Origin of the sequence: Burkholderia sp. MSMB1078WGS, from assembly GCF_001528895.1 — a bacterium.
Lineage (GTDB): Bacteria > Pseudomonadota > Gammaproteobacteria > Burkholderiales > Burkholderiaceae > Burkholderia.
Genome location: NZ_LPDI01000061.1, coordinates 1 through 57,671, shown reverse-complemented (window position 1 = coordinate 57,671; position 57,671 = coordinate 1). Strand labels below are relative to the sequence as shown.

50 protein-coding genes are annotated in these 57,671 nt (G+C 67.9%); 17 read left to right on the top strand and 33 right to left on the bottom strand.

Going from position 1 to position 57,671, the window contains the following annotated elements; all coding sequences use genetic code 11:
* Nucleotides 1–69 precede the first annotated feature (69 nt).
* The 6 genes from WT24_RS15850 to WT24_RS15825 form a co-directional block, all read right to left on the bottom strand.
* Nucleotides 70–282, bottom strand: a complete 213-nt coding sequence (locus WT24_RS15850) for a hypothetical protein (protein WP_006480857.1) — start codon at nucleotides 280–282, stop codon at nucleotides 70–72.
* 140 nt (nucleotides 283–422) lie between these two features.
* Entirely contained in the window at nucleotides 423–1,781 is a 1,359-nt protein-coding gene (gene sctD / locus WT24_RS15845; RefSeq protein WP_060034659.1) for a type III secretion system inner membrane ring subunit SctD, read from the bottom strand.
* The gene (gene sctC, locus WT24_RS15840) at nucleotides 1,762–3,801 is read right to left on the bottom strand and encodes a type III secretion system outer membrane ring subunit SctC (protein ID WP_059502595.1); all 2,040 of its coding nucleotides are present in this window, start codon (nucleotides 3,799–3,801) and stop codon (nucleotides 1,762–1,764) included. Before sctC ends, sctD begins: the two co-directional genes overlap by 20 nt.
* Complete coding sequence (sctS, locus tag WT24_RS15835; protein WP_006480854.1) at nucleotides 3,801–4,079, bottom strand: type III secretion system export apparatus subunit SctS; 279 nt, start codon at nucleotides 4,077–4,079, stop codon at nucleotides 3,801–3,803. Before sctS ends, sctC begins: the two co-directional genes overlap by 1 nt.
* Nucleotides 4,076–6,283: a type III secretion system export apparatus subunit SctV gene (sctV, locus tag WT24_RS15830; RefSeq protein ID WP_059502593.1), complete on the bottom strand. Its 2,208-nt coding sequence runs from the start codon at nucleotides 6,281–6,283 to the stop codon at nucleotides 4,076–4,078. Before sctV ends, sctS begins: the two co-directional genes overlap by 4 nt.
* Nucleotides 6,284–6,532: 249 nt before the next feature.
* Nucleotides 6,533–7,366, bottom strand: coding sequence for an autoinducer binding domain-containing protein (locus WT24_RS15825; protein WP_059502591.1), 834 nt, complete (start codon nucleotides 7,364–7,366; stop codon nucleotides 6,533–6,535).
* A 284-nt stretch (nucleotides 7,367–7,650) separates the two neighbouring features.
* Here WT24_RS15825 and WT24_RS15820 point away from each other — a divergent pair, with 284 nt between their 5' ends.
* Entirely contained in the window at nucleotides 7,651–8,559 is a 909-nt protein-coding gene (locus WT24_RS15820) for a LuxR family transcriptional regulator (protein ID WP_059502801.1), read from the top strand.
* 130 nt (nucleotides 8,560–8,689) lie between these two features.
* Here the strand turns inward: WT24_RS15820 and WT24_RS15815 are convergent, their stop codons facing one another.
* Complete coding sequence (locus WT24_RS15815) at nucleotides 8,690–10,336, bottom strand: Nramp family divalent metal transporter (RefSeq protein ID WP_059502588.1); 1,647 nt, start codon at nucleotides 10,334–10,336, stop codon at nucleotides 8,690–8,692.
* A gap of 117 nt (nucleotides 10,337–10,453) precedes the next feature.
* Nucleotides 10,454–10,591, bottom strand: a complete 138-nt coding sequence (locus WT24_RS34900) for a hypothetical protein (protein WP_179949356.1) — start codon at nucleotides 10,589–10,591, stop codon at nucleotides 10,454–10,456.
* A gap of 1,081 nt (nucleotides 10,592–11,672) precedes the next feature.
* Here WT24_RS34900 and WT24_RS15810 point away from each other — a divergent pair.
* Nucleotides 11,673–11,936, top strand: a complete 264-nt coding sequence (locus WT24_RS15810) for a hypothetical protein (RefSeq protein ID WP_060034656.1) — start codon at nucleotides 11,673–11,675, stop codon at nucleotides 11,934–11,936.
* A gap of 91 nt (nucleotides 11,937–12,027) precedes the next feature.
* Nucleotides 12,028–13,509, top strand: coding sequence for a carbohydrate porin (locus WT24_RS15805; protein WP_060034653.1), 1,482 nt, complete (start codon nucleotides 12,028–12,030; stop codon nucleotides 13,507–13,509).
* A 109-nt stretch (nucleotides 13,510–13,618) separates the two neighbouring features.
* Here WT24_RS15805 and treA read toward each other — a convergent pair whose 3' ends face one another.
* The gene (gene treA, locus WT24_RS15800) at nucleotides 13,619–15,337 is read right to left on the bottom strand and encodes an alpha,alpha-trehalase TreA (protein ID WP_060034650.1); all 1,719 of its coding nucleotides are present in this window, start codon (nucleotides 15,335–15,337) and stop codon (nucleotides 13,619–13,621) included.
* Between the two features lie 136 nt (nucleotides 15,338–15,473).
* Nucleotides 15,474–16,103, bottom strand: a complete 630-nt coding sequence (locus WT24_RS15795; RefSeq protein WP_059502580.1) for a TetR/AcrR family transcriptional regulator — start codon at nucleotides 16,101–16,103, stop codon at nucleotides 15,474–15,476.
* Between the two features lie 404 nt (nucleotides 16,104–16,507).
* On the opposite strand from WT24_RS15795, the gene WT24_RS15785 reads away from it, so the two are divergent.
* Both WT24_RS15785 and WT24_RS15780 read left to right on the top strand, forming a co-directional pair.
* Nucleotides 16,508–17,896, top strand: a complete 1,389-nt coding sequence (locus WT24_RS15785; protein WP_060034644.1) for an MFS transporter — start codon at nucleotides 16,508–16,510, stop codon at nucleotides 17,894–17,896.
* A gap of 367 nt (nucleotides 17,897–18,263) precedes the next feature.
* The gene (locus WT24_RS15780) at nucleotides 18,264–19,475 is read left to right on the top strand and encodes a winged helix-turn-helix domain-containing protein (protein WP_059502575.1); all 1,212 of its coding nucleotides are present in this window, start codon (nucleotides 18,264–18,266) and stop codon (nucleotides 19,473–19,475) included.
* Nucleotides 19,476–19,536: 61 nt separating this feature from the next.
* Here the strand turns inward: WT24_RS15780 and WT24_RS15775 are convergent, their stop codons facing one another.
* Nucleotides 19,537–19,755, bottom strand: coding sequence for a DUF1653 domain-containing protein (locus WT24_RS15775; protein WP_006480837.1), 219 nt, complete (start codon nucleotides 19,753–19,755; stop codon nucleotides 19,537–19,539).
* A gap of 56 nt (nucleotides 19,756–19,811) precedes the next feature.
* Nucleotides 19,812–20,255, bottom strand: a complete 444-nt coding sequence (locus tag WT24_RS15770; protein WP_059502573.1) for a GNAT family N-acetyltransferase — start codon at nucleotides 20,253–20,255, stop codon at nucleotides 19,812–19,814.
* Between the two features lie 160 nt (nucleotides 20,256–20,415).
* Here WT24_RS15770 and WT24_RS15765 point away from each other — a divergent pair, with 160 nt between their 5' ends.
* Nucleotides 20,416–21,039: an HAD hydrolase-like protein gene (locus tag WT24_RS15765; RefSeq protein WP_059793386.1), complete on the top strand. Its 624-nt coding sequence runs from the start codon at nucleotides 20,416–20,418 to the stop codon at nucleotides 21,037–21,039.
* A gap of 414 nt (nucleotides 21,040–21,453) precedes the next feature.
* A complete protein-coding gene (locus tag WT24_RS15760; RefSeq protein ID WP_027781136.1) occupies nucleotides 21,454–22,032 on the top strand; it encodes a DUF4142 domain-containing protein in 579 nt (192 codons plus the stop codon).
* Between the two features lie 107 nt (nucleotides 22,033–22,139).
* On the opposite strand, the gene WT24_RS15755 is transcribed toward WT24_RS15760, so the two are convergent.
* Together WT24_RS15755 and WT24_RS15750 are read right to left on the bottom strand one after the other, a co-directional pair.
* The gene (locus WT24_RS15755) at nucleotides 22,140–22,739 is read right to left on the bottom strand and encodes a GNAT family N-acetyltransferase (protein WP_059793387.1); all 600 of its coding nucleotides are present in this window, start codon (nucleotides 22,737–22,739) and stop codon (nucleotides 22,140–22,142) included.
* 59 nt (nucleotides 22,740–22,798) lie between these two features.
* Nucleotides 22,799–23,713: a LysR family transcriptional regulator gene (locus WT24_RS15750; protein WP_059502566.1), complete on the bottom strand. Its 915-nt coding sequence runs from the start codon at nucleotides 23,711–23,713 to the stop codon at nucleotides 22,799–22,801.
* Nucleotides 23,714–23,821: 108 nt separating this feature from the next.
* Here WT24_RS15750 and lysA point away from each other — a divergent pair, with 108 nt between their 5' ends.
* The gene (gene lysA / locus WT24_RS15745; protein ID WP_059502564.1) at nucleotides 23,822–25,060 is read left to right on the top strand and encodes a diaminopimelate decarboxylase; all 1,239 of its coding nucleotides are present in this window, start codon (nucleotides 23,822–23,824) and stop codon (nucleotides 25,058–25,060) included.
* A 174-nt stretch (nucleotides 25,061–25,234) separates the two neighbouring features.
* Here the strand turns inward: lysA and WT24_RS15740 are convergent, their stop codons facing one another.
* The gene (locus WT24_RS15740) at nucleotides 25,235–26,122 is read right to left on the bottom strand and encodes a DMT family transporter (protein WP_059832145.1); all 888 of its coding nucleotides are present in this window, start codon (nucleotides 26,120–26,122) and stop codon (nucleotides 25,235–25,237) included.
* Between the two features lie 124 nt (nucleotides 26,123–26,246).
* On the opposite strand from WT24_RS15740, the gene WT24_RS15735 reads away from it, so the two are divergent.
* A complete protein-coding gene (locus WT24_RS15735) occupies nucleotides 26,247–27,722 on the top strand; it encodes a PLP-dependent aminotransferase family protein (protein WP_060034642.1) in 1,476 nt (491 codons plus the stop codon).
* 42 nt (nucleotides 27,723–27,764) lie between these two features.
* Here the strand turns inward: WT24_RS15735 and WT24_RS15730 are convergent, their stop codons facing one another.
* Entirely contained in the window at nucleotides 27,765–29,198 is a 1,434-nt protein-coding gene (locus tag WT24_RS15730; protein WP_059793391.1) for a nicotinate phosphoribosyltransferase, read from the bottom strand.
* A gap of 73 nt (nucleotides 29,199–29,271) precedes the next feature.
* Entirely contained in the window at nucleotides 29,272–30,312 is a 1,041-nt protein-coding gene (locus WT24_RS15725; protein ID WP_059793393.1) for a bifunctional nicotinamide-nucleotide adenylyltransferase/Nudix hydroxylase, read from the bottom strand.
* A gap of 192 nt (nucleotides 30,313–30,504) precedes the next feature.
* On the opposite strand from WT24_RS15725, the gene WT24_RS15720 reads away from it, so the two are divergent.
* From WT24_RS15720 to WT24_RS15705, 4 genes are all read left to right on the top strand, one after another.
* Entirely contained in the window at nucleotides 30,505–30,957 is a 453-nt protein-coding gene (locus WT24_RS15720; RefSeq protein WP_059502557.1) for a type II toxin-antitoxin system RatA family toxin, read from the top strand.
* Nucleotides 30,958–31,200: 243 nt separating this feature from the next.
* A complete protein-coding gene (locus WT24_RS15715) occupies nucleotides 31,201–31,965 on the top strand; it encodes an N-acetylmuramoyl-L-alanine amidase (protein WP_059793395.1) in 765 nt (254 codons plus the stop codon).
* Between the two features lie 54 nt (nucleotides 31,966–32,019).
* A complete protein-coding gene (locus WT24_RS15710; protein ID WP_059502554.1) occupies nucleotides 32,020–32,406 on the top strand; it encodes a lysozyme inhibitor LprI family protein in 387 nt (128 codons plus the stop codon).
* A gap of 47 nt (nucleotides 32,407–32,453) precedes the next feature.
* On the top strand, nucleotides 32,454–32,981 hold the full coding sequence (locus tag WT24_RS15705) for a GNAT family N-acetyltransferase (RefSeq protein ID WP_059502552.1): 528 nt from the start codon (nucleotides 32,454–32,456) through the stop codon (nucleotides 32,979–32,981).
* Nucleotides 32,982–33,006: 25 nt separating this feature from the next.
* Here WT24_RS15705 and WT24_RS15700 read toward each other — a convergent pair whose 3' ends face one another.
* From WT24_RS15700 to WT24_RS15650, 12 genes are all read right to left on the bottom strand, one after another.
* Nucleotides 33,007–34,353, bottom strand: a complete 1,347-nt coding sequence (locus WT24_RS15700) for a glutamine synthetase family protein (RefSeq protein ID WP_060034639.1) — start codon at nucleotides 34,351–34,353, stop codon at nucleotides 33,007–33,009.
* 152 nt (nucleotides 34,354–34,505) lie between these two features.
* The gene (locus tag WT24_RS15695; protein WP_060034636.1) at nucleotides 34,506–35,063 is read right to left on the bottom strand and encodes a helix-turn-helix domain-containing protein; all 558 of its coding nucleotides are present in this window, start codon (nucleotides 35,061–35,063) and stop codon (nucleotides 34,506–34,508) included.
* A 17-nt stretch (nucleotides 35,064–35,080) separates the two neighbouring features.
* Nucleotides 35,081–36,370, bottom strand: a complete 1,290-nt coding sequence (locus WT24_RS15690) for an FAD-binding oxidoreductase (protein ID WP_060034633.1) — start codon at nucleotides 36,368–36,370, stop codon at nucleotides 35,081–35,083.
* Nucleotides 36,371–36,500: 130 nt separating this feature from the next.
* Nucleotides 36,501–36,629 carry a hypothetical protein gene (locus WT24_RS35325; RefSeq protein ID WP_257127496.1) on the bottom strand — a complete coding sequence of 43 codons (129 nt, stop codon included), beginning with the start codon at nucleotides 36,627–36,629 and terminating at the stop codon, nucleotides 36,501–36,503.
* A gap of 133 nt (nucleotides 36,630–36,762) precedes the next feature.
* Nucleotides 36,763–37,977 carry a porin gene (locus WT24_RS15685; protein WP_060034630.1) on the bottom strand — a complete coding sequence of 405 codons (1,215 nt, stop codon included), beginning with the start codon at nucleotides 37,975–37,977 and terminating at the stop codon, nucleotides 36,763–36,765.
* Nucleotides 37,978–38,044: 67 nt separating this feature from the next.
* Nucleotides 38,045–39,853, bottom strand: a complete 1,809-nt coding sequence (locus WT24_RS15680; protein ID WP_060034627.1) for a tannase/feruloyl esterase family alpha/beta hydrolase — start codon at nucleotides 39,851–39,853, stop codon at nucleotides 38,045–38,047.
* Between the two features lie 198 nt (nucleotides 39,854–40,051).
* Nucleotides 40,052–40,759, bottom strand: a complete 708-nt coding sequence (locus WT24_RS15675; RefSeq protein ID WP_082742195.1) for a substrate-binding domain-containing protein — start codon at nucleotides 40,757–40,759, stop codon at nucleotides 40,052–40,054.
* 14 nt (nucleotides 40,760–40,773) lie between these two features.
* A complete protein-coding gene (gene ligK / locus WT24_RS15670) occupies nucleotides 40,774–41,457 on the bottom strand; it encodes a 4-carboxy-4-hydroxy-2-oxoadipate aldolase/oxaloacetate decarboxylase (protein ID WP_059502540.1) in 684 nt (227 codons plus the stop codon).
* A gap of 2 nt (nucleotides 41,458–41,459) precedes the next feature.
* Complete coding sequence (locus tag WT24_RS15665; RefSeq protein WP_060034624.1) at nucleotides 41,460–42,485, bottom strand: amidohydrolase family protein; 1,026 nt, start codon at nucleotides 42,483–42,485, stop codon at nucleotides 41,460–41,462.
* A 73-nt stretch (nucleotides 42,486–42,558) separates the two neighbouring features.
* Entirely contained in the window at nucleotides 42,559–43,908 is a 1,350-nt protein-coding gene (locus WT24_RS15660) for an aromatic acid/H+ symport family MFS transporter (RefSeq protein WP_060034748.1), read from the bottom strand.
* Nucleotides 43,909–44,042: 134 nt separating this feature from the next.
* The gene (locus WT24_RS15655) at nucleotides 44,043–45,347 is read right to left on the bottom strand and encodes a gallate dioxygenase (protein ID WP_060034620.1); all 1,305 of its coding nucleotides are present in this window, start codon (nucleotides 45,345–45,347) and stop codon (nucleotides 44,043–44,045) included.
* Between the two features lie 78 nt (nucleotides 45,348–45,425).
* Nucleotides 45,426–45,965: a hypothetical protein gene (locus tag WT24_RS15650; RefSeq protein WP_060034618.1), complete on the bottom strand. Its 540-nt coding sequence runs from the start codon at nucleotides 45,963–45,965 to the stop codon at nucleotides 45,426–45,428.
* Between the two features lie 474 nt (nucleotides 45,966–46,439).
* On the opposite strand from WT24_RS15650, the gene WT24_RS15645 reads away from it, so the two are divergent.
* From WT24_RS15645 to WT24_RS15630, 4 genes are all read left to right on the top strand, one after another.
* Nucleotides 46,440–47,693 carry a LysR family transcriptional regulator gene (locus WT24_RS15645; RefSeq protein ID WP_060034745.1) on the top strand — a complete coding sequence of 418 codons (1,254 nt, stop codon included), beginning with the start codon at nucleotides 46,440–46,442 and terminating at the stop codon, nucleotides 47,691–47,693.
* Between the two features lie 167 nt (nucleotides 47,694–47,860).
* Nucleotides 47,861–48,799 carry an NAD(P)-dependent oxidoreductase gene (locus WT24_RS15640; protein ID WP_060034615.1) on the top strand — a complete coding sequence of 313 codons (939 nt, stop codon included), beginning with the start codon at nucleotides 47,861–47,863 and terminating at the stop codon, nucleotides 48,797–48,799.
* 579 nt (nucleotides 48,800–49,378) lie between these two features.
* Nucleotides 49,379–49,606: a DUF2945 domain-containing protein gene (locus WT24_RS15635; protein WP_059502531.1), complete on the top strand. Its 228-nt coding sequence runs from the start codon at nucleotides 49,379–49,381 to the stop codon at nucleotides 49,604–49,606.
* Nucleotides 49,603–50,163, top strand: a complete 561-nt coding sequence (locus WT24_RS15630) for a DUF488 family protein (protein ID WP_059793405.1) — start codon at nucleotides 49,603–49,605, stop codon at nucleotides 50,161–50,163. Before WT24_RS15635 ends, WT24_RS15630 begins: the two co-directional genes overlap by 4 nt.
* A gap of 18 nt (nucleotides 50,164–50,181) precedes the next feature.
* On the opposite strand, the gene WT24_RS15625 is transcribed toward WT24_RS15630, so the two are convergent.
* The 4 genes from WT24_RS15625 to WT24_RS15610 all read right to left on the bottom strand — a co-directional run.
* Nucleotides 50,182–51,354 carry an HlyD family efflux transporter periplasmic adaptor subunit gene (locus WT24_RS15625; protein ID WP_059502527.1) on the bottom strand — a complete coding sequence of 391 codons (1,173 nt, stop codon included), beginning with the start codon at nucleotides 51,352–51,354 and terminating at the stop codon, nucleotides 50,182–50,184.
* Nucleotides 51,351–53,552, bottom strand: coding sequence for a type I secretion system permease/ATPase (locus tag WT24_RS15620; protein WP_060034612.1), 2,202 nt, complete (start codon nucleotides 53,550–53,552; stop codon nucleotides 51,351–51,353). The genes WT24_RS15625 and WT24_RS15620 overlap by 4 nt, the downstream gene beginning before the upstream one ends.
* On the bottom strand, nucleotides 53,545–55,347 hold the full coding sequence (locus tag WT24_RS15615) for a TolC family protein (RefSeq protein ID WP_156441816.1): 1,803 nt from the start codon (nucleotides 55,345–55,347) through the stop codon (nucleotides 53,545–53,547). The genes WT24_RS15620 and WT24_RS15615 overlap by 8 nt, the downstream gene beginning before the upstream one ends.
* 143 nt (nucleotides 55,348–55,490) lie before the next feature.
* A partial coding sequence (locus tag WT24_RS15610) for an Ig-like domain-containing protein (RefSeq protein ID WP_156441810.1) occupies nucleotides 55,491–57,671 on the bottom strand: 2,181 nt, incomplete at its 5' end.

The window sequence follows — 57,671 nt, the reverse complement described above, 5'->3', positions numbered from 1 at the left end:
CGCCACACCGGGCGCCCGTCACGGGCGGCCCCGGCATCCGGCGTCGCGCGGCACGGCCGGCGACCGGCGTCACGCGCGGCCGGCGGAACTCAGGTGTTGCGCAACCTGGGCATTCGCCGTCCCCTCCTGCGCGGTCACTGCGTTGCTGGTTTCGAACGTCGCAGTCGATTGCTGAACCTGGAAGTTGATCTTCGTCAGTTCGAGCTGCGTCTTGGTCAGGTCGTCGGCCTGCTTCTGCACGTCGCCCGTATTGGTCACACCACCTGCTGCCGAGGTACCCATGCTTCGCTCCTTTACGTGAACCACACTCCACATTCCGGCGGCGGCCCCATGCCCCGCCGGCGACGTGACGCGCCGCATGCGCGCGGCGTGTCGCGTAATGCGCGCATCGCGCGACGCGATGCGCCGATCCTGTCGCGACCCTAGTGCGTCGCGGCGTTCGATGCGCCGGCCGCCGCGACGGCCGGCGTCGCCGGCGCATCGGGCAACAGCGTCGGCCCCGGCACCGGCTGCGCGACGCCCGCCGCCGCGCCGCTCGCGAGCGGTGCGACGGGCGGCGCCGGCGCCTGCTCGGGCGCGCTCGCCGACGCGCCGCCGAGCGGCATCGTGATGCGCTGGCCGTTGCGCTTGAACACCACGGCGTCCGGCCCGATCGATACGACGGTCGCCCCCTCCTTCAGCCGTGCGCCTTCGAAATAGCGGCTGCCGTCGACCGTCTCGATGTAGCGCTGGTCGCCGTCGCCGGCGAACACGGTCGTGATCTCCGGAATGCCGGCCGTGCCGCCGAGCGTCGTCGCCGTGCGCGGCGCGGCCGCATCGGCATCGCGCACGTGATCGACCACCTCGAGCGCCGGGCGGGCGTCCTTCATGTAGTTGCGGATGCGCGGCTCGATCTGCGCGCGCGCGGCCGTGCCCGTCAGCTCGATCCGCCCGCGGCCGAGATACGTGACCGTCAGCGCCGTGTCGCTGAAATAGGTCTGCGCGGTCGCCACGAGATCGCTGACCACGTAGATGTTGCCCAGCGCCGCGTTGTCGACGCCCGCGACGATCTGCGCGACGCGCTCGCGCGCGGCCGGGTCGCTCACGTAGCCCGACACGATCACGCCGTCGTCGCGCGGCGCGACGGCCAGCTCCGGATACGCGTGCAGCAGTTGCTGCAGCCGGTGCGTGCGCGCGAGCACCGACTCGTGCTGCCACGGCAGCCGCCCCGACCACGCGACGAAGCCGTAGCCGAGCGCGCCGAGCAGCACGCCCAGCCACAGCGCGACCAGCGCGATCACGAGCCGCCGGCTGCCGAGGCGGCGCAGCCCGCCCGTGAGCCAGCCGAGCCACGCGGCCTCGCGCGCGGCGTCCGGCGCGTCGGTTTCGTCGGGCAGCGCGACGCTCGCCTGCGCATGCCGCGCGATGCCGAGCCGGATCGAGCCGACCGTCACGACGTCGTTCGGCGTCAGCGAGCGGCGCCCGGTGCCGAGCGGCTCGTCGTTGAACAGCACCGGCGCGCCGGTGTCGCCGCCATGGTTCTGCACCGTCACCGCGAGCGCGCCGACCTGCAGGCACACCTGTTTCGCGCCGATCTCGCGATCGGGCAGGATCACTTCGCAATCGGCCGCCGTGCCGACCCAGTTCGCGCCGCGCGCGAGCGACATCGTGCGGCCGTACATCGGCCCGCTCAGGAAGCACAGGTTCCACGGCGACGCGAGCGCGGCCGAGCCGGCCCCTGCGCCTCCCGCGCCGCCGGGCAATGCGCCTTCGCCGTGCGGTTCAATGATGCTCGTCGACATGCGTGACCACTCCTGCGGTCGTCGCCGGCTGCGCCGCCGCATCCGGCGGCGGCGGCAAAGCGGGCGGACCGAACTTGGTGCCGGGCAGCGGCTTCGGCGTCAGCGGAACGGCGATGTCGTTGTCCGGCGGGCGATACATCGACATCCCTTCCTGGTTCGCCGGACCGTCGACGCCGGGGTTCACGGGCGCGCCATCGGGTGCATACATCGACGCGGTCGTCACCACGCGCGGCGTCAGCAGATAGAACCGCTCCATGTGATTGCCCGACTTGTCGGTGTACTTGAACAGGTTGCCGATCAGCGGGATGTCGGACAGCCACGGCACGCCGCTCTTGTTCAGCCGCACCTCGTCGTCGTTGAAACCGGCGATCAAGAGGCTCTTGCCTTCGTCGATCATCGTCTTGGTGACGATGTTGCGCTGCTGGATCACCGGCACGTTCGACACCGCCTGTCCCGGCACGATATTGCCGTCCTGGATGTCGATCGACATCATCACGCTCTGCGGATTGCCCGAGACGGCCGCCGCATTGCGGATCGCCTCGTCGACGATCATCGGCGTCACCTTGATGCTCGTGCCGGTCGTCACGCTGTACAGCGACGAATCCTGGTAGCCCGGCACCTGCACGTAGAACTGCGTGAGGTTCTCGAGGATCGCCTCGGTGTTGTCGAGCGCGAGCACCTTCGGCTTCGAACGCAGCTGCGCCTGGCCTTTCTGCGCGAGCGCGTTCACGCGCGTGAGCAGGTAATTGCGCAGCGAGCCGCCGATCGACGCGGTCAGCGCGATGCCGGTCGGCATGAAGGTGCCGGTCGACCCCGTTTCGGACGCGCCGACGCCGAACGTGAGCGGCGGATTGCCGGCGCCGTTGTACTGCGTGTTGCCGTTCAACGGGTTCGCGCCGTTGCCGATCTGCACGTCGCCGTGCGTCGTGTGCAGGCGCCAGTCGATCCCGAGGCTGTCGAGCGAATCCTCGTTGATGTCGATGATCGTCACGTTGATCTCGACGATGCGCGGCCGCTCGTCGAGCTGGCCGATCAGCGACTGGTAGCGGTACATGTTCTCCGGCAGGTCGCGCACGATCACCGCGTTGATCGCCGGATCGGCGACGATCTGCGGCAGCGTGTCGCCGCCGCCGTTGTTCGAGAACGGCGAGAATCCGCCGCCCAGGCTGCTGTCCGCACCGCCGTAACCGCCCTGCCGCGGGCCGCCGGAAATATCGGGGAAATCGAGCCGCGGCACCGCGATCGTCAGCCCCGAGCCGAGCTTCACCTGCCGCGCGGCCTGCCCGAGCGGCGTGCTCGACGGCGCCGCGGTCGTGCCGCCGCCCTTGCCGAACAGCCTGCGCAGGATCGTCGCGACGCCCGGCACCGTCACCTCCTTGCCCGAGCGGTTGATCGTGAAGTCCGACGCCCAGCCGTATTTCAGCCGGAACGCGCGAATGTCCGCATGCGCGCCGTTCGCCGACGGATCGCCGACCGAGCCGACCGCCTGTCGCACCAGCTCGACATAGCGGCGCGGGCCGGCCACGTACACGCTGTTCGCACGGTCGTTGATCACCAGCGTGTAGCGCTTGTCCGGAATCTGCATCGCCTGCAGCGCGCGGCCGATTTCGCCGGATGCGTTCGGCGGGATCGGGATCATCTGCGTCTGCGACTGGTCGGCCGGATCGACGTACAGGAACGAGCCGTCGTAGTACCACGTGAGCCCGTAGGTCGAGCAAATCGTGTCGAGCGTCTGCTGCGGCGTGCCGGAGAAGCGGCCGCTGATCACGCCGTCGACCTTCGGGTCGACCACCGCCGTCACCCCCTGCGACGACGCGAGCTCGCGGATGAAGTCGCCGATCTTCTTGCCGTTCGCGACGATCGTGAACGGCTTGTTGCGCCAGCGCAGGTCCGCGGCGCGCGCATGCTGCGCGGGCGCCATGCACAGCGACGCCGTGAGCAGCGCGGTCGCGCACACGGCGAGCGCGGCCCGTTGCAGGCTGCGCGGTTGAAACCGGATCGAGGCGACGCGTCGACGCATCAAAGGACTCCTGTGGAAGAAACGAACATGCGTTCCAGCGCCTGCTGCGCGAAGCGCAGCACTTCGCCGCCGAGCCAGCCCGACAGCAGCACGAGCGCGACCATCACGGCGATCAGCCGCACCGCGATGCCGATATTGGCGTCCTGCACCTGCGTGACGGCCTGCAGGATCGCGACGACGAGGCCCGTGACGGTCGCGATCAGCACGATCGGCAGCGACAGCAGCAGCACCAGCATCAGCGCCTGGCGCGTCAGGTCGAGGATCGTCGAGCTCGTCATTGCACGGCCCCCGGCGCGCGCACGTCGGCGCCCGCGCCGACCGTGCCGTCGTCCGGCGGGTTCTTCACCCAGCCGACCGTATGCAACTGCACGTCCTCCTCGACTTCCTGGTACGACAGCACCGCGAGTTCGGGCAGCACCGGCTGCAGGATCGTCTTCACGTAGCGGCGCGCGCCGAGCGCGACCATCACCGCGAGCCGCGCGGCGCCCGGCGCGTTGCCGTGGCTGCCGGGGCCGGCCGCCTGCGCGGCCTGCACGATCGCGCGCACCTGCTCGCCGATGTCCTGCTTGACCGCGCTCGACAGCGCGAGGAAATTACCCTGCTTGGTGCGCATCACCGCGCTCTCGATCCGTTCCTGCAGGTTCTGCTCGAACAGCACGACCCGCAACTGGCGCGCCGTGCCCGCGTGACGATCGGTGATCATCCGGCGCAGGTCGACGCGCACGAGTTCGACCAGCGCGATCACGTCGTCGGGCTCGTTCGGCGCCCACGTGATCAGGCTCTCGAAAATCACGCGCAAATTGCGGATCGGCACCTGCTCGGCGAGCAGCCGGCGCAGCACCTCGGTCACGCGCTGCAGCGGCACGAGCCGCGTCAGTTCGCCCACGAGTTCCGGATGATCGCGGCGCACCAGATGCACGAGCGCCTGCGTCTCCTGGATGCCGAGCAGTTCGTCCGCATGCTGGCGCACGATCTGCTCGACGTGCGCGGCCAGCGCGCCCTCGCTCGACAGCCATTTGCCGTCCGGCGCCGCGCCGTCCGGCTTGATCCACAGCGCGGTCGCGAACGGGCCGAACGCCTCGGCCGGCTGGCGCTCCGCGCGCTCGGGCAGCGGCGCGACGCCGTCCCACAGCAGCCAGCCCGGCTTCAGCGCGCCGTGCGCGACGAGCACGTCCTGCAGGTAGATCCGGTACGTGCCGGCCGGCGCCCCCTCGTCGTCGTTCAGCGTGATGCGCGGAAACACCGTGCCGATGTCCGCGTCGACGCGCGCTTTCGCGCTCGACAACGCCGCCTGCAGTTGCGCGAGGTTCAGGCCCGTGCGCAGGTCGTCGGACAGCGACACCGCGATCAGCGACGTGACGCCCGCCGCATGCGACACCTTCGCGGGCTGGCCGTCGTCGGCCGCGCCGACGCGCCCCGCGACGTGAATCAGGTTGAAGCTCGGCGAGGACGTCTTGCGCTTGAGCTGCGAGAACGCGAAGACGCCGAGGCCGAGCGCGATCAGCGCGAACGACCATTTCGGAAAACCGGGCACGACGAGAAAACCGGTCAGCACGAACGCGGCGATCAGCAACGCACGCGGGTGCGCGCCCAATTGCTCGCCGAGCTGTTCGCCGAGCTGGCGCTGCCGCGCATCGCGCGTCGCGACGCGCGTCGTCACGATGCCCGCCGCGATCGACACGAGCAGCGACGGAATCTGCGACGCCATCCCGTCGCCGACCGTCAGGATCGCGTAACGCTGCAGCGCCTCGCCGATGTCCATCCCGTGCATCAGCGTACCGACCGCGATCCCCGCGACGATGTTGATGAACGCGATCACGAGCCCCGCGATCGCGTCGCCCTTCACGAACTTCATCGCGCCGTCCATCGCGCCGTGCATCTGCGATTCCTGCTCCAGCTTCTCGCGGCGCTCGCGGGCTTCGTCGGCGCTGATGATGCCCGCGCGCAGGTCGGCGTCGATGCTCATCTGCTTGCCCGGCATCGCGTCGAGCGAGAAGCGCGCGCCGACTTCGGCCACCCGCTCCGACCCTTTCGCGATCACGATGAACTGCACGACCGCGATCACGAGGAACACCACGCCGCCCACCACCACGTTGTTGCCGACCACCAGCCGCCCGAACGCATCGATCACGTGGCCGGCGTTCGCATGCAGCAGGATCAGCTTGCACGACGCGATGTTCAGCGCGAGCCGGAACAGCGTCGTAAACAGCAGCAGCGCGGGAAACGACGAGAAGCTGACCGCGGACGGCACGTAGGTCGACACCGTCAGCAACACGACGCTCGCCGCGAGATTCAGCGAGATCATCCCGTCGAGCGCGGCCTGCGGCAGCGGCAGGATGAACAGCGCGACGACCGCGACGATGAAGGTCGCGAGAAACAGGTCGGCGCGCGGCGAGGCGCCTCCGAGGCGCCGTCCGGACACGCCGCGGCCGGCGGAAAACCACCGCTGCCAGTCGCGGGAGAGCGCCTTCGGTTCAGCCATCGTGCCGTTGTCCTGTCGTTGTCGCCGGCTGGCACGGGCAACCCTTCCCCGTGCTGCGCGGACCGTTGAATGGGACGAGTGTAGCGACGGGAAACGGCGGAAAAAGAAGCGCGCCTCGTAGCGCGAAAGCGCGTTTTCCTCAGACGATCGAATCGGACTACGAAACCCGGCGGCCCGCTCGGGCACGTGCCGCCGGAACCGCTTCCATCGCGCGCCGGGGGCCGGCGCGCGCCTGCGACGGGCGCCGGATCAGGACGGCAGCCGCCGCGCGGCGAGGTACGCGAGCTGCGCGCGGTTCTGCACGTTGAAGAGCTTTTCCAGCGAGCGAATGTGGTGCCCGACCTTGTGCAGCGACGTACGCAGCGCGCTCGCGATCTCCTGGTCGGACAGCCCGTGCACGAGCCGGTCGAGCACCTGCTGCTGCTCGTCGCCGAGCGCGAAGCCGCGCATGCGCGCGACCCGCGCCTCGAGGAACGGCAGCGCGACGCGATGCACGGCAAGACTGACCGACAGCGCGCCGCCGATCACGCGATCGTCGATCCAGTCGGTGCCGTGCGTTTCCGACGTCACGTTCACCGCGACGCGCAGGTCGAGGTGCGGCGCCGACAGGCTGAAGATCACGCCGCTGTTCATCGCATGCGCGCGCAGATGGCCGGCGAGCGCGAGCACCTTGCGGTCGCCGCTGCCCTGTGCGGCCGCCTCGATCTCGTCGAGCCGCCACGCGACCGGGAAGCCGCTCTGCCGCACCTGCGCGAAGCGCGGATCGCTTTCGTACAGCATCCCTTCGATGAACGGCTGCATGAACGTCGCCGGCGCGAGGTCGCGCAACAGATGCGCGCGCAGAATGCGCCGCCCGATCATTTCGTACGCGCCGTAACCGAGCGTACTGAATCCGATTTGCCGCAATCGCGCATGGCATTGCGCGAAATCGAATGACGCGAGGTCGCTTTTACCGGACGTTATTTGAATACCGGTAAAAACGTCGCGCTCGATTGCATGATATTCGTTCGAATAAGCGGCAGCGGCCGCTATATCGGCTTGTGAGAACCACTCGACGCGTGGTGCGCCGTCAGCATATGTCATGAGGAGCCCGCCCCTTTCCCAATATGTGAAACTGCGCCCCGTCACGATCTGGTCTTTTCTTTATGATTTTCTGGTCGTCGCCATAGGCGTGCGAATATGAACCTTTCGCCGCCATTCGTATTACGGCATATTACGCACACACCGGCATTTTTGTACAATGCCCCCGCGTTTCGTCAGGGATGACGATCGGCGCATATCACAACGATGCTCGGTCGCACCGCCGCGAATGCCGTACACGATACGGCCGCCGCCAGGCGATGCGCGTCGATTCCGAGGGATGGCTCATGTCCGATATTGCATTGCATGAAGAAGCGGTCGCCCCAACCACCTTGTCCCGCTCGTCGCGCGGATCGCACGCAAGCGCGGACGCGCTGCGCGAGCGCCCCGTGCAGGTCGTCTGGTGCGACGACGTGAAAGGCGGCGACGTCGCGCAGCCGCACGCGCCGAAGCTCGGCGTCGCCGATACGCTCGCGCACGCGCAGAGCACGGCCGAGCGCAACCGGATCGTCGCGAGCCTGCTGCATCTGACGGGCTTCTCGACGTTCGCGTACTTCGCGCTCGAATTCACGCGCGAGCGCGTCGAAAGTCTTTACCTGCACGAAGCGTTCACGCCGGCCACCTATCGCGGCGACTACGTGCGTCACAACCATCACGACGTCGATCCGCGCACGCTCGGCGCGCGCGTGTGCAACATGCCGATCGTGTGGGACCTGCAGCAATTGCGCCGCGAACACCGCGAGCGCGACGACGCGCCGTGCGTGAGCCCGGCCGCGCTCGACGGCTTCCTGCAGACGATGCAGGACGACGGGATGTGCAGCGGCATCATGTATTCGATGGCCGTGCCGGGCACGCGGCTGCACGCGTTCATGAGCTTCACCGCGCCGCGCCGCACGCGCGAATGGATCACGCCGGCGACGATCGAGCAGGCACTGTCGATCGGGCTGTCGGTACACAAGTTCGCGTCGCCTCAACTGATCTCGACGTCGCGCGAGCGCGCGGTCAACGGGCTCACGCCGTTCGAGCAGGAGCTGCTGCTCGGCATCGCCGAAGGTGCGTCCGACAAGGAAATCGGCCGGCGTCTCGACACCAGCGCGCACAACGTCGACTATCACCTGCGCAAGCTGCGCAAGCGCTTCGGCGTCGCGAACCGGATCCAGCTCACGTACCTGACGTCGAAGCTCGAGCTGATCTGAGCACGGGCGCGGCGCGGGCGCCGCTTCGCGAAACCGGGCGCGCATACGCACATGCCGGCCTCGCGGGCCGGCATGCATGGGTTGCGGCGCGGCGCCGGGTCCGGCGCCGCGTCCGGTCAGACGGGCAGCATTACTTCAGCAACGTCATCTGAACGACCTTCACGATCACGAGACCGACCGCGATCACCAGATAGCCACGCAGCACGGCCATCCAGATCCGCGTCACGAGCGTCATGTTCTGCGGCTCGAGCGTGTCGAGCGGCGGCATGCGCCACGTGTCGCGCAGCGAACGGTCGACGGCCGGCTCGACGACGCGCTTGTGGCGGCGAATCAGCACCGTCGCGAGATAGCCGGCGATGGCGAGCACGGTGCCGCCCACCAGCACGTCGACGATCGCCTCCCCGCTGATGTCCGGATACATCACCGACGCGGTCAGGATGATCGACAGCAGCACCAGCACCCAGATCACCGCGCCCGTGAACACGTTGAGCTTCGTCGAGTTGACCCACGGCCCCAGCACCTGGCGATCGTTGCACAGCACCAGCAGGAACACCGTCGCGCTCGGCAGCAACACGCCGGCCAGCGTCTGCACGGCTTCGGTCAGCAGCCCGAGCGGGCTGCCCGGGATCAGCACGAGCGTGGCCGCGGCCGCGACGATGCCGAAATAGACGAGATAGAAGCCCTTCGCGTCGGTCACGCCGCGATGCAGCGAGTGGCGGATCTTGAACACGTCGCCGATCGCGTACGCGGTCGACAGCGACACGGCCGCCGCGCCGATGATGCATGCGTCGAGCAAGGCGACCGCGAACAGCGTCGCGCTCGTGCGGCCCGCATACTTCTCGAGGCCCGCGATGACGCCGCCCGCGTCGGTGAAGTTGCCGGCTTCCGGATGGCCGCCGAACAGCGCCGAGCTGAAGCCGATCATCGCGACCGCGCCCACCAGCACGAACGCGATGCCGATCCACAAGTCGGCCTTTTCATATTTCATGAAGCGCGGCGTGATGCGCTTGTCGATCACGTAGCTCTGCTGGAAGAACAATTGCCATGGCGCGACCGTCGTGCCGACGATGCCGATCACGAGCAGCATCACGTCGGACAGCTTCGCGTGCGCGGGCCAGTTCGGCACGAAGAAATCGCGCGTCATCTGCGCGACGGGCGGGTGGATCGAGACGAGCACCGGCACGAGCAGCAGGCTCAGCACGCACAGCCCGATCGCGAACCGCTCGAAGCGCCGGAAATCGCCGGTACTGACCGCGGCCATCGTCAGCGCGGCGGCGACACACACGCCGGCCACCTTCGGCAATCCGAAGAAATCCAGCACGAACGTGATGCCGATGAACTCGGTGACGATGGTCAGCGCGTTGAGCAGGAACAGGTCGATCACGCTGAACGCGCCCCAGAACTTGCCGAAGCGCTCGAAGATCAGGCGCGCATGGCCAACGCCCGTGACCGCGCCGAGGCGCAGCACCATTTCCTGGTTCACGTAGAGCACCGGCACGAGCAGCAGCAGGGTCCACAGCAGCGTCGTGCCGTAGTTCTGGCCGGCCTGCGTATAGGTGCCGAATGCGCCGGCGTCGTTGTCGCCGACCATCACGATCAGGCCCGGGCCGATGATCGCGAGCAGCGTGCGCAGGCGCGCCCACCACGTGCCGCGCGCGCCGGTGTCGTGGTGCGCGATCGTGCCGAGCGCACCGCGAATGTCGCCCAGATGGGCTTCGTCGAGCACGGCGCCGCGATCGGCCGCGATCGGTGGAGAGACGTTGGATGGCGTGGACATGATGTATTCCGTACGGCTAAGGGTTGTTCGATAAGCGTGTGACCTTGGAATGCGCACGCGGCGCCCGCCCTCGGGCGGCTGCGCGTGCGCATGCCGAGGCGCGCTCGGCGTTTCTTCTCAGTGGATCAACCATTTCAGCTGGTTCAGCAGGCGGGCGAACACCCGCGGACGGGCATCGAGCGTCAGCATCGCGTCGTAGTGGTGGCGCGATTCCGTGACGTGCGGAAAGTTCGACAGCAGAAGGCCGAAGTTCATGGTCTGGCTCCGTGCGGCGACGGCAGGCGTGCCGGCCGCGTCGTGGGCGCGGGGCCAGTCCGGGGCCTGAACGACGTGTCAGGCTAGTCGGCCGGATTGTCCCCGCGACCCGGGTTCGAAAGGGTCTGCGTATGCAACGGGCATAAGGGACAACTGTCACTGTCGTTCATGGCGGCTCCTGTGCGGTGTTCCGGGGAACACGGTTGACCGCCGTCCGGCTTGCGGGCCGGCATTCGCGCGCCCGGAGAACGGATGCGCGAACGCGGCCGCCTGCCGGGCGGGGGTGAAACCGGGCAACGCATGCGAAAACGCATCACGCTAACCGGCGCGAATCAGGGTGCACGTAGGGAGTGGCTGCGAAGTACTGCTGCGCGCACCGTTTGCCCGGGAGACAAACGGCGGCTTCGATGAGGCGCGGACGTCGGTCGCTCAGGCGGAAATTTCGTTCGAAGATCGACTACTGCAGGCGTCCAAGGCGGCGGCCCCAAGAGTGAAGATGGCGGATTCTATGGACCGCCCGAAAGTGAAGTCAACCCCTCGAAACCCCATTTTTCGAAATAAATTTCCCGCCCGCCGCGATTGAAAGATTTCACCCTGAAATAACGTTCCGAAACCTTTCAGTGCCGTCATGAGGCGGCCACGCGCCGATGCGTGCGAGCAACGGCCCGGCACCCCGCCGCGCATCCTTTTCGCCATCGGCGGGCGGCCGCGCGGCGGCGCCGCTGCGCCGCCACGCTCGCACCACACAGCGCATCTTTCGTGCGTTTTTTACTTGCGCCGCAGCAAAAGTCGCGACTACAATCCGCCCCAATTCATCACGGGAGACCCTCCGTGGACACATGCTCTAGTTGTAGTTCGATGCCGGTCCAGGCCGGCCAAGCCATCGCGAGATAGCAGCCAGACGCATGTCTTTTGCCGCTAGCTCGCACTCGTCGGGTTAGCGCGCCTCCAGCCGGGCCGGCCATCGCCGGTTCGTCAGTCGCACGCTCCGCCATGTTCCATCCTCCGATCGCAGGCCGCGTCACGCACCCGCGCTCGATCACGTCGTCCGGCGTTCGCCGGACGCAACGGAGGCAGCGTCATGTTCTTTCAATCGTTCGCGGTCAGACTCAAGCGCATCGTGCGCGTCGCGTGCAACGGCTCGCTTTCCGGCCGCGCATCGTTCGCCCGGGCATTCGGCCACTGGCGCGGCCGGGCGCTCGCCCATGCACCGGCGCCGCGCCCGCTCGACTGCCTGCTCATCGCCGCGACGGCGACCGCGGTCGCGCTCGCCGCGCTGCTGTGCTCGGTCGCGCCCCGCGTCGGCTTCGCGCACGTGTGGCGCGTCGGCGGCTGGCTGCCGTAAGCCCTTCTCCGCGCGGGCCGTCTCGTCGCATGCCCCCGCATCCCGTTCCCGTTTCCTCAGCTTAACTAATCAAACTGCCAACGGAACCCAAATGAAGAACCCGCTCTCACCCATCCCGCGCAAGCGTCGCGCCGATGCGCTCGCCGCGCTGCTGCTGTCGCTCGCCGCCACCTCCGCATTCGCACAAGCAGCGTCCGCCGCCGAACCGGCGGCCGGCGCGGGCGACGCTACCGCCCCCACGCAACAGGCCGCCGATGCTGCCGCGCCCGCGCCCACCGGCCTCTGGGAACGCTCGAACCTGCTCGGCAACATGGGCGGCCTGCGTGACGTGCTCGACGAGCACGGCGTCACGCTGAGCCTGCAGGAAACCAGCGAGTATCTGTACAACACGTCCGGCGGCACGGGTCGCGGCGGCGCGTACCAGGGGCTCACGCAATTCGGTTTCGACGTCGATACCGGCAAGGCGATCGGCCTGCCGGGCGGCACGTTCAACGTGTCGGGGCTGCAGATCCACGGCACCAACCTCACGCAGCGCTACCTGCAGACGTTGCAGACCGCGACCGGCATCGAGGCCAATTCGACCACCCGCCTGTGGGAACTCTGGTACCAGCAGTCGCTGCTCGACGGCAAGGTCGACGTGAAAGTCGGCCAGCAGAGCGTCGACCAGGAATTCATGGTGAGCCAGAATGCGGCGACGTTCATGAACGCGACGTTCGGCTGGCCCGTGCTGCCGTCCACCGACCTGCCGTCCGGCGGCCCCGCGTATCCGCTGTCGTCGCTCGGCGTGCGGCTGCGCGTGAAACCGGCCGACGCGTGGACCGCGATGGTCGGCGTGTTCGACGGCAACCCGGCCGGCCGCGCCGACGGCGACGCGCAGGTGCTGAACGCGCATGGCACCAACTTCAACCTGCGCAGCGGCGCATTCGTGATCGGCGAAGTGCAGTACGCGCTGAACGCGCCGCCCGCCGATCCGAAGGCCTCGCAACCGGCGGGCCTGCCCGGCACGTACAAACTCGGCTTCTGGTATCACTCGCAGCATGCGAACGATCCGCGCTACGGCGCCGACGGGTTGTCGCTCGCCGATCCGGCGAGCAACGGTACCCCTGCCACGCATCGCGGCAACTACGGCTTTTATGCGGTCGCGGATCAGATGGTGTGGCGGCCGTCCGCCGACAGCCCGCGCTCGGTCGGCGTGTTCGCGCGCGTGATGGGCTCGCCGGGCGATCGCAATGTCGTCGATTTCGCCGCCAACGCCGGCGTGACGCTGAAGGCGCCGTTCGCCGGACGCGACAACGACGTCGCCGGCATCGCGATCGGCTACGCGAAGATCGGCTCGCATGCGCGCGGCCTCGACGGCGACACCGGCGCGTACACGACGCCCGGCTATCCGGTGCGCCGTGCGGAGACGGTCGTCGAGGCGACCTATCAGTACCAGATCGCTCCATGGTGGCAAGTGCAGGCCGACCTGCAGCACTTCTTCCGCCCGGGCGGCGGCATCCCGAACCCGAACGCGGCCGGCGCGCGCATCGGCGACGAAACGGTGGTCGGCGTGCGCACGACGATCACGTTCTGACGCCCGCCGCATGAAAACACGGGCCGGACGGCCGCTTGCGCGACGGTCCGGCCCGTGGGGTTGCCTGCCGTGCAAGCACACGGCCCGCCCGCGGCTTACCCGCGGTGCATTACTCGCCGTACAGCCCCAGCAGCTTCAGCGTGACGCCGTTGGTCCAGCCGAAGCCGTCCTGCAACGGATATTCGCCGCCCCCGCCGCCGCCCGTGCCGGTGCCCTCGACCACGTATTTCTCGACGAGCTTGCCTTCGGTCGCGTACACGTGCTTCACGTCGGACAGGAAACGCGTGCCGATGTCCTTCGCGAGCGCCGGCTCGCCGTAACGGCGCAGCCCGTCGATCGCGATCCACTGCAGCGGCGCCCAGCCGTTCGGCGCATCCCACTGCTGGCCCGTGTTCTCGGTCGTCGTCGCGAGGCCGCCCGGCTGCAGCAGCGTCTTGCGCACTTCGCGCGCGGTCGCCTTCGCGCGCTCCGGCCACGCGACGCCCGCGAACAACGGATACAGCGCGGCCGCCGTCACGCCGTCGCGCGGCTTGCGCAACTGCCAGTCATAGTCGCCGTAATAGCCGCGACGGTTCCACAGGTAACGATTGATCGCGGCCGCACGCCGCGCCGCGCGCCCTGAAAAATCGGCCACGCAGGCGATGTCGCGCGTGATCGCGCAGCCCTTCACGATCGTCGTCTCGAGATGGAACATCAGGCTGTTCAGGTCGACCGGCACGATCGAGGTCGTGCGGATCGTCGCGAGCGTCTTGCCGTCGCCGAACCAGCGCGAGCTGTAGTCCCACCCGCTTTCGGCGCCCGCGCGCAGGTCGCGGTACACCTCGTTCGCCGGGCGGGACGGCACCGATTTCGCGGTGGTCACGTCCTCGAGATACGACTCGTCGCGCGGCGTGTCGCTCGCATCCCAGTAGCGGTTCAGCACGGCGCCGTCGGGCATCGCGACCACGTTGCGCGCCGCCTGCCCGCGCGGCGTCGTGGTTTCGCCCTGCATCCAGTACGCATACTCCTTGCGCAGCGCCGGCAGGTATTTCTGGTAGACCTTGTCGCCTTCGGCCTGCGCGGCGAGCGTGACCATGTACGCGAAGAACGGCGGCTGCGAACGGCTCGCGTAGTACGTGCGGTTGCCGTTCGGGATGTGCCCGATCGTATCGATCAGATATGCGAAGTTGTCGAGCATGTCGTCGACGAGATCCTCGCGCCCCGACACCTGCAGCCCGAGCATCGTGAAATAGGTATCCCAGTAGTAGCCTTCGCGGAAACGGCCACCCGGCACGACGTACGGCTTCGGCATGGGAATCAGCGAACTGTACGGGGGCGCCGTGACGCTCGTGCGCGTGAGCTGCGGCCACAGCCAGTCGATATGCTGGCGCAGCGTCTGATTCGGCGGCGGCGTCACGCCGCCTTCCGGGGGCGGCGTGAAATGCTGGTCGACGAACGCCTTCAGCGAGAAGCCCGGCTGCGATTTCTGTTGCTGATACAACTGCACGATCGTCGCGGGGTCGGTATCGGGCGTGGCGTCGACGAAGGTCTTCTGGTCGGGGTAGAGCTGCGCGGTCTGCACCGCGACGAACAGGTCGCCGTAGAGCTGGCTCGGCGGCGGCAGCAGCGTGCCCGACGCGGGAGCGGGAGCGGCTGCGGTGGTGGCAGGCATCGCGGACTGGCTGGCCGCTTGCGCGGCGGCCTGGTTCGCATTGTCGGCCTGCGCGGCGCAACCGGCGACGGCGAGATAGGCGATGGCCAGTGCAGCAGCCCAGCGCAGACGCGGCGCGGGCGGTGACTGGCGCGACGGGAAGCGAGATGCAAGCGGTGCGGCACGACGTGACGTCATGGCGTGTCCCCTCCTTTCGATGGTGAGTGGATCGGCACGAGGTCTCGTTCGCGCGCGCGTTCGTCTCGATGGCCTTCGATCGATACGCGTCATGTTGTGGAGCGAATGGGTGCGACTGTCGCACGAAACATGCATATCAAGCAAGTTTCGATTCGCGCGACTCCCGGAGATAGCCGCGCACCGCCCGCCACGCGCGCGCGTCGAGCGCATCCGCATCGGTCTCGCCGCGCGCGCCCGCCGCGTCGACGATGCCTTTCACGATCGCGAGCAGATCGTGCGCGACGACGTCGGGCGCGGCGACGCGCGGCGCATCCCGCAACCCGAGCGCATGCAGCAACGTCGCGTGGATGCGGTCCGCGACGCGCGCGGTGCGCGCGCCGAGCGGCAACCGCGCCTCCTCGAAATCGATCAGCCGCGCGAGCGCCGGCCGGCGCATCTGGTGCGCGACGGCCCCGCGCACCAGCGTGCGCAGCACGTCGTCGCAGGACGACAGCGCGGCCGCCCGCTCGACGTCGTCGAGCAGATGCGCGCTCTCGCGCTCGACGAGCGCAGCGGTCAGCGCATCGCGGTTCGGGAAATATTGGTAGAGCGAGCCGATACTCACGCCGGCCAGCGCGGCGACGGCGTTCGTCGTGTAACCGTCGAAGCCGTCGCGCTCGAGAATGCGAGCGGCAGCCTCGACGATCGCATCGACGGTGGCCACCGAGCGGCGCTGGCGCGGCGCCTTGCGCGGCGAAAGCGGAATGCGCGACGACGATTCGGACATGGCGGGAGGCGGGCTTGAATATGAGCAATCGCTCATATTTTAGGAACGTCCTGCCGCTCCGTCAAAAGGCATCGATCCGGCCGGCCAACGTCGATCCACTCGTCGCATTCGAGCGCCAACGCGCGGTCGACGCGCCGTGCGACACACCGTTCGGCGATCACTGCGGCGACGTCCAGCCCGGCATCGAAAACGCGCCCACGCTCCGCTGCGGCGACACTGCGTTGTTCGTGCCAGGCAACGCATGCGGCACGCACCGGCAACGCATCGCTCGCACATGCGCAGTCGTCCCTTCGCCGCCATCCTCCGGAAAAGACGACTGTTGCAACATGCGGAACAACTGTTGTCGCACGTGACGCAGCGGTCACATTGTGGGCATAATGACGCCTTTACCGCGCGCCCAGCCCATGTCGCCCGTCTTTCTAGCACCGCTCATCGTTGCCTGTGCGTTGTTCATGGAAAGCGTCGACGCGAACATCATCGTCACCGCACTGCCTGCGATGGCGAGGGACTTCGGGCACAACCCCGTCACCCTGAACATTGCGATCACGGCCTACGTGGTCGGTCTCGGCGTGTTCATTCCGATCTGCGGCTGGCTCGCCGACCGCTTCAGCGCGCGCGCCGTGTTCCGCACCGCGATCGGCATCTTCGTCGTCGGCTCGCTGATGTGCGCGGCGTCCAACTCCCTCGGCGTGCTCACGTTCGCACGCTTCATACAGGGCGTCGGCGGCGCGATGATGGTGCCGGTCGGGCGCATCATCATCTTCCGCGCGGTGCCGCGCTCCGATCTCGTGCGCGCGATGAACTACCTCGCGATTCCCGCGCTGTTCGGGCCCACGGTCGGGCCGCTCGTCGGCGGCTTCATCACGACCTACCTGCACTGGCGGATGATCTTCTTCATCAACGTGCCGATCGGCCTCTACGGGATCTACCTCGCGAGCAAGCACATCGCGAACACGCACGAGCCCGACCCGGGCCCGCTCGACTGGTTCGGTTTCCTGTTGTCGGCGAGCGGCGCCGCGCTGCTGCTGATGGGCCTCACGCTGATCGACGGTTCGCTCACGTCGCGCTCGAACGCGATCGCCATGTGCGCGGCGGGCGCCGCGATGCTCGCGCTGTACGTGCCGTACGCGCGCCGCAAGGAGCGCCCGGTGCTCGACCTCAGTTTCCTGAAGATCCCGACGTATCACGCGAGCGTCGTGGGCGGCTCGCTGTTCCGCGTCGGGCTCGGCGCGGTGCCGTTCCTGCTGCCGCTCGCGCTGCAGGAAGGGCTCGGCATGAGCGCGTTCCACTCGGGGCTCATCACGTGCGCGTCCGCGCTCGGCGGCGCGGTCAGCCGCTCGACCGCCACGCATACGCTGCGCCGCTTCGGTTTTCGCACGGTGCTGATCTACAACGCGGCATTCGCGGGCCTGGCGATCGCCGCGTACGGCGTGTTCCATCCCGGCATGGCGACGTGGGCAATCTGGCTGATCGTGCTCGTCGGCGGCATCTTCCCCGCGCTGCAGTTCACGAGCCTGAATTCGATGATCTACGCGGACATCTCGCCGCGCGACGCGGGCCGCGCGACGAGCCTCGGCAGCGTCGTGCAGCAGATGTCGCTGGGCCTCGGCGTGACGGTGGCCGGCCTCGTACTGCACGTGTCGCACTGGCTCCAGGGCCATCAGGCGATGGTGTGGTCGGATTTCTGGCCCGCGTTCCTGGTGGTCGGGCTGTGCTCGTTCGCGTCGATTCCGATCACGCGGCGGCTGCCGCCCGGCGCCGGCGACGAAGTCGCGCGCGGCAAGCGGCAATGAGCGGCATCAAGCGGCCGGCGCGGCGGCATGACCTGTCGCGCAGCAACGGACGCCAAACCGGAAAAACAAAAAAATCAGCGGACATCCACACGGGGCCGGTGCACAGCCGCATGGATGTCCGCTCAGGGCTCCGGGGCTCCCGATGGGGGTTGGGAATCCCGGATTCGCTTCCTGCGTGCCATGGACATATGTGCGTCGGAAGCGGAATCGTTGCGCGCATTTGTCGTCGCGCCATGAACTGCACTATAGGGAAACTTGCAAAACGCATCTGTCAACCATTGTCAGACGCGTTGCGGCCGCGCGTCGCACGCGCGCGCCGCTTTCGCGCTAAAGTAGTTCCCGATCGCCACCCTCGACCGTCCTTCCGATGCTCACGCTCTCGCCCGCCGCCGCCCGCGCACTGCATCTCGCCGCCCAGGGCCTGCTCACGCCGCCGCGCCGCAAGGCGACCAAGTCCGACGTGCTCGACACCATCCGCCGGATGGCGCAGTTGCAGATCGACACCATCCACGTCGTCGCACGCAGCCCTTATCTCGTGCTGTTCAGCCGGCTCGGCGATTTCTCGCCGCACTGGCTCGACGAACATCTCGCCGAGGCGCGCCTGTTCGAATACTGGTCGCACGAAGCGTGTTTCCTGCCGATCGAGCAATTCGGGCTGATGCGCTACAAGATGCTCGATCCGTCGGGGATGGGCTGGAAATATGCGGCCGAATGGCACGCGCAGAATCGTCCGGAAATCGAACGGCTGCTTGCGCGGATTCGCGAGGAAGGCCCGGTGCGGTCAGCCGATTTCGCGCGCGAGGACGGCGTGAAGGGCAACGGCTGGTGGGATCGCAAGCCGGAAAAGCGTCACCTGGAAGTGCTGTTCACGACGGGCGAGCTGATGGTGTCGGAGCGCCGCAATTTCCAGCGCGTGTACGACGTGCGCGAACGCGTGCTGCCGGACTGGGACGATACGCGCGACCTGCCGCCGCGCGAGGCCGTACTGCCCGCGCTGCTCGACTACACGTGTCGCGCGCTCGGCGTCGTGCGCGCGGACTGGGTGGCCGACTACTATCGGCTGCCGCGCCGTTCGTACCGCGCGGAACTCGAGCGGCTCGCCGAGGCCGGCGACCTGATTCCGGTGCAGATCGACGACTGGAAGGAGCCGGCCTACGTACATCGCTCGCTCGATGCGCTGCTGCCGGCGGCGGCGGCCGATACGCTGCGCTCGACGGTTACGACGCTGCTGTCGCCGTTCGACCCGGTCGTGTGGGATCGCCGGCGCGCGTCGACGCTGTTCGGTTTCGATTACACGATCGAGTGCTATACGCCCGCGCACAAGCGGCGCTACGGCTATTTCTGCCTGCCCGTGCTGCATCGCGGCCGGCTGGTGGGCCGCGTCGACGCGAAAGCGCATCGCACGCTCGGCACGTTCGAGCTGAAAGCCGTGCACGTCGAGCCGGGCGTGCGGTTCGGCACCGGGCTCGCGACCGATGTTGCAAAGGCCGTGAAGAAACTCGCGGCGTGGCACGGCACGCCGGAGGTGACGGTCAGGCATGCACCGCCGGAACTGGTGAAGGCCCTCGCCGGTACGTAACGCGCGTACGCTCGCTCACGCAACCGGCCTACCTTGCGGCGCGCGCCGCCGGCCGCGGATATCAGTCGCGCAGCTTGCGAAAACGCGGCGTGCCGTCTTCGAGATTGCCGTTGAACATCGCTTCCGGCCGCACCCACAGCCCGCGCGCATGCGGCCACAGATGCTCGTAGACGACCACCGATTCCTCGGTTTCGGAGTGGCGCGCAACGCCGATGTAGCGGTACAGGCCGCCCTTGTAGTGGCGGTGCGTCGCGAGCTGTTCGGCTTCCTGTTCGGTCATGGTGGCTTCTCTTCGGCAAAAACGGAAAGCGCGTATTGTATGCGCTGCGCCGCCCGTCAGCGTTTCGTGTAGATGTCGGGGCGGCGGATCTCCATCAGCCGCTCGGGATTCGCGGGCGGACCGAAACCGACCGGCCGATAGAGTTCGTGCGCGTCGGTCGTGACGAGCATGATGCGGCGCAGCCGCTGCACCATCTCCTGCGCGAATACATGGTCGATCAGTGCGCGGCCGTAGCCGTTGCCGCGTTCGGCCGGCAACACGAACACGTCGCACAGATACGCGAACGTCGCGTGATCGGTGACGAGCCGCGCGAACCCGACGAGCCGGTCGCCGACGTACGCGCCGAAGCACAGCGAGCCCTCGATCGCCCGCTCGACCACGTCGCGCGGAATGCCCTGCGACCAGTACGCGTCGCGATGCAGGAATTCGAAGATCGCGTCGATGTCGAGTTCGCGCTTGTCGGTGGAAAATCTGAGCGTGGCGGGAGTGGCAGCGGGCACGTCTGTTCTCCGGTGCGAGGGGCGGAAGGCGGAGCATCGACGATACCGCGCCGTGGGATGCGGAACAAGGGGCACCAGTGTCCGCCGTGGACGAACAGCCGCACTGCTCATCCTCGATTCGGCGACAATGGCATCCGCCGATAAACCGAGACGCTGCTTCATGACCTACCGCCTCGTCGCCTTCGACTTCGACGGCACGCTCGCCGATTCGCTCGACAGTTTTCTCGCCGCGCTGTCGGAGGCGTCGCGCCTGCACGGCTTTCGCGACGCCACGCCCGAACTGCGCCCGGCGCTGCGCGGCATGTCGGCGCGCGACATCGTCCGCGCGCTCGAGGTGCCGATGTGGAAAGTGCCGCGCGTGACGATCGACATGCGCCGCCTGATGCGGCCGCGCGTCGCGCACGTGCGGCTGTTCCCCGGGGTCGACGAAACGTTCGACGCGCTCGCCGCGCGCGGCATCCGCATCGCGATCGCCACGTCGAATACCGAGGAGATCGTACGTGACCGGCTCGGCCCGCGCGCCGGCGCGCGCGTCGACCATTTCGCCTGCGGCATTCCGCTGTTCGGCAAGGCGCGCCGTCTGCGCGCGCTCGTTCGCGAGGCCGGCGTGCGCGCCGACGAAGTGCTGTACGTCGGCGACGAAATCCGCGACGCAGACGCGGCACGGCATGCACGTATCGCCTTTCAGGGTGTCGCGTGGGGCTACACGGCACCCGACGCGTTGCAGGCACATTGCGCGACGCCGTTGCTGCCGCGCCTCGATGCGCTGCTCGATCGCGTGTAACGCTTCACGCACGCCACGCCCTCACGCAGCCCACTCGCCCGATGCGCGGCCATCGCGACGGCCACGGCTGCGACGCCATCACGCCGATGAATTGCAGATGAGAAGCACGCGCATCTCATGCATTGCATGCGCCACGCGCGCGCAAAAATTGCCATCGCCGCATGCGCATCAGGTACTCGCTACCGGGCTGCACACATGCCCCTCGATTCGTCTTACCAACCGTTACACAAACCACAGCACGGTTGCACCTGCTACCCGAGCGCTCTCCTAGAATCAGTCGGGCCGGACAACCCACTTCGACCGGCGCCGCGGCAGAGCGGCGGTCGACTCCGGCCCGGGCGCGCCCGGTCTCTCGCACAGCGACGGATCGCACGATCCGTTTTTCAACCAGAGCCCCGATCGAAAGGAGGTCCCATGAACCGCTTTCCCCATATTTCGCGCCTTGCCTTGTCTGCCGCTGGCCTGCTTCTCGTCGCCGTGACGGCGACCGCGCAAACCGCGCAACCGGCGCCCGGCGCGTCCGCTGCGCCGGCCGCGACCGCGACGCGCATTCACGAAGCCGACCAGGCCTTCATCACGGACGGCACGAAGACCGTGTCGACCCAGCACGACGCGGCACGCATCGCCGATTCGCGCACGTCGGACAGCCAGGTCAAGGCGTTCGCGCAACGCGTGTCGACCGACGATGCAAAGATCATCCAGGCGATGCGCGCGGCAAGCCCGCGCGGCGTCGACGTGCCGGCCAACGACCCGGACACGACCGTGCTGAACAGCATCAAGAGCCTGCGCGGCGCCGAGTTCGACAAGGCCTATATCGAACAGGTCGCGCTCGCCGGCCAGCAGAAGGCGATCTCGGCGTTCCAGGCCGAAATCGCGTCGGGCCGCGACACCAAGCTGAAGGAAGTCGCACGCCAGGCGCTGCCGATCCTGCAGGCGCACTACGCGGACGCGCAGAAGCTCGCGCAGCGTCATCACCTCGCATCGGCGCAGTAAGGCGATGCAGCGCCGCGCATCATGCGCGGCGCACCGTTTCCTCCGCCGTCGCGCTGCCGCCTCCCCTGCCGGCGGCGCGACGCACGTCGAGCGTCCCGCGTTACGGGTTACGTCGCCAGCTTCGCCTCGAGTCGCGCACGCACTTCCGGCCATTCGTCGTCGATGATGCTGAAGCGCACCGAGTTGCGCTTGCGGCCATCCGGCATGATCCGTTCGTGGCGCACGATGCCCTCCTGTTTCGCACCGAGCCGCAGGATCGCCGCGCGCGATTTCTCGTTCAGCTCGTCCGTCGTGAACTGCACGCGCACGCATTGCAGCGTGTCGAACGCATAAGCCAGCAGCAACCACTTCGCTTCGGTATTCGCGCGCGTACGCTGCGCCGATTCGCTCAGCCACGTATGACCGATCTCGAGCTTGCGATTCTTGCGATCGATTTTCCAGAAGCGTGTACTGCCGATTGCACGGCCCGACGCGCGATCGACGATCACGAACGGCATCACGGTGCCGGCCGCTCTCCCCTGCAACGCCGTGTCGATGTACGCGTCGACCGTCTGCGCGCCCGGCACGACCGTGACCGTGAGGTTCCACAACTCGCCGTCGGCCGCGGCGTCCAGCAGCGCCTGCCGGTCGGATACGTCGAGCGGGCGGAGGACGACACGCTCACCGGCGAGGGTCGGTTGCTCTAGGAAAGACGATGCGTCGGTCATGACGGGATTCCGGAAAACGAGGACGATGGCGGCGAAACGACCATCATACGGCGGCGCCGCTAGCCGAGGAGTGCGGCCAGCCGGCGGCGGATCGCCTTCGCTTCGCCGCGCAGCGCATCGGCGAACGCATCGACGAGCAGGCTCTTCGGCCGGTGCTCGGGCACGACCACGCTGACCCGGTACGGAAACGAGCGCGTCAGCGGCCGCACGTGCAGGTCGCGCCCGACGAAATCGAGCGCCGTGAGCGGGTTGACGATCGCAGCCCCGAGCCCTTGCCGCACGAACGCACACACCGACACCGCCGACGGGGTGTCGACCACCGAACGCGGCGCGACGCCGAGCTGCGCGAATGCCTCGTCGATCAGGATGCGGTACGGATCGTTCAGCGACAAGCTCACGAACGGGCGGTCGGCGAGATCCGGCAGGTCGATCGCGTCCTGCGCGAGCAGCGGGTGGCCGTCGGGCAGCACGCACACCTCGTCGACTTCGAGCAGCGGCGTGAGTACGGTGCCGGCCGGCGCGACGTCGCGCTCGGTCAACCCGAGGTCGTAACGTTGGGCCGTGAGCCACTCCTCCAGCACCGGCGACTCCTGCGTCGCGACCGACACGCTGACGCCCGCATGCGCCCCGTGAAAGCGCCGGCACGCACCGGGCAGGATCGCGTGCGAGAACGCCGGCAACGCGATCACCGACAGTTGCCCGTCGCGAAACTCGCGCAGGCGCGCGGCCGTCGCCGCGACGCGTTCGAGCCCCACATACGCGAGCCGCACGTCGTCGAACAGCGTGAGCGCGGCCATCGTCGGCCGCAACCGGCCGTGCGCGCGCTCGAACAACGTAAAGCCGACGACCTGCTCCATCCGCGCCAGCTCGCGGCTGACGGTCGGCTGCGACGTGTACAGCATTTCGGCTGCGCGCGTCGTGCTGCCGGTGACCATCAGCGCGCGAAAAACCTCGATATGACGGTGCGTCAGCATGATCGTATATATCAAAAATGAATCGAATATCGATAGATAGGCATTTTACCGTATAGCCAATCAGGCGCATCATCCGGTTATCCGTTCATTCGATCCGATTCATCCGCCATGTCCCTCGATTCCCGCCAGCTCGCGACGCTCGCGCAGCAATACGGCACCCCGCTGTGGGTGTACGACGCCGACGTCATCCGCAACCGCATTGCCCAACTGCGCCAGTTCGACGTGATCCGCTATGCGCAGAAGGCGAATTCGAACGTCCATATCCTGAAGCTGATGCGCGAGGAAGGCGCGTGTGTCGACGCCGTGTCGCTCGGCGAGATCGAACGCAGCCTCGCGGCCGGTTTCAGCCCGGGCGGCGAGCCGGAAGGCGTCGTGTTCACGGCCGACCTGATCGATCGCCCGACGCTCGCGGCGGTGCTCAAGCATGGCGTGACCGTGAACGCCGGTTCGCTCGACATGCTCGCGCGCATCGGCGAGCATGCGCCCGGCCACCGCGTGTGGCTGCGCGTCAATCCCGGTTTCGGCCACGGCCACAGCAACAAGACCAACACCGGCGGCCCGCAGAGCAAGCACGGCATCTGGATCGACGACGTGCCGCGCGCGATCGAGATCGTGCGCCAGTACGGGCTGAAGCTGGTCGGCATCCACATGCACATCGGTTCGGGCGTCGACTACGGCCACCTGTCGCAGGTGTGCGACGCGATGGTCGATCTCGTCACGTCGCTCGGCCACGACATCGACGCGATCTCGGCCGGCGGCGGCCTGTCGATTCCGTATCGCGACGGCGAACCGCGTGTCGACGTCGATCACTACTTCAGCCAATGGGACGCCGCGCGCAAGCGGATCGAACGGCATCTCGGCCACCCGGTGCGCATCGAGATCGAACCGGGCCGCTTTCTCGTCGCCGAAGCCGGCACGCTCGTCACCGAAGTACAGGCCGTCAACCGTCGGCCGAAACACGATTTCGTGCTGATCGACGCGGGCTTCAACGACCTGATGCGCCCGTCGATGTACGGTAGCTATCACGCGGTATCGGTGCACGCGCACGACGGCGCGCTGCCCGCCGGCCGGCCGCTCGTCGATCTCGCGATCGCCGGGCCGCTGTGCGAATCGGGCGACGTGTTCACGCAGGATGCCGGCGGGGTGGTCACGCACCGCAAGCTCGCGCAGCCGCAGATCGGCGACCTGCTGTTCCTGCACGACGCGGGTGCGTATGGCGCGTCGATGTCCTCGAACTACAACAGCCGGCCGCTCGCGCCGGAAGTGCTGGTCGATCGCGGTACGCCGCGACTGATCCGCCGCCGGCAGACGATCGGCGAATTGCTCGCGCTGGAGACGTTCGAGTAACACGCGTACGGCGTGACGAACGCCAACGGCCAGGCTTGCCGCTACCGGCAGCCTGGCCGTTTTGCTTCGGGCCGGGTCTACGATCGCGATCGTGCGCATCGGCAGCCATCGCGTTGCCGCCGGCCTCGCATCGGGTAACGTCGGCCCGATGCGCGGCACGCCGCCGCGCCTGCCTCACCCCGCGCGCTGCACGGGCGCCATCTTCGAGAAGTACTTCGCACCCGCCACGCAGCCGACCACCACGACCGTCACGACGACCATCGACGGCGGCACCGTCTCGTGCAGCAGCCCCGCCGCGAGCAGCAAGCCGAAGAACGGCTGCAGCAACTGCAACTGGCCGACGCCCGCGATCCCGCCGAGTGCAAGCCCGCGATACCAGAACACGAAGCCGATCAACATGCTGAACAGCGACACGTACGCGAGCCCCCACAGCGCGGCGGCGTCGACGCCGTCGAACGACGCGGGCCAGGTCAGCCACGCGAGCGGCAACATCAGCGGCAGCGACAGCACCAGCGCCCACGAGATCACCTGCCAGCCGCCGAGCTGGCGCGACAGCCGCGCGCCTTCCGCATAACCGAGCCCGCACGCGACGATCGCGGCCAGCATCAGCGCATCGCCGAGCACCGACGCCTGCCCGCCGTTGCGCAGCGCGAACGCGGCCACCGCGCCGCTGCCGACGATCGAGAAGATCCAGAACGGCAGCCGCGGCCGTTCGCCGCCGCGCCACACGCCGAACAGCGCGGTCGCAAGCGGCAGCAGCCCGACGAACACGATCGCATGCGCCGACGTCACGTGCTTCAGCGCAAGCGCCGTCAGCAACGGGAACCCGACCACGACACCGAGCGCGACGACGGCCAGCGACACGGCCTCGGCACGCGACGGCCGCTTCTGCTTCAGCACGACGAGCAGCAGCAGGCCGAGCGCACCGGCGATCGTCGCGCGCGCGAACGTGAGGAACAGCGGGTCGAGCCCTTGCACCGCGACACGCGTCGCGGGCAGCGAGCCACTGAAGATGATGACGCCCAGCATGCCGCTGAGCCATCCGTCGGTCGTCTTTTGCACGGTCAACCCTGAATGGAAGATGGATGACCGATGATCCGCCGTCGGCAAAAACGGCGTAAGCTACAGCCCAATACAATTCAGACAAACTGTACTGAACAACCGGCCGTACAGTTCATCGTTCACCATGAGCCATTCCGCCCCGATTCCCGCTCCGCCCGCGCCGTCGCGCACGCGTGTGGAAACCGTCATGGATACCCTGCGCGCGCGGATCGCGAGCCGTGCGCTGATGCCCGGTGCGCGCGTGCCGTCGATCCGGATGATGGCCGACGCCCTCGGCGTGTCGAAATCGACGGTCGTCGATGCGTACGAGCGGCTCGCGAGCGAAGGCGTGCTCGTCGCGCGGCGCGGTTCGGGCTTCTACGTGTCGGGCCACGCACCGCCGCTCGCGCTCGCCGAGCTGGGCCCGCGCCTCGATCGCGAGCTCGATCCGCTGTGGCTGTCGCGCCAGTCGCTCGAAGCGGCGCCGACGTCGGTGAAGCCCGGCTGCGGATGGTTGCCGTCGTCGTGGCTGCCCGACGAAAGCCTGCGTCGCGCGCTGCGCGCCGTGTCGCGCGACGAATCCGATGCGCTGACCGACTATGCGACGCCGCTCGGCCTGCCCGCGCTGCGCCAGCAGCTTGCATGGCGGCTCGCGCAGCACGGCGTGCACGCGGAACCCGCGCAGATCATGCTGACCGACGGCGGCACGCACGCGCTCGACCTCGTGTGCCGCCTGCTGCTGGAACCTGGCGATACCGTCGTGCTCGACGATCCGTGCTACTTCAACTTCCAGGCGCTGCTGCGCGCGCACCGCGCGCGGATCGTCAGCGTACCGTTCACGCCGAACGGCCCCGATCTCGTGCGCTTCGAGCAAGTACTCGCCGAGCACCGGCCGCGCCTGTACATCACCAACGCGGCACTGCACAACCCTACCGGCGCGACGCTCGCGCCGCCCGTCGCGCACCGGCTGCTGACGCTCGCGGCCCAGCACGGGCTGCTGATCGTCGAGGACGACATCTTCGCGGATTTCGAGAGCACGCCCGCGCCGCGCCTCGCGGCGTTCGACGGACTGTCGCGCGTCGTGTCGATCGGCAGCTTCTCGAAGACGCTGTCGGCCGCGATCCGCTGCGGCTATGTCGCCGCGCGCCCGGAATGGATCGACGCGCTCGTCGACCTGAAACTCGCGACATCGTTCGGCAACGCGCAGATCGGCGCGAACGTCGTGCACCGGCTGCTGATCGACGGCACGTACCGACGCCATCTCGACAGCCTGCGCGCGCGTCTCGCGGATGCGATGGGCGAAACGATCCGGCGCCTCGCGCGAGCCGGCCTCGCGATCTGGACGGAGCCGCGCGGCGGGTTGTTCGTGTGGGCGCAATTGCCGGACGGGCTCGACGCCGCGCGCGTCGCGCGCCACGCGCTGGACCGCGACGTGGTGCTCGCGCCCGGCGACGTATTCAGCGTGTCGCGCAGCGCGACGTCGTACATGCGCTTCAACGTGTCGCGCTGCAAGGGGCCCGCCGTGTTCGATGCGCTTGCGCGGGCAATGGACGCGGCGCGTGGGGTGGAACGCGGCGGCGCGGCGGCGGATGCCGGCGGCCGGGTGCTGGCCGGCAAGTGACGCGAACCGGCCGTGCCGCGGCGGGATGCCCCGCCGCCTGCGTCACGCCTCCCCCGCGTGCGCCCTCGCCCGCACCTCGGCGAACGACGTATCGACGAGCAAACGCCCGGTGTCGAACACCGTCTCGAGCGCCTCGTCCCATTCGCCTTCCAGCGCACGATCGTCCCACGCAACCGGCAGCGTCACCGTCCGATACTCGCCGGTGCGGCGATTGCGCAGCAGCGTGAGCTGCCCCGCCTTGGAGCGCTTGCCCCGATCGGTGACCGGGTCCTTGCGGACGTCGTGCCACACACCGCCGCGCCGCACGGCCGAACACTTCATCGCAAAGCGCTGCGTATCGCGGTTCACACGCTGCAACAACGCGCCGCCCATGCCGAATACGACGTTGCCGGCCGCGTAGCCCGCCTCGTCGAGCGCGACGAGGATCGCTTCGATCGACTGCTCGTCGACGCCGTCGCCCTGGATCACGCGCACGCGGTTCAGCACGCGCCGCCCCTTGCCGTTCACGGTCGAACCGAACGACGCATCGAGCGCCCGCACCGTCTGCAGCACGATCGTCACCGGGTCGCCGGAATCGGGGCGCACGACGAGCGTCGCGCCCGAATCGATCACCGACTGCCGAAGTTCGCCGCCCCACAGATCGAGTGCGGCAAACAGATCGTAGGAGTCCGACACGACCGATACGATCGCGCCCGGCAACCCGAAGCGGCCGATCATGTTGCGGTACGCATCGGCCTCGCCTTCGCGCCCCCAAGACGTGATCGTGCTGTGCTCGGCCGCCGGCACCGAATAGGCGGCCATCGGCTCGCGATAGAAGCGGTTCGCGGCCAGCACGCCGAGCACCGTGTCCGAACCCATGAAGCTCACGAGGTGCGCGGCGCCGCCGATCGCGGCCGATTCCGCGCTCGACACGCCGCGCGCGCCGAAGTCGTGCAGCTTGAACGGCAGTTGCGCGAGATCGTCGTCGGTCCTTTCGAGGAAGCGGCGAATCGTTTGGCGCACATGCCAGCTGCGGGTCGCCACCGTCACCGGATACCAGATGCGCAACAGCATCGTCTCGAGATACGACGCGAGCCAGAACACCTGCGGATCCTCGCATTCGACCGTCATCAGCACGTTGTGCACCGGCACGATCGAACCCTCCGGCACCGCGCGGATCTTCACCGGCAGGTAGCCGTCGTAGTGCTCGACGATATGGCGCCATCCTGCTTCGTCGAACGGCTCGCCATGCACGGCGAAGAAATCGCGCGCGTCGTCGATCATCGCGTGCGTGACCGGCTTGCACAGATATTCCTTCAGCAGCATCTGGAGGCCGAAGAACAGCGTGCGGTCGTATCGGCCGCCGCGCGATTCGACGTACGAGAACATCGCCGACGCGTCCGGCGGATATTGGAGGAAGTGGGAAGCCTTGTACGAATCCGTATTGAGAATCGGATTGGAAAGAACCGCGGCAAAGCCGCCGGGATCGTTTTGCATGGCTAGAGCTCCTCTAGGCCGTTGAAGTGCCGCCGCGTCTGTCGCGGCGGACCGAATGCGGGGAATCAGCGCGTCACAGCTTCCCCAGGAAGTGATACGCGATGTCGAAGTGATCCTCGAACATCACGTTGCGCATCTGCGCGAATTCGTTGAGCGGAACCCAGCGCGCCTTGTCGGCGTCGTCGCTGCCCTTCACGCGCGGCAGCTCGCCGGTCGGAAAGTTGAACAGGCACGCATGCGTGATCGTGCGGCCACGCAGCGACCGCGTCGGGTGATCGAACACCTGCCGATCCTTGATCGAGCCACGCAGCACGGGCTCCGGCAGCTTGAGGCCGGTTTCCTCGCGTAGCTCACGGATGCATGCGGCATCGAGCCGCTCGTCCTGGTTCACGAATCCGCCCGGCAGCGCCCACAGGCCGCGGCCCGGTTCGCTGCGGCGGCGCACGAGCAGGATATGCCCGGAGTGCACGACCACCGCATCGACCGTCACGAACGTGACGGGATACGGCGCAGCGGCCCAGGCCTTGCGGTACGCGGCAATGAATTCCGCCTCGGACTTCAGTTGCGCGAACTCCGGCTGCGTACGGAAACGCTCGAGCCAGCCGAACACGGGTTCCGGCACGGCCCACTGCACGAAGCTGTTGGTTCGTTCGGCGAAATACTGGTCGCGGATCTCGGTGGCGGAAATGTCTTCCGTCGCGTCGACGTCGACGAGCTCCCATTGCGGGAACATCCGCAGGTAATACGACGTGGCGTCCTTCTCGTGGCCGATGAGCCCGACCTTGCGCTGCGCGATGTCGCCGAGCGTGGACGCGACGGCCTCCTGCACCCAGCGCACCCAGTCGCCGTCGTTGTAGGTCGAATCCTGCAGCGGCGCGATCGTCACGCGATCGCGCTCGGACGCGTCGAGCAGCGAAGCCAGCATCTGGCGGCGCTCGTCGAACGAGAACGGATCCTTGATGGTGCGGGGCTTGTCGGTCGACCCGATCAGCACGCACACGCGCTCGGCCCGGCTCAATGCCGACTTCAGCACGTTCAGGTGACCACGATGCGGAGGCTGGAAACGACCAATGAAAACGAGCGCGTCGAAGCGCCGGTTCTGTTGCGTACTCATGAGGCTCCCTCAAGAGATTGAAACGCTCCGGGTCTGTCCCGAAGGGTTGGAATGAATCCTAGGGTAATTCCCGAGATGCGTCAATCGAGTGTATTCGAGCACACGCTCGACTTGACGAAGTCTGACGAAACACGTGTTTTTGGCGCAGTACACTCGATCGCATCCCAATCCGCGCCGCTGGCGCCCGCCCTCATGAGGATCTCAGTCAGCCGGACCGTCGGGGTCGATCGCAGGCGCCTGTTCACGTGGTCGCAGGATTACGGACGCCGGCTCGTGTGGGACAACTTTCTCATCGATGCGTATCTGCTCGACGGAACGACCGCCGATGTCGGCGTCGACGCGTTCTGTCGCAGCCAGTCGGGCGCGACGATGGTGTCGCGCTACATCTCGTACCGTCCGCCGCAGGTCGCCGCCGTCGAAATGGTCGAAGGGCCGAAGGTGCTCGAACGCTTCAGCGGCAGTTGGAACTTCACCGAGCACACGCCCGGATCGACCGAGGTGAAGTTCACGTACCACTTCCGTGCGCAGCCATCCTGGCTGCGCTGGCTGCTCGAACCGCTGATCGGCGCGTTCTATCTCGTGCAGACGCGCCGGCGCCTCGATTCGTTCAAGCGCTGGGCCGAAGCCGAAGCGCTGCCGCGCTGACCGGCGCACCGCCGGCCGCAGGCTGCGCACGTGCGATCCGGACATACGCACGACACCGTCGACGCCATGCTCGCCGCCCCGCGCGACCGGCCCGAGCGTCGGCTTTCGGCCGGTGCGACAACTGCCGTGTCGTCATTGCAGCGGCACCACCACCCGCTATAATCGCGCGACATTCCGACTGCATTGAGCAGGCCGACGATGGCGCGCCGATCGACGCGCCGTACGCCCTTCTCGACAACAACAATGACGCATCGAACCCTCCGACGCCTTCGCCCGCTCGTGCGCGCCGCCGCGCACGTGCTCGCGTGCGCCCCACTGCTCGGCGCACCGCTGGCGCTGCACGCGGCCGACACCATCGACACGCCGGCTACCGGGCCCGCGACCGGGCGCTATATCGTCGTCGACACCGGTCATACGCCGGCGCATCCGGGCTCCACCGGTGCGAGCGGCCGCGTCGAATACCTGTACAACCTCGACCTGTCCGGCGCGGTCGCCGACAAACTCGCCGCGCATGGCGACCGCGTGCTGCGCACGTCGGCGGACGGCCGCGAGATCGCGCTCGATCGGCGCTCGACGCAGGCGCCCGATGCGAACCTGTTCGTGTCGATCCATCACGACTCGATGCAGCAGCAGTTCATCGACGCGGGCCGGCAACGCGAATTCCGCGGCTTCTCGGTGTTCGTGTCGGCGCGCAATCCGCACTACGCGCAGAGCCTGCGTTGCGCGAAGGCGATCGCCCAGCGGCTGGTCGCGGCCGGCGAACGGCCTTCGCTGTATCACGCGCAGCCGATCCGCGGCGAGAACCGCCCGCTGATCGATCCGTCGCTCGGCATCCATCGCTTCGACGATCTCGTCGTGCTGCGTACCGCGCCGATTCCGGCCGTGCTCGTCGAAGCCGGCGTGATCGTCAATCCGGACGAAGAAGCACGGCTCGCGCGGCGCGAGACGATCCAGCGCCTGTCCGCCGCGATCGCCGGCGGCATCGACGCATGTACGACGCCCGAATAAACGACGTCATCGCCCGTCGGATTCGACGGTTTTCACCCAGCCAGGAGCATCACCATGAAGAAGAATCTGCTCGCCTCCTCCGCATTGCTCGCGCTCGCCGTTCCGTTCGCCGCACATGCGGCCGGCTGCGGGAAGCCGCGCAGCGCGTTCGACCAGGTGTATTGCACGAGCACGCAGTTCTCGCAGTCCGACCGCGATCTCAACGACGAATACGGCCGGCTGCGCAAGCAGTTGAGCGGCGATCAACAGGCGACGCTGAAGGCCGGCCAGCTCGCGTGGCTGAAACAACGCGACGCGCAGTGCAGCGAGGCGCGCGGCAGCAGCTACCTCGTCGATATCCAGTGTGCGAACGACATGACGCAGTCGCGGCTGTCGTTCCTGCGCGAGCGTGAGCGCGAATGCTCGAGCACCGGGTGCGTGACGTCGAAGCTCGGCGAGTAAGGTCGGGCAGTCACACGGCATACTGCAACCGATCACACGGGGAACGCATGGCACCGAACACGACGACGATCGACATCCGCGCGGCCACATCCGCCGACGCACCGACCATCGCCGACATCCACGTCGCGTCGTGGCAGGCCACCTACACGGGTATCATGCCGGCCCCGTTCCTCGCCGGTCTCTCGGTCGAAAAACGCACGATCTTGTGGCGCGGCGCGCTCGACGCCGGTCGCCCGCGTGTCGCGCTCGCATTCACAGGCGACGACGCGGCAGGCTGGATCGCCTATGGTCCGACGCGCGATGCCGACAAGGATCATGCGTGGGGTGAAATCGAAGCGATCTATCTGCATCCGTCGCATTGCGGGCAAGGCATCGGCGCGGCGCTGGTCGAGCATGCATGCCGATCGCTACACGCCGCGGGTCACGCATGGGTATCGCTCTGGGTACTCGTCGAAAACCGTCGTGCAAGAGCATTCTATGAACGGGAGGGCTTCGTCTCCGAAGACGACGTCAAGACCTTCGAGATCGACGGAACGCCGATCGAAGAAGTGCGCTACTGGCGCGCACTTCCTTGACCGGCTTCGTCGACACACGCAGCACTCACAGAAACCACCGATACTCCCGCGCGCCAATCTCGTTGCGAAAATCCAGCTCCTCTTGCCGCTTGTTCTCGCAGTACACCATCACGAACTCGCTGCCGAGCCTGTCGCGCACGGCCGGATGATCCTGCATCGCGGCCACCGACGACAGCATCTCCTTCGGAAAATCGATGCCGCTGCCGCGATCCTCGTTGAGCGGCGCGATCGGCTCGAGCCGCGCATCGAGCCCGTACTCCATCCCGCTGAGGATCGCAGCAAGCACCAGGTACGGGTTCGCATCCGCGCTCGCGAGCCGGTGCTCGATCCGCAGATTGCGTGCGTCCGACTCAGGAACCCGGATGCAGGCGTCGCGATCCTCGAAACCCCAGCTCGCGCGGCTCGCCGCGTTCACCATCGACCCGTAGCGCCGGAACGCATTGTGATTCGGCGCGAACACGGGCATGCAATGCGGCAGCAGCGCGAGGCAGCCGGCCACCGCATGCCGCAACGGCCGCTGTCCGTCCGCCGCCAGCAGGTTGTGCCCCGCCTCGTCGTACAGGCTCACGTGCACGTGCATCCCGCTGCCCGGCGCGTGCAGGTACGGCTTGCCCATGAAGCTCGCGCGATAGCCATGCCGCAACGCGACGCCGCGCGTGCTGCGGCAGAACAGCGCCGACCAGTCGGCCGCGCGCAGCGCGTCGTCGGTATGCCCGAAATTGATCTCGAACTGACCGGGGCCGAGCTCCGCGGTGATCACCGTCGCATCGACGCCCTGCTCGCGCGCGGCGTCGACCATCTCGTGCAGCACGTCGGAGAAGCGCGACAGGCGTTCGATATGCATGTTCGGCTGATCGTCGCGGTCGTCGCTCAGGCGGTCGCGCGGATACTTCGGCATGCCTTGCTCGAGCTGCGCGGCAAACAGGTAGAACTCGAGCTCGAATGCGACGACGGGCCGGATGCCGCGCGCCGCGAACCGTCGCAGCACGCGCGCGAGCACCTCGCGCGGCTCGAATTCGATCGGGGAATCGGTGCCGTCGGAGCTGATCAGCATCTGCGCGAGCGGCTGCCGCTCCCAGCGCACCGGCTTCAGCGTGCCGGGGATCAGGCGGCGCGGCGCATCGGGATCGCCGTCGTTGAAGCAGTAATCGCCGATCTTGTAGAGGCCGCCTTGCGTGCCGAGCAGCACGCAGTTCTGGGGCAGCTTCAGCAGCGCGCCCGACGCGATTTTCTCGAGCGCGTCGATCGGATAGCGCTTGCCGTAGAAATGCCCGGGGAGATCGAGGCAGATCAGGTCGACATAACGGATCTCGGGATGCGCCTGCCGGAATGCGCGGACTTCACCGACCAGCGCGGGAACGACGTCAGCCATGTCTCATCCTTTCCATGTCTCGTACGGCGGCGCCGCAGCGCGGCGAACCGGGTTCATGCGGCGCACGTTGCAACGCATGCCGCAGGTCGATCAGTACTGCAAACAGGCTGCGTGGCGCGGCGGCCTCCGACATCGCCCGCCCCGCCGGCCACTCAGGTGAACACCCAGATCACGCGGGTCGGCGCATCGGTCAGGTTCGCATACCGGAAGCGCTTGTGCGCGGGAAGCTGAAATGCATCGTTCGGGCCGAGCGTGACCGGCGTGTCGTCGCCGTCGAGCCAGATCGTCAGTTCTCCTTCGAGCACGAAGCCGCCCTGCTCGTCGCTGTCGTCGACCGGCCGCTCGCCGCTGCTCGCGCCCGGCGCGAGATGGCTTTCGAGGATCGAGAAGCGCGAACGCATGTTCGGCGACACGAGGGTGTCGGTAATGCCGGCCGCGTAATACACGGTGCGGCGTTCGTCGGGCCGCGTGACCCACGGCACGCTGCGCGGCTTGCTCAGGCTGTAGAAATACGTGGTCGGTACATCGAGCGCCTCGCCGATCGCGGTGAGATCCGCGACTGTCGGACGCGACAGCCCGCGCTCGACCTGCGACAGAAAGCCGACCGAGCGGCCGATCCGTTCGGCGAGATCGTTCAGCGTGACCTTGCGATGCTTGCGCAGGTCGCGGATCAGGATCGCCAGACTTTCTATCTCTTCCTGTTCGTTCATGATGGATTCCGGTGCAATCAAACGGTATCGCGCAGACGGTACCAGGCCTTGCCGATCGCTTCGAGCGGTGCGGCCAGCCGGTCGCCGCCCGGAAAGCGCGGGTTGCGGATGCGCTGGTACTGCGCGAGCAGGCGGGCGTCGCCGAGCACGGCGTCGGCCACCGCGCGCGCGCCGGCGAGCGTCGGCAGCACGCCGTGCCCTGAAAAGCCCTGCAGCCAGAAACGCTGCCCGTGGCGGCCGATGTCCGGCGTGCGGCGCATGCTGATGTCGATGTGACCGCCCCACGCGTAGTCGAGCGGCACGCCGGCCAGTTGCGGAAACACGCGTTCGAGGTGCGGGCGCGTCGCCGCCGCGATATCGGCCGGGATGCCGCCGAGATACGTGCAGCCGCCGCCGAACAGCAGCCGGTTGTCGGGGCTCAGGCGGAAATAGTCGGGCACGAACTGGTTGTCGATCACGCAGCTATTGCGCGGCAGCAGCGCACGCGCGACGTCGGGCGCGAGCGGCGCCGTCGCGACCTGGTAGGTGCCGACCGGCAGCAGCCGGCGCGCGAGATCGCGATCGAGCCGGTCGACGTACGCATTGCAGGCGAGCACCAGCACGTCTGCACGCACTTCGCCACACGCCGTGCGGGCGACGTGGCCGCCCGCCGTCTCGCGACAGTCGAGCACGCGGCTCCGTTCGAAGATGCGGCCGCCCGCGCGCTCGATCGTCAGCGCGAGGCCGAGCGCGAGCTTCAGCGGGTTCAGGTGGCCGGCCTCCGGATCGTGCAGCGCGGCGAGATAGCGCGTGCCGCCGATCCATTCGGGCATCTCGTCACGCCCGATCACGCGCAGCCGGTCGTAGCCCCACCGCTCGGCCGCCTCGTCGCGCGCCTGCGCCAGCATCGCGACGCGCCGCGGCCGCACCGCGGCCCACAGGCTGCCGGGCCGGTAGTCGATGTCGAAACCGTGCCGCGCCGGCAGTTCGCGCACCTCGGCCGCCGCCCAGCGCATGCTGTCCCACAGCAGGCGCGCGCCGTCGCGGCCGAGCGCATCCTCGAGCGGCTGCATGTCGCACGACCAGCCGAGCAGCGCCTGTCCGCCGTTGCGGCCCGATGCGGCCCACGCGACGCGGCTGGCTTCGAGCACGACGACGCGCTTGCCGGCAAGCGCGAGCCGCAGCGCCGTATGCAGCCCGCTGAAGCCCGCCCCCACGATCAGCACGTCGGCGTCGATGCGTTCGTCCAGCGCCGGCCGATGCGGGATCGGCGCCGGATAGGTACCGGCGTAGTAGCTTGCGACGTGACGGTCGGACTGCACGAACATGCGGGCTCCCGTGAAAATTTCGCCATGAAATTTCATGAAAAACTAGCATGACAATTTCATGCAGGCAAGCGGGGGACCGACGTTCATGCCGTCGGAGGAAATAGTCCGACGAACTAAAGTTGCACTCTGTTCAGGCGAGTTCGAGACTGGAAGGAGCGACTCCGCTCCAGGCCCTTACCGAAGCCGCCCCCAGATTGATCGCCGTCGCCGTCATCGACATCAGCAGCGTCACGCCCAGGCCGGCGGCGAGGTAAAGCACCTCCGCCGCCAACCCTGGGACCGGCTTGAAAACGCCGGGCGGGCCACACGCTTGCTGCGCAACGCCAGGCGCGTGTCTATGCCGCGCGTACGTATAGCCGCCATTGTCCAGCGCCGGAACGCGCGCGGCGCGTCTAAAACCGGTGAATGATGCCCGCACCGAACGCGAACTGGTTCCCGGTCGACGACGGCGCGGAGTTGAACCCGTCACCCAGCGTCGCTGTCGCGTCGACGATGCTGCCCGCGCCGCTCGTGCCGAGCGTCTTGCCCTTCGCGTGCTGATATGCTTCAAGCAGGTACAGCCCCGTGCGCTTCGACAGCGAGTAATACTGCGACAGGTTGAACTGGTGATACTGCGCGCTGTCCGTGATGCCGTTCGCCTCGGTCGCACGCGTGTACGCATAACCTGCGCCGAAATCCCACACAGCCGACGGCTTCCAGTGCAGCACCGCGCCGGCCGTGTTGAAAATCGCGGTGTTGACGAACTTCGACGCCGTGCCCGGGATGTATTCGGTGTTGGTGTACGTGGCCGTCGCATCCCACGCGTCGCTGATCCGGTAGCTCAAGCCCACCGCGAACCGCTGCTGCGCCTTCGCGGTCTGGTAGCCGTTCGTGAGCGCCGACACACCTACCTGCGCGCCGCCGTTCGACGTCGTCGAATTCGCGCCCCACGTGCCGCCGGCCGTATTCGAATTGTTCACACGCTCGAACGCGACGCCGACGCCGAGCGGGCCGGCCGCGTACTGGATGCCGGCTGCCCATGTCGAGCCGGCATTGGTGCTGCCGGCCACGCCGCCGAGCGAATACGAGCCGCTCAGCGTCAGACCGTACCATTTCGGCGACGTGTATTCGAGTGTGTTGTTCGCGCGGTAGATCGTGTCGAGCCCGTCGACGTCGCCCGGGTGCGCGCCGTAGTAGCCGGTGATCCACGTCGTCGGGCTGAACGCCGACATCGTCTGGTAGTACGACGCGTACTGCCGTCCCGCGCTCAGCGTGCCGTAGGTCGCATGGGTCAGGCCGACCCACGCCTGCCGCCCGAACATCGCATCGGTGTACTGCGTCGCGCCGGTGCCCGAGTTGAAACCCGATTCGAGCGTGAAGATCGCCTTCGTGCCGCCGCCGAGATCCTCCGCACCCTTCAAGCCGAAACGGCTGCCGGCCCACACGCCCTGGTTCATCCTGACCACCGACTTCCCGCCGCTCGTCGAGCCGAGCGCCGTCGCGTTGCTCTGGTAGCCGATCCCGTTGTCGACGATCCCGTACAGCGTGACGCTGCTCTGCGCGAACGCCGGTGCGGCCGCCGCCATCGCGATGGCGGTCAGCGCGACCTGTGATGCCTGCTTCTTCATCGATCCGTCTCCTTCCTTGCCTTGTTGAATGTATGAGTTGTCGTGATCAGCGCGTACCGCCGTCGGGTCACGGACGATACGCATGCCAGCCGTTTCCGCCCTTGCAAACGAGTTGCGAACCCTGGGCCTGACATTGCGCTTCGTAACCCGGCGAGTACAGCCGTTCGCCGGCCCAGTGCAGGTCGACGAACGGGTCGGCCTTCGGCGTATCGGCGACGAAGTTCGCCGCGTCGTCGGTGCTGCCCGTGCCCGTGTAGCGCGCGGTAGCCGGATACGGGAACACCGGACGCGTGCGCGTCGCATTACCGTTCCCGTCGACGATCGATGCCACGATCTGGCCCGGCGTCGCGCCCGTCTCGGTCCACGCCATCAGCGGCGACAGGATGTCGAACACGTTCGGCCCCTGCCCGCCGCCGCAGTGCGCAACGCCCGGGAACAAGTAGAAGCGCGCGAAGCGGTCGACTCTTGCGTCGCCCATGTAGCGCTTCATCGCTTCGTAGTACTCGATGCTCGATCGCGGCGAGATATGCTGATCTTCCAGGCCGTGCCACATCAGCAGCTTGCCGCCGCGCCCGGCGAACCGGCTCAGGTCAGGATCGGTCGCGGCCAGGTAGTTCGACACCGGTACCGTCTTCGCGAATCCGTCGAGCGTGAACTTCAGATCGCCGATCGCGGCGGACGGATACGATGCGTTGTAGTAGTCGAGATAGCGCAGGAACGGCAGCACGAAGCCGATCGTGCCGCTCTGTGCAGTGGCAGTCGCCGGCACGAACAGCGTCCAGTTCAGCTCGGAGCCCCATTCGCGCGAGACGAGCGGCTCGAGCCGCGTGCCGTCCGCGGTCGTCGCGCCGTCGTGAATCCGGCGAACGACGTCGGCTTCCTGCGGCGTCAGGCAGGTCGCGGTGGACTGGCCTTGCGCGCAGACGATCGTCGCGGGATCGAACCGGCACGCGCGCGGGTTATCGATCACGCCGTCGATCACGCCATCCAGCCCGTCGCACGCCTTCAGCACGGCCGCGTGCAGCATCGGCAGCTTGCCGGCGAGCAGGATCGCGTTGCCCGTCTTCGGGTCGGTGTTGACCGCGTTCGGCCATGCATGGTGGAACGTGTTCTGCACGATCAGGTCGTTCGCCGGCGCACCGGCGGCGATGCCATCGAAATCGTCGGGAAAGCGCTGCGCCTCCATCAGCGCCTCGCGGCCGCCGTCCGAGCAGCCGTCGAAGTACGCATAGCGCGCGGGCCGTGCATAGAACTTGCCGATGATTGCCTTCGCGACCTGAGCCGTCGCGTGTTCGGCGCGATAGGCGAAGTCGAGCTTCGCCTTCGGGTCGAGTGCCCAGGAGCCGTCGTTGCCCCCTTCGTGGCCCATGTCGGTCGCAGCCATCGCGATCGTCCCGTTCGTCACCGGCACGCACGTCGATGCCATCGGCGCGTTGACGGACAGGTTGCCGCACAGGCCGCCGCAACCCGTCTGCAGGTAACGCTGCGTCCAGCCCCGCGTCGGCAGTTGCAGTTCGAACAGCGACGCGCCCGGGCCGATCGTCCCCTTCACGTCGCACACCGGCGCCGGCAACGTATTGTTACCGACGACCGTGCCGGCCGGCAGCAGCACCGCCGACGTGATCGTGACGGTGCCGTCGGTCACGCCGCTCAGGTCGAGCGCCGCGACCGACGGGCACGACATCGCGGGCATCACCGCGGGAAGATTCGCGAGTCCGGCCGTGCCCGCTGCATTCGCCGCATTCGGCCAGCCCGTCAACGCAGCACACAGCCATACGAGGCCGATCGCCAGCGCCCTGGTCAGTGCATCGCACGTTGCGCGTTTCGCGCGATGCCATGCGCGCCTCATCCACCCTGCCCTGCAGTTCGTCTGCATGCCTGTCTCCTGTCTTTCTGCTGGATATGCCGCTCGCCCGGGCCGGGCTGCGCGGCGAGTTGTATTGATTCTTCGATAGATCGCGCGATCCGGACTGCCACTCACCACTTCATCAGCATAACTAATCTCGTCGCGAGAACCCGTTGCGAAGAACGGTGAATCCCATCCGATTCGTTTATCGATCCGGCCGCATCGGCGTTATGCAGGCTCCATCCCGTGTTCCCGCTTGATGTGTTCGACTTGCGGCGACGCCAGATACGCGAGGAACCGCGTCGCGGCCGCGCGATCGTGCGTGACGGCCAAGACCGCGGCGGCGAACACCGTCACCGCCTGCACCGCGGCGGGCAGCGCGCCGACAACGGCGACGCCCGGCACGTGCATCAGCTCGCTCATCTGCTGAAAGCCGAGCTCGACGTCGCCGGATGCGATCAACGCGCCGACCGGCACGCCCGGAGAGGCCTGTACGATGCGCGGCGCGATCGCGTCGGCGATGCCCCAGCGGGCGAACAGGCGCATCAGGTGCGTGCCGCTCGGCCCGGTCGAATAACCGATCCGTCCGGCGCGCAGGATCGCATCGCGCAACGCAGCTTCGGTAGCGATGTCCGGCCGTGGCGCGCCGCTCGCGACCGCGACCGCGATGCCCGATCGCGCGACGTCCACGCGGCTGCCCGGCTCGACGTGGCCATCCGCCGCGAGTCGCTCGATCGCATCGGACGCGAGCACGACGACATCGAACGGCTCGCCGTCGCGCACGCGTCGGGCGGCGTCGACGCCGCCGACCGACGTAATCGCGACGCGCGTGCCCGTGTCGCGCTCGTAAGCGGCGGCCAGCCGCGCGAGCACCGGCCGCGTCGCCATCGACGAAATGCCCGTGACGGCCACGGCCGCTTCCGGTGCCTGCATCATCGCGTCCGCCCGCATCAGTCGATGTAGCGCAGGCCGGCCTGCCGCAGCGGCTCGCGCATGTCGTACATGTCGAGGCCGAGCACGCCGGACGCGAGCTTCGCGCGCTTCGCCGCTTCGTTCGCTTCCCGGGCCGCCGCCTTCTCGAGCACCTGCGCCGCGCGCACGCCCGGCACCACGGCCACGCCGTCGTCGTCCGCGACGATCACGTCGCCAGGATGAACGAGCGCACCCGCACAAACGACGGGCACGTTCACCGAACCGAGCGTCGCCTTGATCGTGCCTTTCGCCGAAATCGCCTTGCTCCAGACCGGGAACTGCATCGCCTCGAGCACCGCGACGTCGCGCACGCCGGCATCGATGATCAGCGCGTGCGCGCCGCGTGCCTTGAAGCTCGTCGCGAGCAGGTCGCCGAAATAGCCGTCCGTGCAATCCGCGGTGATTGCCGCGACGACCACGTCGCCGGGCCGGATCTGTTCGGCTGCCACGTGCATCATCCAGTTGTCGCCCGGATGCAGCAGCACCGTGACGGCCGTGCCCGACGCCTGCGCACGCGGATAGATCGGCCGCATGTAGGGCTTCAGCAGCCCCGTGCGGCCCATCGCCTCGTGCACCGTTGCCGAGCCGAGCGCGCCGAGCCGCGCCGCCACATCCTGATCCGCACGCTGGATCGTGCGATACACCACGCCGAGTTCGGTCATGATCAAAGCCCCTTCGCTTTCAGTTGCGCATCGAGACGCGGATACACGCGCCGCGCATTGCCTTCGTAGATCTTGTGACGCGCTCGAGCATCGAGCGACGACGCTTCGATGTAGCGCTTCGTGTCGTCGTAGTAGTGACCGGTCTCCGGGTCGATGCCGCGCACCGCGCCGATCATCTCGCTCGCAAACAGGATGTTGTCGACCGGAATCACGCCGGTCAGCAGGTCGATGCCGGGCTGGTGATACACGCATGTATCGAAGAACACGTTGTTCAGCAGATGGTCGTTCAGCAGCGGCTTCTTCAGCTCCTGCGCGAGCCCGCGGAACCGTCCCCAGTGATACGGCACCGCCCCGCCGCCGTGCGGGATCACGAAGCGCAGCGTCGGAAAATCGCGGAACAGGTCGGAGGTCAGGCACTGCATGAACGCCGTGGTGTCGGCGTTCAGGTAGTGCGCACCGGTCGTGTGGAAGCACGCGTTGCAGCTCGTGCTCACGTGGATCATCGCGGGAATGTCGTACTCGACCATCTTCTCGTAGATCGGGTACCAGTAGCGATCCGACAGCGGCGGGCTCGTCCAGTGGCCGCCGGACGGATCCGGATTCAGGTTGATCGCGACGTTGCCGTACTCCTCGACGCAACGCACGAGCTCCGGAATGCAGGTCGCGATATCGACGCCCGGGCTTTGCGGCAGCATCGCGGCCGGTACGAAGCGATCGGGAAACAGTCGATGGACGCGATGGCACAGCTCGTTGCACACGGCCGCCCACGTGCTGGACACCGCGAAATCGCCGATGTGATGCGCCATGAAGCTCGCGCGCGGGCTGAAGATCGTCAGGTCCAGGCCGCGCTCGCGCATCAGCCGCAACTGGTTGTGCTCGATCGATTCGCGCAGTTCGTCGTCGCCGATGTTCAGCTCGGCCACCTTCGGTTGCTCCGACGGACTGCCGAGCGCGGCGATCTGGCGATTGCGCCACGTTTCCAGCGCTTTCGGCGCGGTGGTGTAGTGGCCATGGATGTCGATGATCATTGATGCTCCTGCGTTTGATGAGGTGTCCGGCACCCTGCCGACGACCGCGCCGGACGGCGGTGTGCGACGTGCGTCAGTGCGCCGGGGTTTCGAGTTCCTGCGGTTCGCGCACGGCCTCACGCTGCGTCGTCACGATCGCGATCGCTGCCAGCACGGCCGGCACCGCGAGCATCGACAGGATCGCGTCGAACTTCCAGCCGAACCCGAGCAGCGCGCCGCCGATCGCCGAGCCGAAGATGCTGCCGAAGCGGCCCATTCCGAGCATCCAGCTCACGCCAGTTGCGCGTGCAACCGTCGGATAGCGACCGGGCGCGTACGCGTTCAGCCCGGTCTGCGCGCCGCTCATGCAGAAGCCGGCCGCGAACACCAGCAGCGCGAGAGACGACGACAACGCACCGGCCCATGCGAGCAAGGCCACGCACAGCCCGCCGCCGAGATACGCGATACCGATCACCGGCGCCGGCCGTACGCGATCCATCAGCCAGCCCACACCGATCGCGCCGATCGTGCCGCCAATCTGGAACATTGCCGTCACGTTCGCGGCCGTGCTGACGGACAGGCCCGCGTCCTTGATCAGCGTGGGCAGCCAGCCGGTCAGCAGGTAGATCACCAGCAGACCCATGAAATAGGTGATCCACAACGACAACGTCACGCGACCATAGCCTTGCGAGAACAGCACGCCGATCGGCTTGCGCGTCGGCAGTGGCGGCTCGTTCGACACGAACGTCTCGTTGCCGCTGAATCGACCGCCGCACACCCGGTTCAGCAGCGCGCCGATGCGCTGCGACGGCGCGCCGCGCACGGCCAGCAGCCGCGCCGATTCGGGCAGCAGCCAAAGCTGAAGCGGAATCAGCAGCAGCGGCAGCGCGCCGCCGAACAGCAGCACGGAGCGCCAGCCGTGCAGCGGAATCAGCCAGCCGGCGACGAAACCGATCAGCGCCGAGCCGAGGTTGAAGCCGGTAAACATCACGGTGATCATCAGCGCGCGCATCCGCTGCGGGGCGTACTCCGACAACAGCGTCGTCGTGTTCGGCATCGCCGCGCCCAGACCGATGCCGGTCAGCAGCCGCAGCATCGCCATCTCGAACGGCGAGTGCGCGTGCGCGGTCAAGATCGTGAACACGCCGAACAGGAAGACCGACGCGATCAGCACGCGCTTGCGCCCGAACCGGTCGGCGCTCGGGCCGGCCAGCAGCGCGCCGATCACGAGTCCGATCGGCGCCGCGCTCATCACGAGGCCGAACTCCGGCCGCGAGATCGCCCAGTCGCGAATCACCGACGGCGCGACGAACCCCATGATCGCGACGTCCATCCCGTCGGCGATCACGACGAGGCAGCACAGCACGACCAGCAGCCACTGGTAACGCGACACCGGCCGCTCGTCGATGAACGACTTGATGTCGATTGTCTTTCCACTTGCCATCATGACTCTCCTGTCTCCTTGGCGACGATCGATCTATTGATTCGTCATCCTATTTATTTGGTTTGGCACGCTTCCGGCGTGTCGGCCTTCCGGCCCCGCAGGCGCCGCGATCCCGCGCGCGCCTTCGTCCTGCGTTACGTGTTGCCCGGCACGTCCGCGCCGTCCCAGCCGAGCGGCCCGGCGCTCTTGCCGGCCACCGAGTACAGCGCGCCCGGCGCGTTGCGCGTGCGCTGGAAATCCTCCAGCGATTCGCCACGCATCGCCGCGTAGATATGCAGGTTCGATACGCCCGTCACCGCGCCGAGCTTTTCGAGCAGGAAGAAGATCACGCCGTAGCGCAGCAGGCCGAGCCAGTCGCGCCGGCGGATCAGGTCGCGCTCCTCCGTGCTGAGGCCCGCCGCGGCAAAGCTCGCTTCTGGGTCGCTCACGAACTGCGCGCGATGCGCGGGCTCGATCATCCGGTGCAGATAGTCGTTGATCCGGTACGCACGCACGGCCCGCTCGATCGTGAACGGATACGTGCCGGACAGTTGTTCGACGCCGGCGAGTTCGGCCGCGATCCGCTGCCGGTGACGCTCGGCCGCCGCCTCGTCGACGTCGGTGTCCGCCGGCTCGTAGACGGCCGTCGCGATCCCCGTCATCGACGGCAGGTAGTAGCCGCGGTGCCGGCACACGACGCCCGCCGGCAACGCGCCGCGCATCGTGAGCCACATCACGACCTCGGCGCCTTCGAAGCCGCCGAGCGCCGCGTATTCGCCGAGCGGCATGCCAGCCAGGCGCTCGGGGTCGCGCTCGAGCAGATCGAGGAAACGCGCGTCCCATTCGGGATTGTTGAAGCCCGAACGCTCGCCGTGCACCTGATGCGACAGTCCTCCGGTCGCGACGATCGCGACGCGCAGGTCTTCCGGAAAGCTTTCGATCGCGCGGCGCAGCGCCTGGCCGAGCCGGTAGAAGCGGCGCGCGGACGGCACCGGCAACTGCAGCACGCCCATCTGCAGCGGCACGAGTTGCGCCGGCCAGTCGGGGCGGTGCGGACACAGCACCGACAGCGGCGAAAAGCAGCCATGGTCGAGCGGCTTGTTCTGGAAGAACGACATGTCGAACTCGTCGGCCATCAGCGACTGGCCGATATGCGCGGCGAGTGCAGGATGGCCGGCGATCGGCGGCAGGTCGCGCGCGCCGCCGCCTTCGTCCGCCGGATGCCACTGCGGCCCGACGCCGAGCGAGAACGCCGAGTAGTGATCGAAGAAGAACGACGTCACGTGGTCGTTGTAGATGAACAGCAGCACGTCGGGACGCTTGTCGGCGAGCCACGCGGCCAGCGGCGCGAAGTTTTCGAAGATCGGCGCCCAGACCGGATCGTCGCGCTTGTTCTTGTCGAACGCGAACCCGATCGTGGGCGTGTGGGAGGCCGCGATGCCTCCGATAATCCGTGCCATGCCAATGCTCCTTCGTGGTGCTCTGATGCGGTCCGGCCGTGCCGGCCGTTGCCGATTGAATGCGTGCGCGTTCGCTCGCTACGCGCGCCCGTGCGGCTGCGGCGCAAGGCTGCGCTTGACGACCAGCGCGAGCGGAACGGCGAATACGAAATGCGACATGAACCCGCCGATGATCACGTTCGGGTCGAAATAGTTCGGATGATTGCTCGACGCGATCATGATCAGCGCGTGCATCACGATCCATGCGACGATCGCGAAGAACAGCGCGACGAACGTCGCCTCGAAGCCGCGCCGCCGGAACCACGGCCAGATCGCCGCGAACACGATGCCCCACGACAGCGCGAACACGAAATGGATCGCCGTGCCGATGAAGTATGCGCCGATGCCGAGCGCATCCTGTGCGGCCTTGCCGAACACGAGCCCCGTCGCGTTGCGCGGGATGCCGGCGAGCGGCATCAGGTGCTGCGCGCCGACCCACACGAGCGCCTCGTAAACCCAGATCAGCACCGCGCCAGCGAAGCCGCCGCGAATGCCCGCGCGGATCGTGTCCGACAGCCGCGCGCTGCGCGCCGATGCGCTCGCCAATGCGCCGGCTCCAATGATGTGCTGTCGTCCCATTACGCTGCCTCGCTCGTAGTTGCAGGGGCCGCGTCGCACGCCAGCCCCTTTTCGTGATCGGACGAACAATGAATCAGATGGCGGTCCGATGTGCCGGCAACCGCGTGCTTGCGGCGCCCGGGATTGAAATTACTCAGCCGCAGGCGCTGCAACACAGCCCGGGAAAACCCTTATATTTGGGAGAAACCGCCTATCCGGCAAGCTTTCAACCGGCACGCGAACCGCGCCTCCGATGGCCCGGAAGCCCGCCGGATATGGCGCGCGCGCGTCGGCGTTCGGCGGCGCACGCGCCGCAACCGGTCGCCCGGCGATTCGCCGCCGATAAATAAAACAGATGGCTCGACAAGCACGACGCAAGCTGCGCGGCCACCGTTCCGGTAAAGTCGTTCAACCCGCTGCATCGCCGGCGCGGGCCGTACGGCTGCACGCATGTCGCGCGTGCCGCCGCCGGCGACGCACACTGCCCGAATGCCCATGGACAACACCGAACTTCCGAACCTCGCCTGCCTGTACGCAGTGCGGCGCGTTGCCGAGACGGGCAGCGTGAGCCGCGCCGCCGCGACGCTGTTTCGCGCGCAGTCGGCCGTCACGCGCGCGGTGCAGGAACTCGAAGCGGCCGTCGGCGCTGCGTTGTTCGATCGCAAGCCGTCCGGCATGCTCGCAACGCCGGTCGGTCGTGCTGTGCTCAAGCGCGGCGAACGCGTGATCGCGGAACTCGGCGCGCTCGCGAACTGGTGTGCGCTGCGCCAGTCGCGCCGCCGCGCGTCAGCCGACAGCGGCCTGCCCGCGTATCTGCTCAACACGCGGCGGCTCCAGCTGTTCTCGACGCTCGCGCGGCACCGGCACATGCCGAGCGCCGCGCGTGCGCTCGGCGTCACGCAGCCGGCCGTCAGCAGCGCGATCAGGATTCTCGAGAGCGGCGCGGGTTTCGCGCTGTTCCATCGACATCCGCGCGGCCTGCTTCTGACGGCCGACGGCGAGACGTTCCTGCTGCACGTGCGGCGCGCGCTGAACGAACTGCGGCACGTCGCGGACGACGTCGCCGCGCTGCACGGCAGCATCCAGGGCATCGTGACCGTCGGTGCGCTGCCGCTCGGCCGCACGCTGATACTGCCCGAAGCGGTCGCGCGCGTCGTCACGCGCTTTCCGAAGGTGCGCGTGATCACCGACGAAAGCGCCTACGAGGCGCTCGTGGCCGGCGTGCGCGCGGGCGACGTCGACTTCATCCTCGGTGCGTTGCGCCCGAGCGATCCGGCGAGCGACCTCGAAAACGAGCGGCTGATGTCCGAGAACCTCGTCGTGCTCGCGCGGCACGATCATCCGCTCGCCGGCGTCCGGAACCTCGGGCTCGCGAGCCTCGCCGGCGCGCAATGGATCCTGCCGCGCAGCCACTCGCCCGCGCGCGGGCTGTTCGAATCGCTGTTCCGGCGCATGAAACTCAAGCCGCCGATGCCGACGGTCGAAAGTGCCGACCTCGCGGTGATTCGCGGCCTGCTGCTGCATAGCGACATGCTCGCGGTGCTGTCCGCGCAGCAACTGCGCTACGAATGCGACGCGGGGTTGCTGGCCGTGCTCGATGTGCCGATGCGCGAAACGGCCCGCGACATTGGACTGATGACACGCACCGGCAGCCCACCGTCGCCGGCGGCACGCGCGTTGATCGATGCGATCCGTGTGGTCGCGACCGAAGTCGCGCGCGCGCCGCACGCTACAGCCGCTGCGCGATAACGAAAGCGCATGGCTGCCGCGCCGGATTCGCATCGCGCCCGCCCCATGCGTTGCCGCACAATTCGATCGATATACGCTGCGGCTGCCGGCCGAAGCGCGACGCTGCCGTCACGCGTCGCGATACCGGACGGCCAGCCCGCGCATCACCTTCATCAGGAGCGACACGCATGATCGACCCGACGATAGCGTTCATCGGCTTCGGCGAAGCGGGCAGCCTGCTCGGCGGCGCACTCGCCGCGCGCAACGTCCGCGTGACGATGTACGACCGGCAACTCGACGATGCAAGGACGGCGAGCGCGATGCGCGACAAGGCTACGCGCGTGCATGTCGAAGCCGCGTCGACGGTTGCCGCCGCGATCCGCGACGCGCACTGGATCGTGTCGGCCGTGACGGCGTCGTCCGACGCGGAAGTCGCCGCCGTGGTCGCCGCGCACATCCGGGCGGACCAGACGTTCATCGACATCAACTCGGTATCGCCGGCGCGGAAGCAGCACGGCCAGCAGTTGATCGAAGCCGCCGGCGGCCGTTATGTCGAAGCGGCGGTGATGGCGCCCGTGCCGCCGCACGGCCTCGCAGTGCCGATGCTGCTGGCCGGTCCGTCGGCCGATGCGGTCGCACGCGAGCTGACCACGCTGGGCTTCGCTGCACGGGCCGTGTCGACACGCGTCGGCGCCGCGTCGGCCGCGAAAATGTGCCGCAGCGTGATGATCAAGGGGATCGAGGCGCTCACCGTCGAATGCCTGAGCGCGGCCCGCGCGTATGGTGCGGACGCTCTGGTGCTCGCGTCGCTGCGGCAGACCTTCGACACGTTCGCGACGCGGCCCGATCTGCCCGGCTACCTGATCGGCCGCGTCGCCGAGCATGGCCGCCGGCGCGCGGCCGAGATGCGCGAAGTGTGCGACACGCTGCGCGAAGGCGGCGTTGCGCCGGAGATGAGCGAAGCATGCGCTCGCGTGCAGGACGGATTCATCGACAGGATGGCCGCCCACGGGCTCGACTACCACGCGCTGCTGCCGTTCGACTGGACGGCGGTGCTCGACCGGCTGGGTAATCGGCCGGTGTCGGCGCCGACACCGCCTACGTACGGCGCCGGTCGCGATGACTAAGCGGCGGCAGCGCCGCATCGCTCGGGTTCAACGCGCCGGGGCACGCCAACGAGGCCAGCGTTGCGACCACCCCTGGCCCATGGAGACCGGTGAGCAGTGCGATCCGTGCCTGAAACCAGGAGTGCGCGACCCGCAGCGGGCTGCGTCGGAGAATGCAATTGCCGGCGTCCTCGTCCGATACATGTCCTCACGCAACACAATCCGGTTCCAGTCCAAACACATTCGCCTGCGTCGCAGAAATCGCGCAACTCCAGTTCACGCATCGACTTTTCCAATCGTTTGTTTGGAAGTTTTGGAAGTCCACATGCACTCCGATGAGTTGCGTCGCACCAGCGAAGCTTGATACACCGGCCTTCCCAAGCATTCCAAAAGAGGAGAGCAATTCCGGTTCGTCGGCCTTCAGCAAAATGAAAGGCACGCCGATTGCGCACGCGGCACGGCGCCGCCGACGTCCGCGTCTTTCGCCGCGTGCGGGCCGATAATGAATCCATGCGCGCTCTTGCCCGCGGCTTCCCGGCGCGCACCGCCCCGGTCGCGAAGGCCGGCCCGCCACGCATCGACACAAGGAGGCACCCCGGCATGACCACCCCATTCAGACTGGGCGACCACGTCCGCTGGAATTCCGAGGCCGGCTACGTGACCGGCACGATCGTCGCGATCCACACCGCCGACTTCGACTACAAGGGCCATCGCCATCGCGCGTCGCCCGACGATCCGCAGTACGAGATCAAGAGCGACCGCACCGACCACGTCGCCGCGCATCGCGGCCGCGTGCTCGAACGCATCGCCGGCAGGGACGACGCATGACGCTCCCGTTCTACACGATCGGCCATTCGAACCGCACGCTCGACGAATTCGTCGACCTGCTCGACGCGGTCGAGATCGCGCTGCTCGCGGATATCCGCAAGATGCCCCGCTCGCGCACTCATCCGCAATTCAACGAAGCGACGCTGCCAGACGCACTCGCCGCCGCCGACATCGCGTACGAACACATAGCCGAACTCGGCGGCCTGCGCGGCAAGTCGCGCGGCGTGCCCGACGACGTCAACGATTTCTGGACGAACCGCAGCTTTCACCGCTACGCGGATTACGCGCTGTCGCCGGAGTTTCGAGCGGGCCTCGACCGGTTGATCGCACGGGGGCACGCGCAGCGCTGCGCGATCATGTGCTCGGAAGCCGTGTGGTGGCGCTGCCATCGGCGAATCGTGTCCGACTACCTGATCGCGCGCGGCGAAACGGTGCTGCACATCATGGGCCGCAACCGCGTGGAACCCGCGCGGCTCACGGCCGGCGCCGTGATCCGGGACGACGGCACGATCGTCTATCCGGATGCCGAACGCGGCGATTCGGCGCCGCACGCATGATCGTGCCGCGCCGGCGCACTAGCGTTCGCGCAATGCCTCGGCGGCCCGGTTCAGCGGCTTGACAAGGTAGTCGAACACGGTGCGGCGCCCGGTGCGGATCTCGGCGGTCGCGACCATGCCCGGCAGGATCGGATGCCGCTTGCCGTCGCGGGTTTCCAGATACGCATGCTGCGTGAGCACGTAGACGCGGTAGTAATACACGCGCCGGTCGACCTGGTCTTCGATCGTGTCGGGCGAAATCCGCTCGACCTTCGCCGGCAGCGAGCCGTAGATCGACGATTCGAACGCCGTGATCTTCACGGTCGCGTCCTGCCCCGGATGAACGAACGCGATGTCGCGAGGGCTGAGGCGCGCCTCGATCAGCAACTGATCGTCGAGCGGCACGATTTCCATCAGCATGCCGCCCGGCGGAATCACGCCGCCGACCGTCGACACGCGGATGTCCTTCACGATGCCGCGCGCCGGCGCGCGAATCACGGTTCGTCGCAATTGATCGGCACGGCCTTCGCGAACCTTGAGCAGCGGTTCGAGATCGGCCATCGTCTTCGAGTAGTCGGCTTTCAGCGCGACGTAGTACTCGCTCTGCGCCGCCGCGAGCTTCGTCGAGAATTCGGCAGCCTTCTGCCGCAGCCGGAGCACCTCCACCTCGTTGGTCGCGCCGGTTTTCAGCAGCGGCAACGCAATCCGGAGCTCGTCCTCGGCGAGGCGCAACTGTTCGCGCAGGTTGGCGACGTTCTCGCGAAACGCGCGCCGGTTGGCGACGAACAGCTGACGCTCGCGCGCGGTCACGGCCTTCTCGTTCGCGAGTTCCGCCGGGAAGTCGATGCCGGGCAGGTCGTTCATCTCCGCATACAGCCGCGCGGCGCGGCCCTGCAATGCGGTGATCCGCTCCAGCGTTTCCTCCATCGACGCGCGCGCGAGCACCGGATCGAGCGTCGCGAGCCGCTGGCCCGCGTCGACGACGTCGCCCTCGCGCACCGCCAGCTCCAGCAGGATGCCGCCTTCGAGACTCTGGATGACCTGCCCTTTCGATGCCGGCGTGACCTTGGCTTCGCCGACCGCGACTTCGTCGAGGTTCGCGAACACGGACCACACCAGGAAGATCGCCAGCGCGGCGACGATCAGCCACAGCATCCGCCGGGCGGGTGCCGCTTCGCGCACGCGGTGCGCCGACCACGGAAAATCGCTCATCGCGCCTCTCCCGCCATCTGCGCCGCCACCGGACGCGAGCCGCCGGCCGCCGGCGCCGGCGTGCCGGCGCCGCGCAACGCGGCCAGCACCTCGTCTTTCGGACCGTCGCGCACCACGCGCCCGCCATCGAGCACGATGATGCGATCGACGATCGACAGCACCGGATAACGATGGGTCGCCACGATCAACGTGCGATTGCCCAGCCATTGCTGCAGCCGCTCGACGATCGCCCGCTCGGTCGCCTCGTCGAGCGAGGCGGTCGGCTCGTCGAGCAGCAACACGTTCGGCGAGCGCAGAATCACGCGGGCCAGCATCAGCGCCTGCTTCTGGCCGCCGGACAGGCCAAGGCCGCTTTCGCGCAGCTTCATGTCGAGGCCGTGCGGCTGCCGCAGCAGCAACTGGTCTGCGCACGCGACCTTCATCGCGGCAAGCATCGCGTCGTCGCTGGCGAGCGGATTCGCGATCAGCAGGTTCTCTCGCAGCGTGCCGTAGAAGAGGCTCGATTCCTGCAGCAGCATCCCGACGTCGCGGCGGACATCGGCGACGTCGATCAGCGGCATCGGCGTGTCGTTGAACAGGATGCGCCCCTGCACCGGCGTCGCGAGCCCGCCGAACAGTCTCAGCAGCGTCGACTTTCCCGCGCCGACGCGGCCGAGAATTGCAACCCGCTCGCCGGGCTCAATCGACAGATTCGGAATACTGAGCACCGGCTTTTCCTGCGGATCGAAGCTGTATCCGACCTGCTCGAAGCGATATCGGCCGACGAGCGCCGGCTTGTGATACGCATCGACCGCCGGATCGTGGTCGACCGGCAGCGCGAGCAGGTTGTCGAGCCCCTTCTTGCCCGCCCGTACGTTCTGGATGCGCGACAGCACGGCGGGAATCTGCCCCAGCGGCGCGATCGTGCGGCTCGTCAGGATCGAACAGGCGAGCACGGCGCCGAACGACAGGCTCGAGTCCAGGATGCCGTACACGCCGGCGACCAGCACGCCGGCGTAGGCAAGCTGCTGCACCGTCTGCGCGAGATTGACCAGCAGGCCCGCCAGCCGGCGCTGCTGCAAGCCGATATCGGCATTCACGCGATTCGTATGCGCCCACAGCTGCCGGAATCGCGGCTCCGCCTGCAACGCCTTGATGTCTTCGGCGCGATAGATGGCTTCCATCAGGATCGCGTTGCGCAGCGCCGATTCCTCGAGCCCCCGGTTCGACAGCTTCGCCAGCGGGATCTGTGCAAGCACGCCCGGCAGGATCAGCAGCGGGATCGCCGCGAGCGGCACGAACGCGAGCGGCCCGCCGAGCAGCCAGATGATGAACAGGAACGTGACCACGAACGGGATGTCGATCAGCACGCCCATCGTGCTCGACGTCAGCAGCTCGCGCAGCTGTTCTAGGTCGCGAAGCTGGGCGACCAGCGTGCCCGGCGAGCGCGGCCGCGCGTCGTTGCGGATGTCGAGCACGCGCGCGAAGAACATCGCGGACAGCTTGAGGTCGGCCTGCTTGCCGAAATGATCGGCAATCGACACGCGCGCGGTACGCAGCAGCAGTTCCAGCGCGAGCGCGAGCACCACGCCCGACGCCAGCACCCACAGCGTATGCGTCGCCCGCGCCGGAACCACGCGGTCCCACACCTGCATCGCGAACAGCGACGTCGCGATCGCGAGCAGATTGCCGAACAGCGAGCCGGCGCCGAGATCGAGCAACACCCTCCATTGCGCCGAGAACAGATCGTGCAGCCAGGTGTCGGGTCTGGCGGACAGGTAGCCGTCGACGCGCTCGTCACGCCGCGCGACCCGCTCGTGGACGATCAGTACGCGGGCCGGCCACGCCGGCGCCGGCGCGTCCAGATCGATCGCGCGTTCGAGCGGCTTGCCGTCGAAAACGAACTGAACGACCGCACGCCCCGCCGCAACCGACACGATCACACCGACATGCGCATCGTCGAACACGGCGAGCGCCGGCAGCATCGCCGGCGTGAGCCGCGCCGGCGGCAATGCGACGAACTGCGCGGCCAGGCCCGCGGACGCGGCGACTTCGACGACGGCCGCGTCCGGGTCCGCGACGCTCGCCCACGATGCCGCACCGCGCACCTGCTCCGGCGAAACGGCCAGGCCGAGATGCCGCGCCGCGAAAATCAGCGGGTCGGCCCAGCGCGCGATGTCGGCGCCGGCATCGCGGCCGGCGCGAAACGCATCATTCATGACGACTCCCCTCGTGTTCGCGCAGCAATTCGACGAACTTGCCGACTGCCACGTATGCCTTGATGCGCGCAATCGCGCCGTCGGCCAGCGCGTTGATCGACTCGACTTCCGATTCGAAGATGTCGCGCTCCGGATTCACGACATCGGTCAACGTACGCTTGTTCAGGATGTATTCCTGCCAGTACAGGTCGCGCGACGCCCGCGACAGCGCGGTCACCTTCTCGTAGCTGTTCAGGCGTGCCGCGGCGCCCGACGCTTCGATCTCCGCCGACTTGAGCGCGCTGCGCGTGACGAGCCGCCGGTTCTCGAGGCTTTCGCGGTTCGCGCGCAGCTCGGCTTCGGCGGCCGCGATCTGGTGTTTCGCCAGGCCGCCCAGCGAGTAATTGCCGCTCACCGCAAAACCGATCCACGTGTCGTTGGTGGCGTTGGGGCGGCCGCTCGATATCGACCGGCTCGCGCCGATCCCGATCGACGGGAAGCGCTCCGACTGCGCGACCCGCACGCGCGCATCGGCCGCATCGACGGCGGCCGCCGCGGCAAGCACCGACGGCGTTCGCTCGATGTCGCCGCCGGCATACCCGAGATCGCCGACGAAATCCACCGTGCCGCCGAGATTCGCCACGCGCCGCGGGCGCGCGCCGATCAGTTCGGTGAGCTTCGCGGCGGCGACGTCGAAACGCGTGTTGGCCTTCAGCACTTCCGCCTGCGCATGCAGGATCGCCAGCTCGACCAGGTTGCGGTCCGACGAAACCGACAGTCCGGCCCGCACGCGATCGAGGATCTTCGTGCGCGTGTCGCTCAGCGCGGCGACCTGGCGCCGCGCGGCGGCGACGACGTCCTGGCTGGCGGCCAGTTCGACGAACGTCGACGCCGTCTGGTACGCGACCGTCTCGATCGTGTCGGCCAGCTGGTACTGCTTCTGGCTGCGCGTCGCGTCCGCCGCGGAAATCCGGCCCGACGTGCGGCCGAAGTCGTACAGCAACTGCGACACGCCGATCGATGCGCGCGTGCCGGTACGGTTGCCGTTGCTGCCGAAGCTGCCGCCATAGCCGGGACGCACGCCGTAGTCGATCTTCGGGTACCAGGCCGCCTTCGCGACCTCGACCTCCGACACGCTTTGCGCCACTTCCGCATGGGCGCGGCCGATGTCGGGATGGCGCGCGATCGCGACACCGACCGCGTCGCGCAGCGTCAGACGATCGAGCGCGATGCGCAGCGTTTCGCCCGAGTCGCCGGCGGCATCCTCGGCATCCTCGGCGCGGCCGGCAGCGGGGACATCGAACGCGTCCGGTCTGTCCGGCGTGATCGTCGTCACCCCTGTCGCCATCCCGTCATGCAGCGGCGGAACCGGCGCTTGCGGATCGATCGGCGCCATCGCGCGGGACAGGTTCGCGAGGACGATGCGCCGCGCCGGGTCCGCGGGCGGCAACGGCGGCGCCACGTGCCGGCGCGGTGCGGCAACGGGCATGCCGGCAGGCAGCGGCACGAACGACGCCGTCGCCATCGCCGTCTGCACTGGCGGAGCGGCCGGCCTGGGAGGAGCGGGTGGCGCGGGCGGCGATGAATGCGCTGACGGCGCCGCGGCCGCGTGGACCGCGTCAGCCGGCACGCGCGCCGCGGTCTCGAACGAATCGGTCAGCCGGCCGCTCGGCAGCGGCGACGACGACGCGAACGCCGCCGCTGCGGTGTCGAGCAGCGCGATCGCGAACAACACATGGCCTGGATGGAAAACGGCGCGCGCCGCGCAAACGGCGCGACGCACGGTGTATCTGGAACGAGCGGTTGTCTTGAGCATCATCGGGACGCCGGCGGCGAGCCGTCCGGCAAAGCAAACCCCCGCTTGCCGCGGGGATGGATATGCGTCGGGCAAGCCCGCGTCGCGATGCGACGGGGCTCGCCGTGTCGGAGAGGCAGGCCGGCCTCCCCGTTGCGCTGCGGTCAGACGATGATCTGCTGGTTCGCGAGCAGGGTCTCCAGGTTGGTCGTCACGTTGTTCAGCGTGACGAGGGTTTCGGAACCGAACGCCGTCCCGGCGCCGTCGCGGTCGATACTGATCACCGTATCGGCGCCGACGTTCGTCACCGACAGGAACTGCCCGATCGTGTCGCCCGCGTCGATCGTGGGCACGCCGTCCACGTTGTGCGCGGGGCCGTCCGCATCGGCCGTGTAACCGACCAGCAGCTTCGACAGATCGATCTTGTCGCCGCTCGTATCGTTCGCGCCGCTGGCCAGCTGGAAGTCGGTGATGACGTCCTGGCCGTTGCCGCCGGTGTTGTCCGCGCCGACGACTTCCCACAGGAACACGTCGGTGCCGGCGCCGCCCGTCAACGTGTCGTTACCGGCGCCGCCGATCAGGATGTCGTTGCCGTTGCCGCCGTTGAGCGTGTCGTTGCCGGCACCGCCGCGCAGCAGGTCGTTGCCGTCGCCGCCGTTCAGCACGTCGTCGCCGCCGTAGCCGTACAGGCGGTCGTTGCCCGACGTGCCGGTGACGGTGTCGCTGCCCGACGTACCCTCGATGATCGACGCCGACTGCGTCGAGCCGAGCAGGTTCGCATTCAGCAACTGACCGGCCGTGGCCGACGCCGACAGGCCCGTCTTGTCGGTCGCGGAGATCGTCACGCTGTCGAGCGCGCTGATGCTGATCAGCCCGCCGTTCAGCGTGATCGAACCGAGAAACTCGTTGAGCTTCAGGTTGTCGATCGTGCCGCCGTCGGCCGCCGTGATCGTCAGGTCGGACGACGGCCCGATCAAGCCGAGGATCCCGGGGTTGTTGACGACGTTGAAGTGCAGCCCCAACTCGTTCGCCAGCGCCTGGTTCGCGTTGAACTGCAGCGCCCCGAGGCCGATCAATCCGCCGTAGTGCAGCGTCACGTGATCGAGGTTGTTGTTGTAGTCCGATGCGGCGAACGCCTGCTGCGTGCTGAAATCGATCAGGTTGAGCAGATTCGCGCCGATGATCCCGAGCAGGTTCCCCGACGACTGCGCCGATACGACCGGTGCGACATTCGGATCGATCGTGAAAAGCTGCGAGGTCGTCGGGCCGAGGTTGCCCGCCGCATCGACGACGCGCACCGTCGCCGTGTAGTCGGCCGCGGACAACACGCCCGGTGCATACCACGTCCAGTTCGTGCCGTTGACGGTCGCGTTGGTCCAGTGTGCGCCGCCGTCGAGGCTGACCTGGACGACCTCGCCCGCGCCGAGCGCCGCGTTCAGCGTGCCGCCCAGAGTCGGGGTCGTGTCGCCGGTGATCCAGTCGTTGGGCACGCCGGTGTTGTCGGTCAGGGTCGTGAGCGTGGCCGTCGCGGTCGGGGCGGTCGTATCGACCGTGATCGCGAACGACGCGCTCGGTGCACTGACGTTGCCTGCCGTGTCCGTTGCGGTCACCGTGATTGCGTGTGCGCCCTCTCCCAAACCCGTAGTCGGCGTGAACGTCCAGTTTCCGGATGGGTCTGCCGTCGTGGTGCCCAGCAGCGTCGTGCCGTCGTAGACGCTCACCGTGCTGCCCGCTTCGGCCGTACCGGCAAGCGTCGGGGTCGTGTCGTCGGTCGTTGCACCGGTCGTCAGCAGGCCGACGATCGAACCGACGTCGTCCGTGACGGTGGCGATGATCGGCGCGGCCGGTGCCGTCAGGTCTGCAACCGTTACCGATGCGGACGGGCCGGTGTTACCTGCCGCGTCCGTGGCGGTCACGCCGATCACCGTGCCGATCGGCAACGGGGTCGATGGCGTGTATGTCCACGCGCCACTCGGGTCGGCCGTCACAGTGGCGTCCGGCGTGCCGTCGCCATTCGTGTCGATGTTGACCGTTGCGCCCGCTTCGGCAGTGCCCGACAGCGATGTGCCGTCCGTCGCGTTCACCGTCGGCAGTGCAGGCGCCGTCGTATCGACTGTCAGGTTGAATGCCGCACTCGGCGCACTCACGTTGCCTGCCGTATCCGTTGCAGTCACCGTGATTGCGTGTGCGCCCTCTCCCAAACCAGTAGTCGGCGTGAATGTCCAGTTTCCCGACGGGTCTGCTGTCGTCGTGCCCAGCAGCGTCGTGCCGTCATAAACGCTCACTGTGCTGCCCGCTTCCGCCGTGCCAGCAAGAGTAGGCGTTGCGTCATCCGTACTACCACC

Coding starts and splice junctions, on each gene's coding strand:
- WT24_RS15775 (WP_006480837.1), bottom strand. CDS start 19,755: ATGACCGAACAGGAAGCCGAACAGCTCGCGACGCACCGCCACTACAAG.
- WT24_RS15700 (WP_060034639.1), bottom strand. CDS start 34,353: ATGGCTGACGTCGTTCCCGCGCTGGTCGGTGAAGTCCGCGCATTCCGG.
- WT24_RS15805 (WP_060034653.1), top strand. CDS start 12,028: ATGAAGAACCCGCTCTCACCCATCCCGCGCAAGCGTCGCGCCGATGCG.
- WT24_RS15715 (WP_059793395.1), top strand. CDS start 31,201: ATGACGCATCGAACCCTCCGACGCCTTCGCCCGCTCGTGCGCGCCGCC.
- sctV (WP_059502593.1), bottom strand. CDS start 6,283: ATGGCTGAACCGAAGGCGCTCTCCCGCGACTGGCAGCGGTGGTTTTCC.
- WT24_RS15705 (WP_059502552.1), top strand. CDS start 32,454: ATGGCACCGAACACGACGACGATCGACATCCGCGCGGCCACATCCGCC.
- WT24_RS15795 (WP_059502580.1), bottom strand. CDS start 16,103: ATGTCCGAATCGTCGTCGCGCATTCCGCTTTCGCCGCGCAAGGCGCCG.
- WT24_RS15695 (WP_060034636.1), bottom strand. CDS start 35,063: ATGAACGAACAGGAAGAGATAGAAAGTCTGGCGATCCTGATCCGCGAC.
- WT24_RS15815 (WP_059502588.1), bottom strand. CDS start 10,336: ATGTCCACGCCATCCAACGTCTCTCCACCGATCGCGGCCGATCGCGGC.
- WT24_RS15825 (WP_059502591.1), bottom strand. CDS start 7,366: ATGACATATGCTGACGGCGCACCACGCGTCGAGTGGTTCTCACAAGCC.
- WT24_RS15820 (WP_059502801.1), top strand. CDS start 7,651: ATGTCCGATATTGCATTGCATGAAGAAGCGGTCGCCCCAACCACCTTG.
- WT24_RS15685 (WP_060034630.1), bottom strand. CDS start 37,977: ATGAAGAAGCAGGCATCACAGGTCGCGCTGACCGCCATCGCGATGGCG.
- WT24_RS34900 (WP_179949356.1), bottom strand. CDS start 10,591: ATGAACTTCGGCCTTCTGCTGTCGAACTTTCCGCACGTCACGGAATCG.
- WT24_RS15780 (WP_059502575.1), top strand. CDS start 18,264: ATGCTCACGCTCTCGCCCGCCGCCGCCCGCGCACTGCATCTCGCCGCC.
- WT24_RS15755 (WP_059793387.1), bottom strand. CDS start 22,739: ATGACCGACGCATCGTCTTTCCTAGAGCAACCGACCCTCGCCGGTGAG.
- WT24_RS15785 (WP_060034644.1), top strand. CDS start 16,508: ATGTCGCCCGTCTTTCTAGCACCGCTCATCGTTGCCTGTGCGTTGTTC.
- WT24_RS15665 (WP_060034624.1), bottom strand. CDS start 42,485: ATGATCATCGACATCCATGGCCACTACACCACCGCGCCGAAAGCGCTG.
- WT24_RS15650 (WP_060034618.1), bottom strand. CDS start 45,965: ATGGGACGACAGCACATCATTGGAGCCGGCGCATTGGCGAGCGCATCG.
- WT24_RS15710 (WP_059502554.1), top strand. CDS start 32,020: ATGAAGAAGAATCTGCTCGCCTCCTCCGCATTGCTCGCGCTCGCCGTT.
- sctD (WP_060034659.1), bottom strand. CDS start 1,781: ATGTCGACGAGCATCATTGAACCGCACGGCGAAGGCGCATTGCCCGGC.
- WT24_RS15725 (WP_059793393.1), bottom strand. CDS start 30,312: ATGAGTACGCAACAGAACCGGCGCTTCGACGCGCTCGTTTTCATTGGT.
- WT24_RS15660 (WP_060034748.1), bottom strand. CDS start 43,908: ATGGCAAGTGGAAAGACAATCGACATCAAGTCGTTCATCGACGAGCGG.
- WT24_RS15620 (WP_060034612.1), bottom strand. CDS start 53,552: ATGAATGATGCGTTTCGCGCCGGCCGCGATGCCGGCGCCGACATCGCG.
- sctS (WP_006480854.1), bottom strand. CDS start 4,079: ATGACGAGCTCGACGATCCTCGACCTGACGCGCCAGGCGCTGATGCTG.
- WT24_RS15630 (WP_059793405.1), top strand. CDS start 49,603: ATGACGCTCCCGTTCTACACGATCGGCCATTCGAACCGCACGCTCGAC.
- WT24_RS15760 (WP_027781136.1), top strand. CDS start 21,454: ATGAACCGCTTTCCCCATATTTCGCGCCTTGCCTTGTCTGCCGCTGGC.
- WT24_RS15680 (WP_060034627.1), bottom strand. CDS start 39,853: ATGCAGACGAACTGCAGGGCAGGGTGGATGAGGCGCGCATGGCATCGC.
- WT24_RS15720 (WP_059502557.1), top strand. CDS start 30,505: ATGAGGATCTCAGTCAGCCGGACCGTCGGGGTCGATCGCAGGCGCCTG.
- WT24_RS15730 (WP_059793391.1), bottom strand. CDS start 29,198: ATGCAAAACGATCCCGGCGGCTTTGCCGCGGTTCTTTCCAATCCGATT.
- ligK (WP_059502540.1), bottom strand. CDS start 41,457: ATGACCGAACTCGGCGTGGTGTATCGCACGATCCAGCGTGCGGATCAG.
- WT24_RS15735 (WP_060034642.1), top strand. CDS start 26,247: ATGAGCCATTCCGCCCCGATTCCCGCTCCGCCCGCGCCGTCGCGCACG.
- WT24_RS15645 (WP_060034745.1), top strand. CDS start 46,440: ATGGACAACACCGAACTTCCGAACCTCGCCTGCCTGTACGCAGTGCGG.
- WT24_RS15690 (WP_060034633.1), bottom strand. CDS start 36,370: ATGTTCGTGCAGTCCGACCGTCACGTCGCAAGCTACTACGCCGGTACC.
- sctC (WP_059502595.1), bottom strand. CDS start 3,801: ATGCGTCGACGCGTCGCCTCGATCCGGTTTCAACCGCGCAGCCTGCAA.
- WT24_RS15765 (WP_059793386.1), top strand. CDS start 20,416: ATGACCTACCGCCTCGTCGCCTTCGACTTCGACGGCACGCTCGCCGAT.
- WT24_RS15655 (WP_060034620.1), bottom strand. CDS start 45,347: ATGGCACGGATTATCGGAGGCATCGCGGCCTCCCACACGCCCACGATC.
- treA (WP_060034650.1), bottom strand. CDS start 15,337: ATGACGTCACGTCGTGCCGCACCGCTTGCATCTCGCTTCCCGTCGCGC.
- WT24_RS15640 (WP_060034615.1), top strand. CDS start 47,861: ATGATCGACCCGACGATAGCGTTCATCGGCTTCGGCGAAGCGGGCAGC.
- WT24_RS15810 (WP_060034656.1), top strand. CDS start 11,673: ATGTTCTTTCAATCGTTCGCGGTCAGACTCAAGCGCATCGTGCGCGTC.
- lysA (WP_059502564.1), top strand. CDS start 23,822: ATGTCCCTCGATTCCCGCCAGCTCGCGACGCTCGCGCAGCAATACGGC.
- WT24_RS15675 (WP_082742195.1), bottom strand. CDS start 40,759: ATGATGCAGGCACCGGAAGCGGCCGTGGCCGTCACGGGCATTTCGTCG.
- WT24_RS15635 (WP_059502531.1), top strand. CDS start 49,379: ATGACCACCCCATTCAGACTGGGCGACCACGTCCGCTGGAATTCCGAG.
- WT24_RS15850 (WP_006480857.1), bottom strand. CDS start 282: ATGGGTACCTCGGCAGCAGGTGGTGTGACCAATACGGGCGACGTGCAG.
- WT24_RS15625 (WP_059502527.1), bottom strand. CDS start 51,354: ATGAGCGATTTTCCGTGGTCGGCGCACCGCGTGCGCGAAGCGGCACCC.
- WT24_RS15750 (WP_059502566.1), bottom strand. CDS start 23,713: ATGCTGACGCACCGTCATATCGAGGTTTTTCGCGCGCTGATGGTCACC.
- WT24_RS15615 (WP_156441816.1), bottom strand. CDS start 55,347: ATGCTCAAGACAACCGCTCGTTCCAGATACACCGTGCGTCGCGCCGTT.